Below are 55,115 nucleotides of genomic sequence, written 5' to 3'. Positions count from 1 at the left end.
CTCTGGCCGGTCGTGGCGCGGGTGTGCGTTTCTGAACGGGGACCACGCACAGCCCATCAACACCAGAACCAGCACGACGAACACGACACCGCTCGCCTGAACGGGGAGTCTGATAAAATAGAGTCCGATCGTTCCGAGCAGCGAACATACCCGATACGTCGGGTGACAATACAAAAGACTGTCCTCAAGTCGCGTACACGCGAGTCGAGCCGCGGTTAGTAGCCGCGTTCGATCAGGTAGTCCGCAATCTCACAGAGCAGATCGCGGGCTTCGTTGTCCGGAAGAACCTCGAGTCGGGCTTTGCCCTGTTCGACCAGCTCTTGGGCCGTTTCGTTTGCGTAACTGATCGAGCCGGCGGCTTCGAGTTCGGCGACGGCGTCGTCGATCTCGGCTTCGGTGACAGCGTCGACGTCGTCCGTATCGACCAGCCCTTCGATGTCGACGCCCTGACTGCGGGCGTGGACGGTGATCAGCGTCTGTTTGTTCTCGACTAAGTCGCTGCCGCGCTGTTTGCCGAGTTTCTCGCTTGGGACGGTCAGATCGAGCACGTCGTCTTGAATCTGGAACGCACGGCCGATGTCGAGTCCGTAGCCGTATAGCGCGTCGATCGTCTCGTCGTCAGCGCCGAGCAGGATTGCGGGGAGACTGGCCGAGGCAGCGTACAGGACAGCTGTTTTCTGCTCGACCATCTCGAGGTACTCGTCCGGTGAGACCTCGGCGCGGTTCTCGAAGGTGACGTCGAGCGATTGGCCCTCACAGATCTTCGTGCACGTCGTCGCGAGGATCTCGAGCGCTTCGACCGCGCGCTCGGGTTTCGCGCCAGTCTCGAGCATGATCTCGAAGGCTTTCGAGTAGAGCGTATCGCCGGCGAGAATCGCGGTCTCGAGGTCGTACTCCTTGTGGACGGCAGGAACACCGCGCCGAAGGTCGTCGTCGTCCATGATGTCGTCGTGGATGAGGGTAAACGACTGGATGACTTCGACGCTGACGGCGGCGTCCATGATGTCGATCGTGTCTCGCGGCGGGCCGCTCGAACTATCCGCGGAACGTGGTTCCGCGCGCTCCCCATCGAGGGTGGGAAACGCATGGTAGTCTTCCGAGAGCGGCTCGACGTCCGCGAGCGCTTCTGCCGTTGTGAGCAAGACGGTGGGTCGGAGCCGCTTGCCGCCGGCGTCCAGGAGGTATCGCGACGCTTCGTAGAGTCGCTCTGGTGGCTGGATCGGCAATGCGTCTGGGATGGCCTCGTTGACCAGCTCGCGGCGCTTGCGGACCGCCTCGAGTACCGCCTCTTCTCGTGCCTCTGGGGTCGTCATATCAATCGACAAGCTGGATGAGGTTGCCGTTTCGCGTGACGTGGACGTCCCGTCCGACCTGATAGCCTTCGCTCTCACAGAGGGTCACGTATCCCGACAGTCCCTTTAGGTCCTGATGAGCGGGAATGATGTTCTGTGGCTGGAGCGCATCGAGCATCTCGTAGTGGCCTTCCTGGTTCATATGGCCCGAAACGTGGATGTCGTCGTAGATCCGGGCTCCCTGCATACCGAGCAGCTTTTCGGCCTGATAACGCTGGCCTTCGTTGGTCGGCTCCGGAATGACGCGAGCGGAGAAGACGACCTTGTCGCCGTCGTCCAGCTCGTAGGGCGTCTCGCCGCGAGCCATTCGGGTCAACATCGCGCGTGGTTCGCCCTGGTGGCCGGTGACGACGGGCAGATAGTCTTCCTTGCCCTCGTTCATGATCCGTTTGAACGTGCGGTCGACTGATTTTCGGTGGCCGAACATCCCAAGATCGTCCGGGAAGTCGACGAAGTCGAGTCGTTCTGCAGTCCCCGAGTACTTCTCCATCGATCGGCCGAGTAAGACGGGCTGGCGGCCGATGTCCTTGGCGAACTCGACGAGACTTGTCACACGCGCGATGTGACTCGAGAACGTCGTCGCGACGATCCCGCCGTCGTAGTCTTCCATGCTGTAGAGGACGTCCCGGAGGTGTTCGCGGGCGACGTTCTCCGAGGGCGTGCGCCCTTTCTTGTTCGCGTTGGTACAGTCCTCGATATAACAGAGAACGCCCTCGCCCTCGCGACCGATCTCACGGAACCGTTTCATGTCGATCGGGTCGCCGATGACCGGCGTGTGGTCCATCCGTTTGTCCAGTCCGTAGACGATTGCTCCTTCGGGCGTGTGGAGAACGGGGTTGATCGCGTCGATGATCGAGTGGGTGACGTTGACGAACTCGAGGTCGACCTTGCCGGAGTCGCCGATCGACATCGTCTCGCCGGCGTCCATCTTGATCAGGTCGTTCTCGACGCCGAACTTCTGTTCGCCTTCGATCTGTTGTTTGACCAGTTCGATTGTAAACGGCGTCGCGACGACTGGCGCGTCGTACCGGTGGGCCAGCTTCGAGATGGCGCCGATGTGATCCAGGTGACCGTGAGTCGGCACGATCGCCTTGACGTCGCCTTCCAACTCGGACATGACCCGGTCGTCGGGGATCGCGCCCATGTCGATCAGATCTAAGCTATGCATCCGTTCGGTTTCGACGTTGTCGTGGATCAGAACCTGCGAGAGGTTCAGACCCATATCAAAGATGACGACGTCGTTGCCGGCGCGGACAGCAGTCATCTGCCGTCCGACTTCCTCGTATCCGCCGATTGTTGCGATTTCGATTTCCATGGTTCGTTGTACTGAAAGCCGCGTCGTGGACTCTCATCGAAACGGTCCGCGGACTCCCGATTGTTCGGCCCCGGCGTCTTACAGCGCGTCGGCCATCCCGCTATGCGCACGGGGAGGCTGTTGCCCCCAACAGACCCACGACAGTCGTGAGTCCCGAACGCACTTGCCCGCGGGTTTCGCTAGTGGCTCATACACGCCCGGGTGTTAAAAACGCAGTGGGTTGGGCGCATTCGCTTGCACCGCCCCCGTCGAGTCGTCGATCGTCCGTTCGAACGACGCCGTTGCTCCCCTCTCGAGGTGGTTCAAATCGTGTCGGAAATGGTATACCGAGTTATCAGGAAACGCCTTCATATTCGAGAACACTTATCTTCCCTCACACGTCGAAATAGGATAAGTAGGTAAACGAGGATGAAATTACCGGATACCTTTGATGATCTGCAGGTCGGTATTGTGTTGCACGAACCCGAGACGGGTGCGATTCTCGACGTCAACGAGCGACTGGAACGCTTGTACGGCTACTCTCGAACAGCACTTCGTGAGATGGACATCAGCGAATACACCGCCCCCTCGACAGCATTCACGCAGGAGCAAGCGATCCGCCGAATTCGGGCCGCTGCTGACGGTGATACACAGCTGTTCGAATGGCGGATCGAACGTGACACCGGTGAGTTGGTCTGGGTTCGTGTTCACCTCACATTGACCACGATCGACACCGACTCGTACGTGATTGCCGAGGTTCGCGACATCACGGAGTACAAGGCACGAGAGCGGCGACTACGCTTGCTCAACCGTGTCGTCCGTCACAACCTTCGAAACGAGACGAACGTCCTCATGGGGTACGCCGATCGGCTCAAACGGGCCATCGAAGAAGAATCGCTCGAGGAGGAGATCGAAACGATCCTCGAGATCGCGACGGAACTCGGCACGCTGAGTGACTCGATCCGGCAGATCGAGGAAATCGCAGAGCCCACTGCGACACAGCGCTCACCCACAAATCTCGGCACCATGGTCCGAGAGCTTGTCACGGAGGTACAAGATGCGTATCCGACGGTGGAACTGACCGCCGATATACGGACCGCCGTCAGCGTGAACGTCGATCAGGGCCTTCGGTATGCGATCGAACACGCACTCATTAACGCGATCGTTCATAACGACGCCGACACTCCATCCGTCGAGGTACTGGTTACAACGAACGCCGATCGGGGAGTGATTCGGATCGCGGATAACGGGCCGCCGATCCCGGACGTCGAGATCGACGTTCTCAAAGACGATGTGACGACAAGCAGCACCTATCACGGCTCCGGTGTCGGCCTGTGGGTAATGCAGTGGTGTGTCGACTCGCTTGGCGGTGAACTGTCCTTCGAGACGAACCCCCCGCGTGGAAACGTCGTCCAGTTTTCACTTCCGCGGGCAGCAGCGACCGATACCGAGCATGCAAGCGACGACGATCCGATTTCGAGTTCGAACGACCTCGAACCCGAGTAACTACTCAATCGTCGTCCCCGGACTCTCACCGCCGAGAAACGACGCGAGTCCCTCGAGGCCGAAGATCGATGCCTCAGCTTCGAGCGCGAGCAACGCCTGCACTTTCGCTGCCATTCCGCCAGTGACGTCGGTCGCCTCGCTCGCTCCCAAGACAGCGGCAACGTCTTCGTAGGCCGAAATCCGCTCGATAACCGCTTCATCTGCATCCAACACGCCCGGTACCGTCGAACAGAGCCCGATCCGATCGGCCTCGAGGTCGTGGGCCAGTTCAGCGACCAGTTCGTCGCCGCTGACGATGGTCGCACCCACGCCGGTGTGGGGGATCACGTCGCCGTGGAGGACGGGAACGAACCCTTCTCCCAGCATCGTCTCGATCTGACCGGTCGGTAACTCGAGGTCGCCGCTGTCATCACGGTGAGCCGTCGAGAATGGATGAACAGGAACCGCCTGCACGTCGCGATCGAGGAGGCGGCTCAGCACGAACTGATTCAGGGTTTTCATCGCCCCGTGGATCTCGAGGACCGCCGCAGCGTCGTGTGTTCCCGCGATCGTGCTCACGCCGTGTTCGCTGGCGTTGTGGTGTCCGAAACTGCCACCGCCGTGAACGATCACGAGATCCTCCGGCTCGCCCTCGAGTGCGTTTGCAACCGCATCGGCGGCTTGCTCGAGTGAATCGCCGTCGAGCGTTTCCGGTCGATCCTTGTCCGTAATGACACTACCGCCGAGTTTCAGAACGATCATTCGAGCCGCTTCACCCCGGTTTCAGAGAGTTCAGCACGGAACGCGTCCGCACAGCCCGGCGTGTACGACAGCGCCGTCTCGGTTTCGTCAGTCGGATCGAGCGCAACGATGCAGCCGCCGCCACCAGCACCCGTCAGCTTCGCACCGTCTGCACCGGCGTCGCGGGCCGCCCAGACCATCGAATCGAGCGAGCGGGAGGAGACACCCAGTGCCGAGAGAAGACCGTGATTGAAGTTCATCAACCGACCGAGTTCCTCGAGATCGCCCGCAGCGAGTGCCGCCTCACCGTTTCGGACGATATCACCGATCGCATCGACCGTGTCGGCCGCGAAATCGTACTCCTCACGGAGACTCCGTACGCCCGCTACGAGTTCACCGGTGTCTCCAGCACCGCCGTCGAACCCAATGACAAGCGGCAAGTCAGGGGCCTCGAGCGACCGACAGTCGTCGCCTTCGACCCGGACGGCACCGCCAGTGGCCGAACAGAAGGTATCGGCACGGGAGGCCTGTCCACCCTGTACCTCGTACTCGGTCCGGTAGGCCCGCTCTGCGAGTTCGTCGATCTCGAGTGTCGTCCCAAGTTCGCGGGTCCCGGCGTCGATCGCGGCGACGGCGACTGCCGCGGACGAGCCAAGCCCTGCCCCCAGCGGAATGTCGCTCTCGATTGTCACGTCGAAACCGATATCTTCCTCGCCGGTAATCGCTCGAACCTGCTCGATCGCACCATCGACGTACCCCATCGCTGCGGTCAACAGCGACTCCGAGACGTCGACATCTGGCGGCCCATCTGTCGCCCCACCATACTCCACCGTGAACCCGTCCAGACTGAGATCCTCGGCGTGAATGCGTAGTTTGCTATCCGACCGTTGCTCGACACCGACCCGTGCCCGTACCTCGATGGCACACGGGACAGCGGGCTCGCCGTAAACCACCGCGTGCTCCCCGAATAAATACACCTTGCCGGGAGCGCTCGAGACTGCCATATCTTGGCGTTCGCACGACGACGGTTAATAGCTATCTTCTCGAGTGAGTGGCACAAATCATTATTAGACTTACTTATTTGACGATAATTCAGATACCAATGGTTATTTATTTGGGCTCTTTGAACGAAATGATAATGAAAAATCAACTGTCGCAGACACGCCGGCGTTGGCTCGGAACCTGTGCAAGTGTTGCAGGAACAACTGTGATTGCAGGCTGTTCTGGAAACGACGAAACCGATACCTCGAGTGGGGAGAATGGAGACGGTGGTAACGGTGAGTCGTTAGGAACTGACTGGCCGATGTATGGGGTTGATTTGCAGAATACGGGGTATCATCCAAGTGCGATAGGTCCTGAAACAGACACAGTGAATACTCGGGCAGTCATAGATATAGATGGGCGTGTTCCGTTTCCATTGTCTATTGTTAATGGAATAGCATATATTTCAAGTACTGGCGGCGCATCAGGGGACGCTAAAATCTATGCAGTCGACCTTGATACTGAAGAAATTCTCTGGAAGCAAGAGGGATTTGGGGCACCGAATGTTCACGACGGCATTGTCTATGGGCCAACTGATGGTGGAGAAATACATGGATTCAATGCTGAAACCGGTGATCGATGGAGATCAGAGGAAATCGAATCTGTCATTGGACTCGGAGGCCCGATCCCGACCGAAGATGGCATTTTTGTTGCATCCCATGAGATGATCTGGCAGATTGATCCCCATACAGGTGAGTACACTACTGTGACCACTACGCCTGATTTCGTTGGAGGGTCAACTGATTGGCCGGCTTTCGATGAGGATACGTTCTACATTGCTCGTTCGTCTGACCTTCACGCAGTGAACGTTGAGACGTCGGAGATTGAGTGGACATTTAATTCCGAACAAGAAGGGCGGTTGTCTGACAGCAACCCTGCTGTCGCCAACGGACGTGTTTATTTGACTGGAACAGGTCAAGACAGCCAATTGTACGCAATCAACGCAGGTTCCGGCGAGAAGGAGTGGTCAATCGATACAGAGGGAGAAATCAAATCAAGTCCTGCTGTCTCTGACAAACTCGTTTATATCGGTGACACCAATCGTCTGATCGCCGTTGATGACAATAACGGCACCATTGAATGGGAAGCAACCGACAAGATCACCGGCACACCTACTGATGTTGTAATATCAAGCGATACCTGTTATGCTTCCTCTCAGTTCGGTATATATGCGTTTGATTCGAGTTCCGGAACTCCAAAATGGTCATATACTGTTAATGATTCTTTGAATGGAGGATTTACTGCACCACCAACACTGTTTGATGGAATCATATATATTCCAGCAAATGACAGTAAATTGTACGCGATTGAGGATGCTTAACACCAAAATTGATTGATTTGGAGATGGCATCATTTGTAGACACATTATTAGATTGTTCATCGTGTATAACTAGGACGCATTATAAGCAACTTTCTCTGCTTGGTTGTGTACTGTTCTCCCCAACATCGGGACCAGTGTCGTCCAAGAATGGTGAACACATCTCACCAGATGCATCCCCACTATGTTGATTATCACCGACACCAGGAGCACCCTGTGGTAGGAACTGCGGTGCGGGTACGACAACGAGAATCGTCTGGCTGTTCTCGTAGCTGATCGGGTCAGTTGATCCTAACTCGAGTTCGTCACCATCTGGTGTCTCAAGCGTGACATCCTTGTCCTCACGGATGTACGTCGTCGATTCAGTTACCGATGGATCGCCACTGGTCGTTTCTACCTCAAATCGGGCGTACTCTCCCTCGAGTTCGATTTGCCACGCATCGGCTTGCAGATAGAACATCGGTGGCCATGGAATCAATGGAAACCCTGGTAGCCCAATCTCGTTTTCGTATCCGACACCCATCGGTGCAAAATCCATCTCATCGTCGATCTCGAGCGGACCATCGCCCGCTGCTCGTACTGCCGGTACTTCGGTCTGGTTGACTGCCACCTGGGACGAGTGATACGTCGGCGAGCCATCAACAGTAACGTGAACGTCGTTCAGAACATTCGGTGTATCGATTTCAGCACCCCCTTCATTGCGCAGTAACTCCTCCCCAGAACCAAGCATTTCGTCAAGCAGGTTCATCGGACCGTTGATAATCTCGTTGACCGAATCTACAAAGCCGCCGAGAAGACTGTCGATGAGGTTCCCACCACCAGTCATCACCTTTTCGTGTTCGGTGGCGAGTTCATCGACGTATTTGTACATATTGTCAAAGTACACCTGCCGTGCCTCCATTCTGGCAATGTCAGGTGCATTTTCGAAGTCATCACGGTCGTCCACGTGCTTCGCTTCCATTTCTGCGATACTCTCGTTCATCTCTCGTATCGGACTCTCGTCAGCCGTCAGCATTTCCATGACCTCTGCCTCGACTGGTTCGATCTCGGTCACTGTCTCATTATGCACCTCGAGAAGATCATTCCAGACAATGTGGCTATGAAGCGCTCCTTCGTTATGCGGCGAGAATTGAATGTTCTTGTCAAAGCTGCTGTCGTAGTTGATAGCGTTCCTGAAGTCGTTTCGCGACTCAATATCATCGGCTCTCCCATTTAGCCATCTCTCGAACTCTGAGTCGCTATCAAAATCCCGTCCAAAGAATTCTTTCGCCACTTCATCAGCGGCGTCTTCCCAGTTGGTTGGCTCTCCGAGGTACGGGTCTGGAGAGCCACCCTGCTCGAGTACGTGATCAACACTGTTCGGATTGATCGTTAGACCGGGAGCGAACTCTCCATCGAGTTCGAACGAGGCAGTAAAATTCGTGTACCGCTGATCGTGTTCCCAGACATCGACCGAAGAGTTGGTCGTCGTATTATTCCACGCTCGATAGGTCTCGTATTTCATCTCGACTTCGATAGCAACTGTAACGAGCGATCGCTCGAGACCAGAACCACTGCCGTCTTTGGTGACTTTATTGACACTCCCGTCTATATCGGTATTAGTCGTTACATACATGCGATCGACTTCCGTATAATTGCTAGCATCGTATTCATCCGGTAGCGGAGGAAGTGGGTGCCCGAGACCATCCATAGACGGGGAACTGCTGACGGTTCCAAGCTTCCCATTTATTGTATAGACATCGTCGATAACGGAATCAGTATTATCGATGCCCAGAATAGCTTCGTCTCTGAGATTTTCAAGACCACCTTGGATCTCGTTCAACACTTCTGGGTCACTATCCTGATCGAACTCAGACCGTTCACTATGTCCATAATAATCCTCGAGGTACGCCTCATTGAACCGTTCCGTCTCGTTGAGCCCCGCTCGCATCTCGTCCTCGAGATCGCTCTGCCCAAGCCCGGCTTCCATCTCGTACATCGCCAGATCGGCGAACGAATGGCCCTGGATCGTGCCGTTCTTGTCGACGTTCTCGAGCATGCCCATCACGATCTCCTCGACAGTTGGCATCGCTGGCAACTCACCATCCGGGGAGATGACGCCTTCCGCACAGAGTTCATCGACGCTACTGACGTTCTCATCGGGGTGGAGGTCGTCGGCAATCCCGTCAAAATCGTACGTACTTCCGAGATCGAGGGCGCTATCCGAGAGATCGTACGACATGCATAGCAACGGCCCCGCCATCACACGATTTCCGTACTCGTCTTGTGTGCCGAAGACTTCCTGTTGGGCTGTCAATCTGGCGTCGTTGGCCATGACCTCGGTGTGGTCGTTCGGGGTGACGTTTTCGAACGCGCGATCCGCGGGATCGCCGAGCAACCGATCGTAGTAGGCCTTGCCCCAGACGAGCGGCCACAGCCGCTTTGCGAGGTCGTAGCCGTACCCCTCGCGCTCGTCGACGCCTTCGAGCATGCCCGTGTTCAGATGGGTTTCGTACGCTTCAACGCGCTCGTGGAGTGCCATCATGGTCGTCCCTACGGAAACGGTGAGGTCGCGTGAGACGACCGTCTCGACGTCACCATTTTTGTCCCGCACGGTGAACTCGACGTCGTCGACTGTCACCGCCATGATCCCGTCGTCTTCCTCGAGTGTGACGGACTCGAGTGCCGACTCAAGGTCGTCTGCGTCGGTCCAGTCGTCGACAGTGGGCATCGAGACCTCGACGGTTCGGCCCTGCCCGACGTCCTGTGTCCGGCCGTCGAGTGTCGCGGTGGCTTTGGCGAGGATCGTCAGTCGCGTCTGATCTTCGAACGCGGTGTCGTCATCGAGAACACCATTCATATCGGCATCGACGGTCGTCACCGGTGAGCGGACGACTTCGTCAGTGGCACGGACGGTTGCATGACGGAGTTCGCTGATCGCGTACGCTTCGGCGCGGTCGACCGCCAACTCCGTGCCGCGGTCGATTTCGGGGTCGTGTCTCGTCTGGAGTGTCGCGACGATCAGCACGGAGCTCACGAGAAGCAAGACACCGATAATCGCGAACGGGATCCGTGCGCGGTCGTCGTCCGCAATCGAAATCGTGTGTGGGCGAGTGCGTCTCATTCGTCCCAGATCTGAATGGTAATCGTCACGTCTTCGATTGCCACTGCATCGGCGACAGTCTCGGCTTTTTGCTCATCACGCTCGTCATCGTCGTAGTGATCGTCGATTGCGTCGAACTCTTCGGCGAACGCTCGAGGGATGTCCGCCGCAATCCACGCGGCGAGTGCGTCTGCATCAGTCACGTCGTAGCCGCCGTCCTGTCCGACGAGGACCTTGTGGTTCGCCGCTTCGGCCCGCGCGTTCGATCGAGCCAGCGGTCGGTGTGTCTCCGCACTTCGGAACGAGAAGTCGCCGATGGTCTCGACCATCGACTGGTAGTGGTAGACTTTAAGCGCTCGCCGGATTCCCTGATCTTCCAGCGCGTACTGGGACGATTTGGGCGGGAAGAGGCCATCGACGATTTCGTCGCCGATCACGGTGCCGGCCGCCGCGTACGACTTGTTGTCGGTTCCTTTTAGTCTTGGCACGTCCGACGAATCGTCGATCTCAGGGTGGTCATCGGCCACGTCATCGATCCAGTCATCCCACCAGTCGTCGGCCGCCAGCCAGTTTTTCTCGAGTTCGTCGGCATCGACCGCCGAAAAGCCACTGGAGACCATTGTCGTCGTACTGGAGACGTCCGCAGTGGGTGGGGGCCGCTCGCCGGCCGTTGCCGTGCCGTTGATGCCGGCCCCGTCGTAGGGCTCCCACTCGGCGACGATGTAGAACTCCCGGTCGGTACCCAGTAGCGCCTGTCGGATCGCCCAGTCGACGGCGTCCTCGTACTCCTCGCCGTAGGCCAGCACGGGCTCGCCATCGATCCGGTGGTTCGTGACTGCGGCATCGGCAAGCAGCCCGAGCGCCGAGCCGTGATCGGTTCGCGTGTACGTCTGCTCGTTTATGATGACCGGTTCGGAGAACGTGTCTTGCTCACGGACGTCCTCGAGACTGTACGTGACGGTAACCGTCGACGTGCTCAGGACCTCGGTTGTCCGAGTCGCTGACAGGCCGTCGATATCGCCATGAGAAGCGGCCGTCACGGTCGAATCATGGTCGGTGGCGCTTCGTGCCTGCTCGTCAGGAACGGTGGCCAGATAGGTGCCGAGAATCAGCACGCTTGCACTGATGAGGAGCAACGCCAGGGTGACGTCGACGACGGTGCTGACACCACGTTCGGAGGCGAAGTGGCCCATACTCACCAGACCTCCACGTGCAGCGTGCCGCCACGAACGTCGGCCTCCGTGACTTCAATCGAAATTGGACGGGTCGCAATACCCGTCTCGGTCGGTTCGTCGGCTCCTCGAGGCGGGCCGTAATCGGGGTGTGTCGATGCGAGCTGTCGCGCCCGTAGATCATCGCCATCGGAATCGAAGTGTGCTGACGCGAAGACCGTTGGTTCACCGTCTTCGTAGCCTCTGATCTCGAGGTAACTGTTCTTGCCGTTTGGGAGCGACGCTTGCTCAAGCGCTTCTCGAAGCTCTCTGTCCGGATCAGCGGCGTATCTGTAGACCGGAACAGCGCCGCGTTCGTTGTCGCGCAGGTCATCCCAGACACGATCGATCGCCGTCTCTTCGACCGTACGGTCGCTCATGCCGGGAAGGACACTGCCGAGATAGACGGTGTACAGCCCAATACCGGTCAAAAGCGCCATCACAGCGACCAGCGCAGCCAGCGGTTCGGTCTGGGCTCTAGCTGCCCGTGGCATAGTCCTCCGCGAGAGCTACCCTGTGGTTGCTTGACGGTCCAGTGCTGCCGGGAGCGAACGGGTTCGTCGCCCGAATAGCCGCTGGAGACGGCCTCGATACCGAACCGAGTGTGTTTCCTGCGGGGACGATCCCAAAAAGCGACGTATATCGTAATCTGTGCCACACCTCGAGCGGGACCACCGGATCCATGCCCGGATTGGGCTCGTCTTCGTATTTAAACTCGAGAGGGGAATCGCGAGCCAGCTGGGGTGGGCATCGTTACACGTTTTAGAGAATCCCTACGAGAACGCGATACGGAATCCCAACCGCAAAAATTGCGATCAGCGCCGCCGTCGCGGCGATCACTGGCAGCGGCATCATTTCTTCTTCGAATTCGAATACTGAATCGAGCATACCCCTCGTTGGCCCGGTCTGCACGTAACTCCTTTGCTCGTCGCTGTTCGGCGTCGATCGCGACGAGAAAAACGAACAGCGTCAGTGTAACGGGTTAGACCATGCTCTCGAAGTCCTCGAGCGAGTACGATGGCTCGGCACCGCGGCGATCGAGGACTTCGTTGGCGAGCAGCCAGTAGACGACCGAAAGGGCCTTGCGACCCTTGTTGTTCGTCGGGACGACCAGATCAACGTTGCTAACCTGGTTGTTCGAGTCACACATTGCGATGACGGGAATCCCGACCGTGATGGCCTCCTTGACGGCCTGGGCGTCGCCGATCGGGTCCGTGACGACGAGTACGTCGGGTTCGATGTAGCCGTCGTATTTGGGGTTGGTCAGCGTGCCCGGGATGAAGCGGCCGGTACGGGCGCGAGCGCCCACGGCTTCGGCGAACTTCTCCGCCGGGAAGCGACCGTACTGGCGACTCGAGGTGACCAGAATCTGCTCTGGGTCGTAGTTCGCAAGGAAGTCCGCGGCCGTTCGGATACGGCCGTCGGTCTTGCCAACGTCGAGCACGTAGAGACCGTCGGTTCGGACACGGTGGATGAACCGCTCCATATCATCGGTCTTCTGTTGGGTCCCGATGTGGACGCCGGCGCCGAGATAGTCCTCGACTGGGATGAGGAGATCGGCCTCCTCGTCGGACATTACGTCGTCGTCGAGGGTTGGACCGGCATCTTCGTCGGCTGGTTCTGCATCGGCGTCGGCCTCGGTGGCGTCGGCGTCGGCGGGCTGTTCGTCAACTGGCTCGACGTCGTCCTCGGGATCGGCGGCGGGGCCAGGCCCTTCGGCCGGCTCCTCGTCGATCTCGTCTTCGGCTGCGTCGAGCCCTTCCTGGGTTGCGTCGTTGTCTGTCATGTCGCGTCGTCTGCGATTCTAATGAGCTCGTTGAGCTTGGCGGTTCGCTCGCCACCGACGGCACCCGTCTTGATGAAGGGAGCATCGGTTGCGACGGCGAGGTGTGCAATCGTCGTGTCCTCGGTTTCGCCCGACCGGTGGGAGATCACGGAGTCGTAGCCGTTCTGGGTCGCGAGTTCGATCGCATCGAAGGCGTCGGTCAGCGTCCCGATCTGGTTTGGCTTGATCAGGATGCTGTTGGCCGCGTCGCGTTCGATGCCGTCGATAAGACGCTCGGTGTTCGTGACAAACAGATCGTCACCACAGATCAGCGTCTGATCGCCGACCTCATCGGTGAGGTCGGCAAAGGCGTCGTAATCGTTCTCGTCGAGCGGATCCTCGACGTAGACGAGATCGTACTCTCGGACCAGTTCTGCGATGTAGGCGATCTGCTCGTCGGTATCGCGACTCGTGTCGCTGTACTCGTACGTTTCCGACTCGGAATCGTACAGTTCTGCACCGGCGACGTCGAGGCCGAAGCCGATATTGAAACCAACGTCGTCTTCGACCATCGAAACCGCCTCGTCGACGATTTCGAACGCCTCGCTGTCGTCGATCGATGGTGCCCACGCGCCTTCGTCACCCTTGCCACACGGGACATCGCGTTCCTCGAGGAGGTCGGCGACGGTGCTGTGGACGGCGGCGTTGGCGAAGACGGCGTCTTCGACGCTCGGTGCGCCCACGGGGGCGACCAAAAACTCCTGAATGTCGGTTGCGTCGGCTGCGTGTTCGCCACCACCGACGACGTTGCCGAGCGGAATCGGGAAGTTCTCGCCACGGAACGCACCGCCTAAGTGCTGGAACAGTGGCGCGCCGAGAACGTCGGCTCCGGCTTTTGCAGCAGCCATCGAGATGGCGACGGCGCTGTTGGCACCGATCTCGGAGAAGTCGTCGGTGCCGTCTGCGGCGTGGAGAATTGAATCGACTTCCCGCTGGTTGCCCGCGTAGGCGTCACCGACGAGTCGTCCGACAGCGTGTTCTCGAGCCGCGGCGATCGCCTCGGCGGGCGGTCGCTCGACGGCCTCGTACTCGCCCGTGCTGGCACCGCTCGGTGCTGCAGCACGGCCGAATCCACCGCTCTCGGTGACGACGTCTGCCTCGACAGTGGGGTTGCCACGCGAATCGAGGATGCGTCGGAGTCGGATGTCCGTAATCAGCGTCATTTGTTCCCTCGATTGACGGTAAAGGGTAAGACCCCGGCGTCGTACTCTTCGGCAGCGATGAGGATCGGTTCGGACTGGTCCGTCTCGATCAACACCGGCGCGCCGTAGGACACCTGCAGCGCTCGCGCACCGAGGATCCGTGCTTTCTCGTAGCGGTTGTGACGTTCCTGTTGCATGTTACTGGTATGGAGAGACGATGTCGACGAGGTCAGTGTGACTGACGAGCATGCGTCGACAGCAGTAGCGGTCGACACCGAGTTCGTCGAGGACTTTTTCGGGGTCCTCGTCGCCCTCGTTGGCGCGCTCGTCGAACTCCTCCCAGTGTTCGCCGACGACAGTCCCACAGCTGAAACACCGGACCGGTACCATCATGATTGAATCACCTTAGCGGTAGGACTTCTGGTAGCGAGCCCGAGCGCCCGGGCCGCCCCACTTCTTCGGTTCGGACTGGCGAACGTCGTTGACCAGCAGCGAGCGGTCGAACTCCATGAACGCGTCACGGAGTTCGGCGTCGTTCGAGTGCTGGACGATCCCGCGTGCGATAGCGGTTCGAACGGCGTCTGCCTGGCCGCTGATACCGCCACCTTCGACACGAACATCGATGTCCATGTCGCTGCGGAGATCCTCGCCGGCGATGCGGAACGGTTCGAGCATCTTGAGGCGGGACATTTCCGGTTCGACCAGTTCGACTGGCTTGGAGTTGATTCGAACGCGACCCTCGCCCTCGCGAACGGTCGCTCGAGCGACGGCGGTCTTTTTCTTTCCACTCGTGTTCGTTACCATGTGACGTTAGCACCGAGTTGTTCGGAGACTTCGCCCAGGTGGACGAAGCGGATGTTCGACAGGCGGTCCAGTGACGTGCCCTCGAGGATCTCGGCCTCGCGCTCATCGTCGTCCTCGTATGGGTTGCCGAGGTAGACGCGAACGTTCGAGAACGCCTCGCGGCCACGTGGTTTCTTGTACGGCACCATCCCACGAACGGAGCGCTTGAAGATCGTGTCCGGTCGGCGTGGGTAGTACGGCCCGTTGTCGGAGCCGAGTTGGATGCGCGTGCGGTAGGTGTCGAAAATGTCCTCTTTGTCGCCGGTGATCACGGCGTCTTCGGCGTTGACGATCGCGACACGCTCGCCATCGAGGGCGCGCTGGGACACTTCGCTGGCAACGCGACCAAGGATACAGTCACGGGCGTCGACGACGACGTCCGCGTCGAACTCTGCGATACTCATCGAATCACCCGCACGTTAGATCCGTCTGGGTTCTCTTCGAGCACTTGCTCGAGCGGTACTGTGTCACCGACGGCGTCGATTTTCGTCTCAGCCGACGAGGAGAAATCGACAGCTGCGACGGTGACGTTTTTCTGTAAGGCGCCGGAGCCCAGCACTTTGCCGGGAACGACGACAGTCTCTTCTTCGCGTGCGTATCGCTCGATACGGCCCAGGTTCACCTCTGCGTGGGTGCGCCGGGGCTTCTCGAGTCGGTCCGCAACGTCTCGCCAGACGTCGGCGTCCGTCTCGCGGGACGTCGACTTGAGCTCGGCGATAAGATCGTTGAGCCTCGGATTAGTCTTGCTACTCATTGGTTTCCTCCAAATTCGGTCGCATCGGTGAGACGAGGAAGCGTCTCGCCGATCGTGGAATCGGTTATTTGTCGAACGAATCGGGACGCCGCTCGATCGGTCGTGACCGAGTGGTTCCGGTGAGTCGTTCGATGGTATAGAAGTGGATGCAGGGAGCAGGATTTGAACCTGCGGACTCCTACGAGACAGCGCCCTGAACGCTGCGCCGTTGGCCTGACTTGGCTATCCCTGCTTGCACTTCTTCCTACCCGTCGCCCCTTCAAACCCCTTTCGATTCCAAGTCGCGAGTGCGTGCCGGTCTCGTCGCTCACGGCGCCGGCGAACGCGGGCTCGCAGTGTTGGGATTGGGGGCGTCGGTTCATCTGTTAGAGCTGTACTGCGTTTTCGAGGTCGGTCGCACGCGCCTCGATCGAGTCGGCGGCTCGCGTGACCAGCTCGGTGACCGGGAACGAGCCGTCCGTCTCAATGTTGAAAACGAACGCGTTCGGAACGTCCTCGACTTCGACTTGCTTTCCAGGATAGCGATTCGACAGATCGTGGTCGAACTCGCTCGTCTGGACCAGTTCACCGTCTGCTTCGATGACGCCGCGGATGATCTGGGGCTCTTGCTCTTCGAACTCCGGCAGGTCGTCAACGACCTCCACACGCTGGAGGTTCCGGTAGCCAGCAGAGACAGCTCCCTGATGTTTCGCGTGGTTTTTACCGCGGTTGAAGACGGCGTCAGCCTCGGCCTCGAGACGCTGGTCGTCCTTGAGGTCGATGATCGGAACCTTCTCGTCTGCGGGTTGTACGAGGTCGTCGCTCGAGACGAGATCGCCCGAGTAGGCGGTGGCTGGTCCTTCGACGTCGATCGAGAGTGTGACGGTATCGCCCTCGGCGAACTCGGCTTCGGGTGGGGTCGTCAGCGGGACGAGCCCGAGTCGGAGTGCGAGTTGCTCGTCGAACATGACCGACGAGTTCTCGATGAACCGGACGGTATCGACGGCCAACGTTGGGACGTCGGCGAGCATCGCGCGACGAAGCCCGTTGGCGAACGCGGGTGTGACACCGCGGACGAGGAACCGTGCGTACCGGTCCTCGTGTTCGACGAACTCGACGTCGTAGTCTTCAGTCATGGATCTAGTAGCCGCCCTTGCCTTTCGGTGCGCGCGATCCGTCGTGTGGAATCGGCGTGACGTCTTCGATGCGCCCGATCTCGATTCCCGAGCGGGCGAGTGCGCGAATCGTTGCCTGTGCGCCTGGACCGGGTGATTTCTGGAGGTTGCCGCCGGGACCGCGGACGCGAACGTGCAGACCCGTAATGCCGGCCGCTTTGACCTCTTCGGCGATCGACTCGGCCATCTGCATGGCCGCGTACGGCGATGCCTCGTCGCGGTTCTGTTTGACCGCCGTCCCACCGGAGGACTTGGCGATCGTCTCCGCGCCCGTGAGGTCGGTCACGGTCATGACGGTGTTGTTGAACGATGCGTGTACGTGGGCTACGCCCCATTTCTCGTCGTCCTGGCTCATGTTATTGACCCTCCGCCCGTTCCGGGTGGAGTTCGTCTGCAAGTGGGCTGTTCTCGTCGAACGCGACGAGGTCTTCCTCATCGACGTCGACGACGTACGATGGGATGCAGTGGCGCTGTTCGCCGACCACGATGTGTCCGTGAAGAATGAACTGTCGGGCCTGCTGTGGCGTGTTGGCCAGCCCTTTTCGGTAGGCAACCGTCTGGAGACGGCGCTCGAGAACGTCTTCGATCTCGAGACTCAGCACGTCGCCGAGTTCGTCGCCTTCGTCGAGGACGCCGACGCGTTTGAGCCGACCGAGGAACTCCTCGGAGCGGCGGATGACGGCAGCGTCGTCTTGGGCCTGACCGAGCAGGTCACGAGCCTCGCGCCGGTAGGAGCGAAGTTCGGACTGGGCTCGCCAGAGCTCTTCTTTGTTCGAAAGTCCGTAACGGTCGAGCAGGGAGTGCTCGGAGGCGATCCGTTCACCCTGATACGGGTGATTCGGCGTCTCGTACTGTTTAGTGTCTGTTCCGAGTGGCATTATTCGTCATCCTCCTCGGCAGCAGCTTCTTCTGCCTGCTCTTCGCGGATCTCTTCGACGTTGACTCCGATGGTGCCCTCCGTACGACCGGTGGACTTGGTTCGCTGACCGCGAACCTTCTGGCCGCGCTTGTGGCGCGTCCCCTTGTAGGAGTCGATCATCTTCATCCGGTTGATGTCGTGCTGGCGGGTGAGTTGGAGATCGTTACCGATCTGGTGGGTTGTCTCCCCGGAATAAAAGTCCGACTGGCGGTTGTTGAGCCAGTCAGGAACGTTCCCAGCATAGTTCTCTACGATGTCGACGACCTTGTCAATGACGTCGTCGTCGAGACGACCGAACGTCGCTGTCCGGTCAACGTCCGCTTCGTCGGCGATGAGTCGGGCGGTTCGTCGACCGATCCCGTTCATCTCCGAGAGCGAGCGCTCGACGGACTTCGTCCCATCGAGGTCCGTTTGCCCGATGCGGACGAAGTACTGAAGGTCTTCGTCGTCTTGTTGTTCTTGAGGTTCTTCCTCGCTCATGTGTCGTGTATCTCTGTCTGGTGTGCGCGCGTTGCAAATTCGACTGACGGAAAGGTCAGTCAGGTGTAGCCGACGTTGTGGCGGGGATTCGAACCCCGGAGGCTTGACGCCACATGGTTAGCAACCATGCGCCTTGGGCCGCTTGGCTACCACAACACCGTGTCTGTATCATCGCCCTCTCGGACTCGGGGACCTGTCCCCTACACGTATTGCACCCAAACCTACCCGCGACGGGTACTTAAGGGCAACGAAAGATCGTCACAGCGCCACCGGCTCACATTCGAGGTCAAACAGCTGCTCGAGCGTGCTCGCGTCTCGATTACGAAATTTGGATTCGTGGCCGTACGTCCGGCGTGTGTGATCAGATCCCGGCGTACTCCTCGATGTATTTGTCGTTGAGTTCCCATTCGTCGTCACCGTTTTTGATCATGTACTCCCCGTAGTAGGGGACCCGGTTGGCGACAACCTCGCGGTATGCCTCACGAATTTCGGGTTTGGACATCTCACCCATCGGTTTGAGGTCGTCGTTACGGTTGAGACAGCCCTTCAGGTGCCCCTGGTGGGTCACGCGGACGCGATGGCAGTTCGCACAGAACGTCGGGTTCTCGACGGGATCGACGATCTCGACCATGCCCTGTCCGTCGCCGTCGTCGCTACTGACCCAGTACCGCTTGCGGTCGTGCATCTCGCGGTGTTCGATCTCGTCGGCCTGTTCGGCCAGCCAGTCGTGGACCCGCCCAATGTCGACGTTCCATTCGGGTTTGCCCGTGAGCTCGGGCATGTACTCGATCAACTGTAACTGCATCCCTTCGTTTCTGGCGACGTGATCGACCATCTCCGGCACGTAGCCCGCCGTGTGCTCGAAGACGACCATGTTGAGTTTGACCGGATCGAGCCCCGCCTCGAGTGCGGCATCGACGCCCTCTAAGACCTTCTCGTAGGCCCCACTTTTCGTGACAGCGGCGAAGTCTTCCGGATCGAGCGCGTCCTGAGAGACGTTGACCCGCTCTAAGCCGGCATCGACGAGGGCCTCGGCGCGTCCAGGGAGGAATGTGCCGTTGGTGGTCAACGAGACCTCCATCTGCTCCGGCGTCCGTTCGATGATTTCCTCTAAGTCCTGGCGAAGCATCGGCTCGCCGCCAGTGAACTTGACCGCATCGACGTCGAACTCCGCTGCGACCTCGAGAAAGCGAACGACGTCGTCGGTCGACATCTCGTCGTCCTGTGGATCCATCGGTCCACGCGTATCCCCCAACCCCTCGTTATGACAGTAGACGCAGTCGAAATTGCACCGGTCGGTAAGTGAGACCCTGACCCCGGTTACCTCGCGCCCGAATTCGTCGGCGAGCATGACACCCGATAGCAGGCGGATCCGCTTAAACACCCCGGGTGTATCAGGGAGTTCGAAACCGATTTCGGTTTCGCCAGCGTGTTTTCGTGACGATCGGTCGCGTCGCCGAACGTGAGTCGCGCTCGGGCAGCCGGCGGAAGAACTACCCGGAACACTCTCGAACGGTGTCGTATGGACGAGGACATGCTCGAGGACCAGCGTCGTCTCGTGGAACTCATCGAGGCTGAGGGATGGGACGTCACCGACCTCGAGATCTCGGCTTACGACAGCCCGTGGGCCGACGAGGACAACCCCGAGGCGACGGTGACGATTACGGCGCGAAAGCCCTACGAGAGCGAGACGGCTACAGACGATGACGACAGCGACGATGAGAACCCGTTCCGACTGAAGTAGCTGCGAGGAATGGGTGCCGTTGGACGAGCACTCGAGCGGCCTCGGGTGGCTGGCACCCGTGAGAGCTGAATCGGTCGACTATCAAATCGGATCGTCATTCCCGCATCTAGATAACTAACACAATCAGTATGAGCCGTGGGTGTCTATATGACGCACGGATAGTTCCATGTCCCTCTCGAATAATCCTGACCTCATCACGCTACAGCCGGAGCAGTCGTTTTTCGAGACGCTGTACACGGCGGCTCCGCTGGTGATCGTCGGAACGCGTGACGAAGACGGCTCGGAAAACCTTGCGCCGAAACACATGGCGATGCCGCTCGGGTGGGCAAACCAGTTCGGCTTCGTCTGTACGCCCGAACACGGGACGTATCGGAACGTCGAGCGGACGGGAGCGTTCACCGTCAGCTATCCGCGGCCCGAAGACATCCTCGACGCCAGCCTCGCCGCGGCACCCCGGGGCGCCGAGGGTGACAAACCCTCACTAACAGAAATCGACACGGTCGACGCCGACGCCGTCGACGCGCCCGCCGTGGCTGGGGCCTACGGCGTGCTGGAGTGTGACCTCGAGCGAATCGTCGCGTTCGACGATGGCGAACTCATCACGGGCAGTGTCGTCGAAAAGCACGTGCACACCGACGCCTACCGCAGCGACGACGCCGAGCCCGAGACGCTGCTCGAGCAAGCGCCAGTGCTTGCACACCTCTATCCCGACCGGTTCGCTGCAGTTAGCGAGAGCCAGGCGTTCCCGTTCCCGGAGGGCTTCGAGCGATGACTGCGTCGGAACCGGAATCCGCCGCCGAACAGCGGATTCAGGAGTGGGCACACGCACACCGCAAAGAGCTCGCACAGTACCTCCTCGAGTTCGTCGAGATGGAGACACCGACGGAGAATCCAGAAACGTTCGACGCCTTCTTCGATCGGCTGGCGAACGACGTCCACGAGATCGGCCTGGAGACCGAGCGCGTTCCGGGCGAGGAGACTGGCGGTCGGATCGAGGCGTGGACGCCGGGTCGGGACGACGCCGACGAGATTCAGCTAATAATCGGGCACGCGGACACCGTCTGGCCGCTGGGAACCGTCGAGGAGGACCCACCGGAGGTTCGGGACGACGTCCTCGAGGGCCCGGGCGCGCTCGATATGAAAGGTGGGCTGACACAGGCCGTCTTCGCACTCCGTGCGCTCGAGGACCTCTCACTCGAGCCGTCACTACCGGTTCACGTCCTCGTTTCGAGCGACGAAGAGGTCGGGAGCCCCGAATCCAAGTCCCGGATCATCGAGCTCGCCAAGCAAGCGAACCGCGTGTTCGTGCTCGAGCCGGCAAGCGGTCCGGAGGGGAAGATCAAGACCGCACGGAAAGCGGTCGGCCACTTTACGGTCACGATCGAGGGGAAGGCCGCCCACGCCGGCCTCGAGCCAGAGGAGGGGGCCAGCGCGACGGAGGAACTCGGCACCGTCATCCATCGGCTCCACGAACTCACCGACATCGACTCGGGTGTCACCGTGAACGTCGGGCAGGTGGAAGCGGGGCTGCGGTCGAACGTCGTCGCACCGGACGCGCGAGCCGAAGTCGACGTTCGCGCACCCACCGACGAGGCAGCCGAGGCCGTCGAGGAGCAGATCCGCTCGCTCGAGGCGACGACGCCGGGCACCGAACTGACGATCGACGGCGGGTTCGGGCGGCCGCCGATGGAGCCGACGGCGGGCAATCGCCTGCTCTGGGAGCGTGTCCAGACACTCGGAGACCGACTCGGACTCTCGCTCGAGGGGACGCGCTCGGGTGGAGCAAGCGATGGGAACGACGCCAGCCAGCACGCGCCCACGATCGACGGCTTCGGCGCGGTCGGTGACGGGGCTCACCAGACCTACGAGTACGTGAAACTCGATGCCCTCGTTGACCGAGTTGCGCTCCTGGCCGCCTGCCTACGCGACGAACCGCTTCCAACCGACTCACAACACTAGCTATTACGCATGAACGCAGACGTTCACACCTCAGTGACGCGAATCGCCGACCTCGAGCATCGTTCATACGACGTCGAACCCCGGCCCAAGTCGGAGTGGAAGACGGGGGACTACGTGTTCGCCCGGGTAACCAAACGCCCGAATCCCGGCGTCAGAATCGAGAACCCACAGGGCCGCCGCGTCGAACTGATGGAGGGTGAGACGGTCGTCGGCGCGCTGGGCACGCGGCGAGCGACCCGCGAGCTGGTCGGCAGCTGGCGGGACGTCGGCGACGACGGGCTGTTGGATATCATGACCGGTGGCGGCGTTCTTGGCAGGGTCACCTCAGCCTCGCCGTTCACTCAGACGCCGGTCGAGGTCGAATACGAGGGCCACGTCGTCGTCGACGGCGACATCGCCCGAATGTCCGACTACGGCCTGACGGCTCCAGCGACGACGCCTGCCGTGCCAGTCGTCCTCGTTCTCGGAACGAGTATGTCGGCTGGAAAGACCATGACCGGGCGGGTGATCACCCGCGTGCTCGTCGAAAACGGGTACGATGTCGCCGCCTGCAAGCTGACGGGGGCAGGGACATACGAAGACGTGTTATCGATGGAAGTCGCGGGTGCAGACCCCATCTACGACTTCGTCGACGCGGGGCTGCCGACGACGGTCGTCCCCGAAGACACCTTTCGGGAGGCCGTCAGACCAGTCTTCGCCCGGCTGCAGGAGTCGGACGTCATCGTCGCCGAGGTCGGTGCCAGCCCGCTCGAGCCGTACAACGGGGCCGCCGTCGTCGACATGCTCGAAGAGCATGTCGCGTTTACCGTCCTCTGTGCGTCCGACCCCTACGCCGTCGTCGGGATCGAGGAGGCGTTCGGGCACTCGCCCGACCTCGTGGCAGGGATCACGACGAACACGACCGCCGGCGCCGACCTCGTCGAGGAACTCGTCGACTGTTCGGCGCTCAACGTCCAGAACGAGGCGGCCAAAGAACCGCTCGAGGAGCTGCTGCTCGAGGCGCTGGCCGACGCTTAACCCTTGATGTTACAGACGGGGAACGTTCGAGCCACCTTGTCACCGATCCCGAGTTCGTCGGAGATCCGGACGACTTCGTCGACGTCTTTGTAGACGCCCGGCGCTTCTTCGGCGACCGTCGCGCCCGACTGGGCTTTGACATAGATCTGGTCCTGTTCCTCGAGTTCGTCCTGGACGTCGCCACCCCAATACTCGTTTTTGGCCTGTGTACGGCTCATCAGTCGGCCCGCGCCGTGGGCGGTCGAGCCGAAGGTCAGCTCCATTGAGTTCTCGCCACCGCGGAGGACGTAGCTGCCGGTCCCCATACTCCCGGGGATGATCACCGGCTGGCCGACGTCGCGGTAGGCCTTTGGCACGTCGGGGTGGCCGGCCGGGAACGCCCGCGTCGCTCCTTTGCGGTGGACATAGAGTTCGCGTTCTTCCCCATCAACGTCGTGGACCTCTTTTTTGGCGATGTTGTGCGCAACGTCGTACAGCAGGTCCATCTCCATGTCCTCCCACGAGCGGTCGAAGACGCGCTCGAAGACCTCTCGCGTCCGATGCATGATGAGCTGGCGGTTGACCCACGCGAAGTTGATCGCCGCGTTCATCGCACCGTAGTAGTCCTCGGCCAGCTGTGAGCCCGCGGGCGCGGCCGCGAGTTCCTTATCTGGGAGCGTGTTCAGCAGACCCTGATGCTGTTTTTCGATCTTCCGCAGGTAGTCGTTGCAGGTCTGGTGACCCAGCCCGCGGGAGCCGCAGTGGATCAAAACGACGATCTGGTCTTCCTCGAGGCCGTACGCCTCACCGACCTCGTCGTGGAAGATGTCGGTTACGCGCTGGACCTCGAGGAAGTGATTCCCCGAGCCAAGCGAACCGATCTGGTTTTTGCCGCGGTCTTTCGCTTTCTGGCTGATCTTCGAGGGGTCGGCCTCCTCGCGGGTGCCCTCGTCTTCACAGTGCAGCAGGTCGTCCTCGACGGCATAGCCGTTCTCGAGCGCCCAGTCGACGCCCCGCGCGAGGATTTCCTCGACGGTGTCAACGCCGGATTCGACGATGCCGCCGCCGCCAAGCCCCGAGGGGACGTTCGCGAACAGCGAGTCGACGAGTTCTCGCTCGTGACCTTTGAGGTCGTCGTATGCGAGGTTCGTTTTCATCATTCTTACCCCACAATTAATATCGTAGCCGACCGCTCCCGGCGAAATACAGCCGTTCTCGGCGTCGAGTGCGCCGACGCCGCCGACCGGGAAGCCGTAGCCCTGATGACCGTCGGGCATACAGATCGCGTGGTTCGTGATCCCCGGGAGGTGGGTCGTGTTTTTGAGTTGCTGGAGGGTCTTGTCCTCTTTGATTTCCTCGAGCAGCGCCTCACTTGCCAGCACCCGTGCAGGGGTGCGCATGTCGCCCTCCTGTGGAATTTCCCAGACGTGCTCACGCACTTTCTCGAGCGTGATGCCGTCGGCGTCGAACGTCGTGTTGCTCATACGAACGACTCCACCCCGAACGCCCAAAGATGTTCGTCTCTGCCGGCGATATCGCGAATCGCACTCGCTGGTCATTGCGACTCCCGCCAAGTAATCAGAACCCGGAGAAGTGAGCCCGTGGAACCGATCGCCTCCGGTCACCGGAACGGCTTTGTTCGCACCGATAATATTGGAAATGTGAACAGACGGGCGCTGCTTGCGAGTGTCGCGGGGAGCGGAATCGGCCTCACCGCCGGCTGTCTCGGTCGGCTTCCCGTCGTCGGCTCAAGCGTGGACACGACGTTCGAACTCGTCGAGACGGAGTTCGACGCCACGGCCCGACCGGACGTGCGTGTCGACGACGACACCGTTACGGCCCGCGGCACGGTCGAGTACGGCTCGAGCGAGTGTGGCGGTCGAGTTGGCACACGCCGCCTACGAGGGCTCACAGGAGCGGCTGGATCTGCTCGTCGTCGCTGCAGACGACTCGAGCGCTCCCACCAGCTGCTCCGACGATCTCGCCGGGACCGGCTATCGCGTCGAGGCGACACGTACTCGACGACTCGCAGCGGACTCGATCAGTGAGCCGACGAGACACCGCTCAGACGTCGAAGACAACGTACGCCTCCCACTGCTCACCGTCGCCCGTCTCGATTCGCTCGAGTCGCATCTCGGAGTAGGTGACGGCTTTCACTTCGCGGGCGTCGATGTCGGCAAGTGGGACGCCGCGAGCGCTGGCCTCGAGCGTCCAGCGCTCTGCGTCGTCGGCGTCATCGCTGTGGGTGATCGCTTCGACACGGTGGTCGACCGGGAGTTCGACACGGACGTCCCGCAGATAGATCAGTTCGTCCAGATAATCGAACAGCAGCGCTTCACGGCTCTCCGCGGTCACCGACAGCGAAAACCGGTCGCCGGTCTCGTCGGGAATCTCATCACACGAGGCGGCCCCAAGCCCGTCCGCGACTGCAGCGAAGACGTCCTCGAGTGAGTCGCCGGTCGCTTCGACGGCGATATCGGCCGTGTGTTCGCGGAGTTGAAACCGTTGGCCTCGTTTCTGTGTCATAGCAAGTACTGGGTATGAGTTCGGCTGTGATCGTTCTATGGTCGTCGATTCGTGTCACAGTTGAGCGGAGAGGTGGTGGGGTGCCGGTGGAATTATATTGACCACGATACTACCCTATAATAGTGAGCGTCAACATCGACAGTCGGGTCGTCATGCCGGGGAGTGACGACCTCGTTGAGGAAGCCTGGCATCTCAAAGAGGAGATCAATCGCCGGGAAGGCGTGCTCAAACAGCGATACGACTTCTTCACTGACGCATATCGTCGCTCCAAGGTCCACTGTTACGTGCAGGCAGGCGAGCTGGTAGGATTCGCTTCCGTCCGGCGTGATGGCTATATTCTCTTTCTGGCCGTGTCGCCCGACCTTCGAGGAGAGGGAATCGGCAAACGACTCGTTGCCCGCGTTGCAGAAGACCACGACACCGTCACGTGTCATGCCCGTACGACCAACGAAAACGCGCTCCAGTTTTACGAACATCTCGGCTTCGAAATCAAACGACGGATCGACGACTACTACGAGGACAGCGGCGACGCCTACTATCTGAAACTCGGCTCCGACGTCGGGATCACTGACAAGATTTCGGACCTGATGCGCCGGTAGACGCCCCCACACAAGCCGCTGTTCTGTCATGTGCGAGCGGTTCTGGCTGGCGCAGTTCGGCACACCTATAATCCCACACCGACGAGAAGGCGAGGTGCATGGAGGAGCGAACGAGGGCCTATCTTCGGGGACGGTTTCGTGATCACTACCGGCGGACAGAGATCACACCGCCCCCTGGGGCCAACGAACGCGAGTGGGGGTTTATTCCCTGGACCGAGGGGCCGGACACGACGATGGTCCGCCACCGTTCGCTGCTCGAGTTAGGCGATCTCTCGGAGTTTCTCGTCCGGAAACGGCCACAACACGTCTACTTCTCGGCGGGACGCTTTCGCGATCCCGGCGCGAGTTCGATGCAGGAAAAAGACTGGCAGTCAGCGGATCTCGTCTTCGATTTGGACGCCGACCACCTGCCGAGTGTCACGCTCGGCGAGGACACCTACGCCGAGATGCTCGCCAAGTGTAAGGACGCGCTTTGGAGGCTCCTCGAGTTCCTCGAGAACGACTTCGGCTTCGAGGACCTCGAGATCGTCTTCTCGGGCGGCCGTGGCTACCACGTCCACGTCCGCGATGAGAACATCGTCCACCTCGAGCGGGAACACCGCCGGGAGATCGTCGACTACGTTCGGGGGATCGGACTGGAGTTCGAGTCGCTGATCGAAACCGAGACCGTCGCCGGCCTAGGTCGGAAGACGCCGACCGAGCGCCGAACGCTCGAGATCGAAGGAGGCTGGGGCGCGCGCACACACGCCCACCTGATGGCGTATCTCGACGACCTCCTCGCACTCGACGACGAAGACGCCCTCGAGCGCCTGCAGGAATTCGACGGAATCGGCGAGGGGAAGGCGACGGCGACACTCAACGCCGCTCGCAACAACCGCGAGCAACTCGAGGCGGGCAACGTCACCGTTCACACGGCAATTGCCCAGCTGGCCGAACGGTTCGCGACACGGGCAGTCGAACAGGACAACGCGCCGATCGACGAGCCCGTCACCACCGACACGAACCGACTCATCCGGTTGCCGGGCAGTCTTCACGGTGGCAGCGGTCTCAAAACGGTGCGCCTCGAGCGCGACGAAATCGACGCCTTCGACCCACTCGACGACGCCGTTCCGGACACGTTCCGCGGCCACGAGATTACGGTCGACGTCACCGACGGTGGTGAGGTCGAACTCGGTGGGGATAGCTTTACGGTCTCGGAGGGAGACCAGTCATTACCAGAGTACGTTGCCGTGTTCTTGATGGCACGCGGCAGGGCTGAAAAGGAGAAAGAATGAACCTAGACGAGTTGCGGTCGGTCCAGAGCAAGGAGCGAAAGAAAGACAGCCTCCAGAACCTTCGCCCCTCGTTCTACCAGGAGGTCGGCGAGTACATCGCCGAGCTCGAGGACGAACGCGAACGTGTGGCCGACCAGGTCGACGACCCGTTTTCCTCGCCGGAGATCGGCCGCCTCACCGACGAGATCGAGACCGCCAAAGACGTCGTCGAGGCGATTTACGAGCGTCGAATGGGCAAACTCGTCAAACAGGCCAGCCTCGCCGCGGCCGGGATGGCCGCAAACGACGAGGGACTGACCGCCGAAGAGGCCGACCTCTTCGATGATCTCGTCGACCGCATCGGCGCGAACAAATCCCGTGTACTCGACGTCCTCGAGGGCGTCGACACCGATGGTGACGGTGACACGGAGACACACGAGATCGATGGTGACGGTGCTGGCGACGCGCCCGAAACCGGCGACGAGTCGAGACACCCCGCCGCCGACGCATCCACCGACGAATCCGACGACACACCGCCAGTGCCACCACAGGAACCGCCATCCGACGTCACCCCGGCCGACGGTACAGACGGCGACGCAGAACCCGAATCGACTGCCTCGAGCGGCGTCACTCCCGCAGACGTCATGGGCGGCGACGGCCCGGCAATCGACGACGGCCCCTCCGAGCCGTCTTCGGCAGTGCCGGACGCGGACGCTCCACAGCCGGAGGAGGCCGTCGCCGATGCCAACCCGGCTGCGGAGACGGACACGGAGGACGACATCGAGCGTGTCACCGTCAGAATCACCCAGGACCTCGGCTCGATTCTCGGCGTCGACGAGCGCGAGTACTCCCTCTCGACCGACGACGTGGTCACGCTCCCGGCACAGAACGCCACGCCGCTCGTCGAACGGGAGGCGGCCGAACCGCTCGAGTAGCTCGGCTCCGATTCGATCCGCGTAGAATCACAATACATACAATAGCGGTCGCTAACACACGTCCATGCTCGACGTAGGCGACGAGGCACCCGAGTTCGAACTGGTAAACCAACACGGCGACGCCGTCCGCCGCTCCGCGTTCGAGGGTCAGCGACTCGTGGTGTACTTTTATCCCCGTGCGAATACCGACGGCTGCACCACCGAAGCCTGCGCGTTCAACGACGCACTCCCACAGTTCGACGACTGTGACACCCACGTCGTCGGGATCAGCGACGATCCAGTCGCCGACCTCGAATCCTTTGCCGCCGAGTACGACCTCGAGTTCGACCTGCTTTCCGACGAACTCGGCGAGGTCGCAACGCTGTATGAATCCTACGGCGAGAAACACATGTTCGGGAACACCTTCGACGGCGTCTTCCGTAACACCTACGTCGTCGGCCCCGACGGCCTGATCGAGGCCGTCTACGAGGGCGTCACGCCGGAAGGACACGCCGCGGAAGTCCTCGAGGCACTCGAGGAGCCGTCGGCCGAACTCACGTCGTAGTCGATCGGTCGTGACCGCAGGAGAATGCGTTTTGAAAGCGAACGTTTCCATATTGATAAGTAGCCGGCGTAAAATCCGTCAGTATCGACGGTTGAAACTGAATGTCACTCGGGAATAACGACACGGCAATTGCGACGTTTACGATGCTTGCACACGCGATCGTTCACTGGTTCGAACTCGCGATTCCGATCTTTCTGGTCGTCTGGCTGGACGCGTTCGACGTCAGCGTTGGCCTCGTCGGCCTCGTCGTCGCGCTCGGCTACGCCCCGTTCGGACTGGGCGCGCTCCCGGCGGGATTGCTCGCCGACAAATACGGTCCGAAACGGCTCGTCCTGCTCTGTCTCGCCGGTATGAGCCTCTCCTTTGTCACGCTCGCGTTCGCACAATCGATCTACGCCGTCGCGGTCAGCCTGCTGGGCTGGGGAATCGTCGCCAGCATCTACCATCCGGCGGGACTGGCGCTCATCAGCACCGGCGTCGAAAACCGCGGCACGGTCTTCGCCTGGCACGGCATCGCCGGCAACGTCGGCATCGCACTCGGCCCGTTCGCCACGGCGACCCTGTTGCTCGTCCTCGAGTGGCGACTCGTCGCCGTCGCACTCGCCGTTCCCGGTCTGTTGGCCGTGATCTACGGCCTTCGACTCGAGTTCGATCCGACCGCTGCACTCGACGACCAGTCGCAGCCGACCGGTGCTGACGCAGCGACGGATTCCGCCGCGGGGTCGGCGTTCGTCGCGAACTCCAAATCGTTGTTCGCCAGTTCGTTTCTGCTCGTGTTCGCCGTCGTCACGTTCGTCGGCCTCTACTACCGCGGCGTGCTCACGTACCTGCCGGAGTTGCTGCACGGACTGCCGGCGATGGCCGACATCGAACCGCCGGGCGGCCTCGAGGAACTCTCGCTCGGCGATTACGTCTACGTCGGCCTGCTGGTCGCCGGCATGGCAGGACAGTACGTCGCCGGTAAGCTGACCGCCCGTGTGGCCGTCGCTCGCGGACTGGTCGTCGTCTTCCTCGGCCTCGCAGCCCTCGCCCTCGCGTTCGTTCCGGTCTCCTCGATGGGGCTCAGTGCAGTCGTGTTCTACTGCGGCGTCCTCGGCTTCTCACTGTTCGCGATCGAACCGTTCTATCAGGAGGCCGTCGCCGTCTACACGCCTGCCGACACGCGCGGACTCTCCTACGGCTACACGTACCTCGGAATGTTCGGCCTGGGCGCGGTCAGCATCTCGCTGGGCGGGTTCCTGCTCGACTACGCCTCGATGGGGGTCTTCTTCGCGACGCTGTCCGTGATCGCGCTGCTCGGTGCCGGAGTCTCGGTTCGACTCCTGATGACGTCGGACCCCCGTCGCGTGCCATCTGCCGCGTCGACGACGACTGCCGACGACTGAGACGGTCTGTTGTAACTGGTTCCCGGCGAACCCATGACGAGTGGGGTGTGACGGAACTGATATAAGTAGTCCGTATGACGCGCCTCCGGTCGGCCCTTTCGAAGTTCGTGCCTCGACGTGGCACGACGACGTACGAACCAGCGCAGCCGCTGGCTGCATCGAGTCCGCCGAAAAATACTGTTCGCTGCCGCAGGCGCAGCGTTGCGCCGGCGGTCGTGGCTGCTTACTGGAAGGTACGACCGAGCTGGTCTTCTTCCGTGGCCGGTTCTGCCTGCTTGAACTCCTCTTCGAGCTCCTCGTACTGCTCGCGCGTCTCGGGGGTCACGCTCGGCCCGACTTCCTCGAGTGCGTGGTCGAAGTGGTCCGTGCTGATACGGACGTTGCCGACGGACTCACCGATATCCTCGGGGTCGACCGAGTTGATGAACTCGCGGCTGGCGGCCATCGAGGCCTCGCGGGTGACGGCTTCGATGTCGGCACCGACGTAGCCTTCCGTCTCGGCGGCGAGTTCGTCGAGGTCGACCGCGTCAGCCAGTGGCTTGTCGCGGGTGTGGACCTCGAAGATTTTCTTGCGGCCGTCCTCGTCGGGGACGGGGACATGGACGTGGCGGTCCAGTCGGCCGGGACGGAGCAGGGCCGAGTCGATCAGATCCGGTCGGTTGGTCGTCGCGATGACGACGACGTCCTCGAGTTCCTCGAGCCCGTCGAGTTCAGTCAGCAGCTGGGAGACGACGCGTTCGCCGACGCCGGAGTCGCCCTGTCGCTGGCCGCGTTCGCCGGCGATCGAGTCGATCTCGTCGAAGAAGATCACGGTCGGTGCGTTCGACCGTGCCTTCTCGAAGATCTCACGGACGCCTTTCTCGGACTCGCCAACGTACTTGTTCAGCAGTTCGGGGCCTTTGATCGAGATGAAGTTCGATTCGGCCTCGTTGGCGACGGCTTTAGCGAGCAGCGTCTTCCCGGTGCCCGGTGGGCCGTACATCATGACGCCTTTGGCGGCGTCCATGTCCATGGCCTCGAACACCTCGGGGTAGTCGAGTGGCCACTGGATGGTCTCGCGCAGGCGCTCTTTGGTGTCGCCGAGCCCGCCGACGTCGTTCCAGGTAATATCAGGCACTTCGACGAAGACCTCGCGCATCGCCGAGGGCTGGATGCCCTTGAGCGCTTCCTTGAAGTCCTGCTTGTTGACCTGCAGCCGGTCGAGCACGTCGGCGTCGATCTCCTCGGACTCGAGGTCGAGTTCCGGACGGATGCGACGCAGGGCGTTCATCGCGCTCTCTCGAGCGAGTGACTCGAGGTCCGCGCCGACGAAGCCGTGGGTGTTGGCGGCGTAGTGTTCCAGATCGACCGACTCCGTCAGGGGCATCCCGCGGGTGTGGACCTGCAGGATCTCCTTGCGGCCTTCCTTGTCCGGGACGCCGATTTCGATCTCGCGGTCGAAGCGACCGCCACGCCGGAGCGCGGGGTCGATGTCGTCGACCCGGTTGGTCGCCGCGATGACGGTCACACGGCCCCGTTCCTCAAGGCCGTCCATCAGGCTGAGCAGCTGGGCGACGACGCGGCGTTCGACGTCACCGCCGGCTTCTTCGCGCTTTGCGGCGATGGAGTCGAGTTCGTCGATAAAGACGATCGAGGGGGCGTTCTCTTCGGCCTCCTCGAACACCTCGCGGAGTTTCTCCTCGCTTTCGCCGTAGTACTTCGACATGATCTCCGGACCGGAGATCGTCTCGAAGTGGGCGTCGATCTCGTTGGCGACGGCTTTCGCCATGAGCGTCTTCCCGGTCCCTGGTGGACCGTGCAGGAGGACGCCCTTTGGGGGTTCGATACCGAGCTGTTGGAACAGCTCGGGGTGGCGCATCGGCAGTTCGATCATCTCGCGGACCTGGTCGAGTTCGTCGTCCAGACCGCCGATGTCCTCGTAGGTGACGTCCGGGACGCCCTCCGCGGACGTACCCGTCCCGGAGGTGACCTGTTCGGCGGGCGTCTCGGAGATCTCGATGTTCGTCGAGTCCGTAATGACGACCGTGCCCGACGGCGAACTGTTCGCGATCTTCAGCGGCACCGACTGGCCGGAGCTGGCCATGGGGCCGAACGAAAGCGAGAACGGTACTGTCTGGCCCTCGGTGACGGCCTGCCCGCTGAGCTTGTCGCGGACGAGCGGCCCGATATCGCCGCGAATCCGGAGATTCTGCGGGAGCGCGACCGTGACCGATTTCGCGGGGTTGACGTCCGCGGGTTCGACCGTGACGCGGTCGTCGATCCCGACGTCGGCCTCCTGTCGCAGGCGGCCGTCGATCCGGACGATCCCGCGCCCTTCGTCTTCGGGATAGCCGGGCCAGACGCGCGCGACGGACTGGCTGTCCCCCTTCCCTTTGATAACGATGTAATCGCCGTTCTCGAGGTCGAGTTCGCGCATCGAGACGCGGTCGATCGCGGCCAGTCCACGCCCTGCGTCCTTCTGTTTCAGTGGTTTGACGGTGAGTTTCATAGATCGCCCTCCATCTCGACAGTCAGGACGCCATTTTTCATAAACGTGTGTGCGTCATCCACGCCATCGGGAAGATCGATCTCGTACTGGACACCGTCATCGGGCGGCGAGCCGCCCGACCGGTCAGCGGAACGTCGGTCCGCGCTATCGACGACGACGATCACCGTGTCGTCGACGACGTCGACTGCAGCGTCCGTCTCGTCGACCCCGAAGTCAACGGCTAACACCGAGCACTCGTCGTACTCGTACTGGCGGGCCATCTGCCCTTCGTCCGTAGTGAATTGTTCGAGAGTCATGCTGTAACTAACCCAAAGTAAGCATGCTTAGTATATAAACCTTTCGCCGATCAATGCGATGACTGCACCGTATTCGGGGAAAGAACGCTGTTCGCAGTTCACACCAATTCGAGTGCAGATCGAAGTCGAGACACCTGACTCGAGACTTTAAGCCCGTACCGCTCGTGTGAGCCTGTATGGAGGTTGTGACACATCATGGCCGGGAAACGGCCTACGAGGTCGCTAATCGCGGTGGGAATGGTGCACCGATCTGTTTCGTCCACGGAAGCGGTGGCTCACGTAACATCTGGCGGGCACAGCATCGCCTCGCCGACCAAAACCCGGTCGTGACGGTCGATTTGAGCGGCCACGGCGATTCCGACGACGTCGATGCTCGGCCCGGGTATACGAGGCTCTCTGCCTACGCCGACGACGTCCTGGCCGTCGTCGAGGAGACGAACAGTCGGGTACTGGTCGGCAACTCGCTTGGCGGTGCCATCGTCATGCACATCCTGATCGAACGCGAGTTCGATCCTGACGCAGCAGTTCTCACCGGCACCGGCGCACGACTGGGCGTTCTCGAGGACCTCCTCGATTGGCTCGGGAACGACTTCGAGCGCGCCGTTGAGTTCCTCCACGGGCCGGATCGGCTCTTTCACGATCCCGAGCCGGAACTTCGCGAGGAGTCAATGACACAGCTTCACGAGACCGGCCAAGACGTCACTCGCCGCGATTTCCTGACCTGCCACGAATTCGACGTTCGGAACGACCTCTCGAAGATCGATACTCCCGTCCTCGCAGCCTACGGCGAACATGATCAGCTGACGCCACCGCGGTATCACGAGTATCTCACGGACGAGATCGACGACACCTGGCTCGCCGAACTCGAAGACGCGGCCCATCTCGCGATGCTCGAGCAGCCGACAGCGTTTAACGCAGCCGTCAGCGAGTTTCTGGATATCGTTTTCGAACGCGACTGACGGCAAAAGAACAAAAACAGCGAAAGCAGCGAAAGCAGCAATCGCGGTCGACTACCGACTGTCCTCGAGCGAGACGAACGACTCGCCCGTCGCCGTCAGCCACTGGTCGGCAATCTCGTCTTCGGCGACGTGCTGGGGAAACATCGTACAGACGGCGATTTCGTCGTCGTGTTCGACAGTTACGTGCTGGAGCGCTGCCGAGCGCTCCGTGGTGGCACAGTGCGTGCCGTCCGTTCCCGTTGCCGGTTCAATCATGGTGTCTGGCTGTTCGGACATTGTATCGGTCACCGCGTCGGTACTCCCGTGTTCTCGACGAAGATATATAACTGTCGCCGGTAAGGATATAAAATACCTATTTTGTCATAATATGCCCTTATTATTTGTATCGAAGACCGTCACGACTAGCGATCAGTCTCGAGGGACGGTGAATGTCGCTGTCTCATACGGATTGCTGTCCCGATGTACCGCCGATCGCCAGAATGGTCGGCGATCGGCAGTACGTGACGACAGTAAACCGTATCAGTAGAGATCCTCGAGGTCGTGTTCCTCGTGACTGTGTTCAGCCGCGGGGAACGACTCGGATTCGACGGCCGAGACGTAGTCGTCGATCGCTGATTTCATCTCCTCGCGGACGTTCCCGAACTGCTTCGAGAACGAGGGGGACCACTCGCTCAGGCCGACTGCATCGTTAACCACGAGCACCTGTCCATCACAGTCCGGGCCGGCACCGATTCCGATCGTCGGGATCTCGAGTGCCTCGGTGATTTCGGCCGCCAAATTCGACGGGACGTGTTCTAACACCAGCGAGAACGCGCCCGCCTCCTCGTGAGCGAGCGCGAGTTCGAGAATGCGTTCGGCCGCTTCCTGATCGGTCCCCTGGCGAGGGTAGCCGCCGTACTGGTTGACGTGCTGTGGCGTCAGCCCCAGGTGGGCCATCACCGGAATGCCGAGCTGGGCCATCTTCTCAGTGAGCTCGATGGTATGGGGGCCGCTCTCGAGTTTGACCGCCTCTGCGCCCTCCTCTTTGAGCATTCGCCCGGCGTTCTCTAAGCTGTCTTTCTCGTCGACACCGAAAGAGAGAAACGGCATGTCGGCGACGACGAGTGCGTCATCGACCGCCCGCGAAACCGCGCCGACGTGGTGGGCCATGCCGTCGACGGTGACGGGGACCGTCGTTTCGTGGCCCAGCGAGACGTTGCCGACGCTGTCGCCGACGAGAACGATGGCCACACCAGCATCGTCGACGATCGCGGCCGTCGGTGCGTCGTAGGCCGTCAGCATCGTAATCGGTTCGTCGCCTGCCTGCTCCCTGATATCCCGGACGGTAGGCATACACACACCTTCGTCCCCGATGATTAAACGCCACCGTTCTCCGATTGGGCCGCCTCGAGGAGCTAGCGCCGCCACCGAACGAAGCGAGACGACGTGATCGAAACCGGCATCCGCGGCAGTTAAGAGGGCTGGGCCGTCACTGTCAGCCGTGCCTGAACCCGTCGAAACAACCACGCCCGAAGGCGTCGACTACGGCTGGGTGATGCAGGTCACCTTCGTCGTCACGATCCTCGTCGGTGCACCAATCGTCGCCGTCCTCTCGCTGAACGCCGACCTGCCGAGCTGGGGTGCTCGAGCCGAGTTTGCGATCCGCGTCGGCGCGCCGATCTGGTTTCTCACAGCCCTCGCCGTTTTCACGTATGCAAAACGAAATCGGACGTAGATGCCTGCCCGGTATCCGCTCGCTTAGACACCGGATGGGCCGTCACCGACGTATTCAAACGCCATTCCCGCCCGTTCTGCCGTCAGTTCGTCCCGCGCAGAGTCACCGATGAACAGCGCCGCCTCTGGCTCGACGTCGAGTTCGCGGACCGCCTCGAGTAACGGCTCCGGATGCGGTTTCTGTGTTGCGACTGTATCCCGGCCGACGACGACGTCGACCGCGTCGGTGAGGTCGTGGGTCTCGAGGGCGATCCGACAGGCCGCCTCACAGTTGAGCGAGCAGACACCGACCGGAACCGAGCGCTCGAGCAACTCGTCGACGTGGGGCAACCGTGGCGATCTCGCGGCCCCGTCGCGTTCGTGGGCGGCGATCGCCGCCTCGACGTCTGCGGCCACCCCGACGTCGGCTGCGGCCTCGAGCAGCTCCCAGAGCTCTGCACTCGGCGGGTCGATAGCCGCGGTCTCGTACACCGCGAGGACGTCATCGGCGACGGCATCCCAGTCGACGTCGAGATCGACGAGCGTCCCATCGAGGTCGTAAACGACGGCGTCGTACGCTGTCACACATGGCGATACGACCAGTGGATGAATAGTGACTTCGGTCCCGGAAAGTCGATACACGACGTTCGAGACGCTCCTGTGCAGCCACTGTCGTGATGGAAATACCAACAGAGTATACATACAAGAATATCGAATATATTATCCATCTGTACTGTCTCGACCAGCCTAATGGTTGACAATCTTTCCAGACGGAACTTCATCCGGAACAGCAGCGCAACTGCACTCGCAGTCGGTAGCGCGGGACTTGCCGGCTGTACGAGCAGCCTGCCGATCGTGGGCGACGACGCGTCAGCGGTGGCGGTCGATGAATGGCTCGTCGAGCTGTCGTTCACGGAGCTTTTCCAAGACGACGACCTGAACGATGAGTACGAAGACGCCACACTCGAAACGCACGATCAGACTGACTTCACGTTCGACAGCGTCGTTCCACAGGCGGTCTTCGACAACGAAGAGGAACTGGTCGTCTACTGGCCACTCGAGCAGGGCTCGGACCTGCGAGGGAAGACAGGCGTTCCCGAGACCGACATCGACTGGCAGCTCTCACAGCACGTCGCATGGGAGTACGAGTTCTCCTATACACAGACGACCTGGGGCGGTGAACAGACCTACAACAACACACGGACCGCGTCGGCCGACATCGGCACGCTTTCGGGATCGTTCGAGCTCGAGACCGTCGAGGAAAACCTCGAGAACTGGGCCGACGATCGCTACTCGAGCGACAACGACCTCTCGAGTGAGGGTGAGTACGAAGCGTTCGACCTCTACCAGATCGAGGGGCAAGCGTTCGCCGTCGGTGACAGTCACGTCATCGAGGCCAGTGTCGATTCCGCTCTCGACCCGATCGCTGTCGTCAAGGCAGCCATCGATGCCCGGTGGAATTCGGATGGGAACTGGGCCGAGACGGACGACGGCGAGACACTGTTGGCACAGTTCGATGCGGGTCACCTCGCTGAAGGGGAAGTCCACACCCCTCGATCCGTCGACTCGATACTCGAAGAGCAATACGGCGGCTCCGCTGACATTCCCGATTCGCGACGTGATGACCTCGAAGAACAGATCGAAGACGACCTCGACGACTGGGAAACCGGACTCACGGGAACGGCGACTGCCCACGAATTCGACGGCGAGACGACCGCGCTCCAGGAGGTGTTCCTCTACGAAAACGAGGACGACGCAGACCCCGAGGCGCTTCGCGACCACGTCGATTCGAACCGAAACATCGGCAACCGATGGGCGACGATCAGTGATTACTCGGTCAGCGACGAGGGTCGTACGCTGGTCCTGACCGGGACCGTTCGGACACGGGCACTTCTCTAGTAAACGACGTTCACGCCGCGGATAATGTACGTCGCGCCTCGCTCACTCGAGGCGAGCCAGCCGGTTCAGCGCGTACACCGTCCGAAGGATATCGACGCTTTTGCCCCGATCGAAGACGAGTTCGTCCGTCTCGAGGACGTGCTCTAGGGTGTCCTGGGAGGCGTGTTCGGGCGCAGCCGCGATTCCCGCGTCGTTCTCATCGACCCACTCCATCACGCGCAGGTCGCTTTTGGAGTCGCCCATCACGAGCGAGAACGGATCATCGACGCCTAACACCTCGAGGGCTCGTTCGACGCCGACGACCTTGTTCAACTCGAGGCTGCCAATCTCTGCCGCGTCGGCCTCGTAGTAGGCGACGTCGATGCGTTCTAAGACGTCTGTAAGACGGTCGGGGACCGTGTCGGCGTTAAGATCAGGGTAGGCCCCTTCGCTCTCGAGGACGGCCCTGATCTCGGGGTCCTGGTCGGCGTAAAAGGCACGCGTCCAGTCGACGATCGTCTCGTCACTGATCTCCCGGCTGCCGTTGCCGTCACCGCTGGCGACCGCATCGGCTGCCTCCTTGTCGAGCGCCTCGAGTGCACTGGCGACGGCGTCGGCGAGCAGATCGATCAGGTAGACCAGCGCCGTGTCGATGGTCTCGCGGGCGTTCATCGAGCCGGTCTCGTAGTTGGGTTTCATCGTGATGTTGAACTCGTTGCCCTGCAGGTGACAGCCACGGCGGAGTTCGTCGGGCGCTTCGGGGAGCACCCGCGAGCGCACGTCGTCGAAGACGTTCCGGATCGCCTCGTCTAGATCCTCGTAGAGCAACTGCTTCGTCTGTGCGCCGTGGCCGGGTGTGAATACGCCCGTTCCGGCCTCGTAGACGATCGAGAGATCGCCAGAGTGGACGATCTCGCTGCCCAGCCCCTGGATCGCAAAGCCCTTGACGTTCTCGAGGGTCTGGCCCGTACAGATGACGATCGGCACACCGGCTTCGTGAAACTCCGTCAGGACGTGGAGCGTGTCGCGTGGAATCTCGTTGTCGGTCCCGCCGGCCGACCGCAACGTCTCGTCGACGTCTAACACAAGGACGTTCACCGCCCGGCCGTACTTGGCCTCGAGATCTAGTGCGGTAAAGGCCTGATCCCGATCGGCTCGGGCGGCGATCTCGGCGAACGTCTCGCCGGCTGCAAACGACGAGCGGATCTCGTCTTTACGCTGCTCGAGTTCGTCGTTGACGCCCTGCCAGTGTTCGAGTGCGACGCGGGAGTCGATCGCCGGAAAAACGTCGACAAACGCCTGGTACTCCTGGAGCGTTTTCGTCTCGTACTCATCGTACAGTTGGTAGATGAGATCATATCGTTCCATGTCAGCTACAGGCAGGGGCAGGCAGATAATCGTTTTCAGTGTGTCGGTGATCGCGAACGCTCTATCGTCGTGAATATTCGTGTCGACGAGAAATCTCTCGAGAGAGTGGACGCGATCCGTGGTCGACGACGATACGACTATAAAAGCAGCGGTCGAATTCGGGCGTATATGAAAAACGTCGATGACTTGATCGAGAGCGCAGCGGAGCTCGCAGCCCGCGGGCTCTCCAAAGGCGAGATCGCGGACGAACTGAACGTTTCACGGGAGACGGCGAGCTGGCTCGTCGAACGCAGTGGAGCAACGGCACAGCCGACCGATATGCCAACCCGGGAGGGAGCCGCCACCCCCGGAAGCAGCCCACAGGACATCCACGTCGACTGGTCTGCAGTTGGCCGAGACAGCAAACGAATGGGGGCAATTGCGGAAGCGATGGCCGACATGCTCGCCAAACACGGCGAGGGCGTCGATCTCACAATCGGCATCGAGAAAGCCGGCGGCCCGATCGCGACGCTCGTCGCGCGCGAACTCGAGACCGATCTCGGAACGTACACGCCCGCGAAACACCAGTGGGAAGAAGGCGACATCGAAGAACTCGGCGGCACGTTTAGCCGGAACTTCGCCGGGATTCGCGACCGCGAGTGTTACATCGTCGACGACACGATCACCAGCGGCACCACGATGCGCGAAACCATCGAGGCTATCCGCGCCGAAGGCGGCGAGCCCCTCGCGTGTGTCGTTCTCGCGGACAAACAGGGCCTCGAAGAACTCGAGGGCGTGCCGGTCTACTCGCTGTTGCAGGTCATCAGCGTCGGCAAAGAGGAGTGAACACACTCGCGTTTGCAGTCGCTCGGTTTGAATAGTGCGATGCAAAAAAGCGACGCTGGTGAGCGGACGACCTAGCCGTGAATTCCCATCGCTTCGATCTGTTCTTGATACCGATTCCGGATCGTCACCTCGGTCACCTGGGCCACGTCGGCGACCTCGCGCTGGGTCTTCTTTTCGTTACAGAGCAGCGAGGCAGCATAGATCGCGGCGGCGGCGTAGCCGGTGGGTGATTTCCCCGAAAGCAAGCCTTCTTCGGCCGTCTTCTCGATAATTTCGTTGGCCTTGGTCTGGACTTCTTCGGAGAGTTCGAGTTCGGAACAGAAGCGAGGCACGTATTTTTTCGGGTCGACGGGACGCATCTCGAGGCCGAGTTCTTGTGAGATGTACCGATACGTTCGACCGATCTCTTTGCGTTCGACGCGGGAGACTTCCGAGATCTCCTCGAGGCTGCGCGGGATACCTTCCTTGCGACAGGCGGCGTACAGTGCAGACGTCGCGACGCCCTCGATCGATCGCCCGCGGATGAGGTCTTCTTTGAGCGCGCGTCGATAAATGACTGAGGCGACCTCCCGAACCGAGCGCGGGACGCCGAGTGCCGAGGCCATCCGATCGATCTCACTGAGTGCGAACTGCAGGTTCCGTTCCCCGGCGTCTTTGGTTCGGATGCGTTCTTGCCACTTGCGCAGTCGATGCATCTGGCTGCGCTTTTTCGAGGAGATAGAACGGCCGTAGGCGTCTTTGTCTTTCCAGTCGATCGTCGTCGTCAGTCCCTTGTCGTGCATCGTCTGGGTCGTCGGCGCGCCGACGCGGGACTTTTCCTGCCGTTCCTGGTGGTTGAACGCCCGCCACTCAGGACCGGGATCGATCTGTTCTTCCTCCACGACGAGCCCACAGTCTTCACAGATGAGCTCACCCCGGTCGGAGTCTTTTACGAGATTGTCCGATTCACACTCGGGGCATTCACGAACCCCTTCCTGATCCTCGGTCTCGTCCGTCTCACGCATTCGCTCCCGCTGGCGGGTGGACCGTGTCATCGCACTTTTATAGTAGTATCACCAACGTATATAAATCCTTGGCCCGGGTCTTGGTCCGTTGACGTTAATTTGCCGAAATCAGCGGATACAGCGCGTTAGAGACACGGTTTACGATTCGGAACCGGAAAGACTTTATCCGATTCCAGCCGAAAACAGCCACGAATGCCGGTTATCGAGTGCGACGTCGAGGCCGCTCGAGAACGACTCGAGGATGCGGGCGTAGCCGTCGAATCGGGAAACACCGACCACGAGCGCTGGCGGGCAAGCCGCGAGGACGCGACGGCGGTCGCCTACGACGACAAGGTGGTGATTCAAGGCGAGAACCCACAGGATATCGAGGCCCTGCTACGTGAGGGGGGCGGCCGTGCACACGTCTATTTCGACGGTGCGTGTCGCGGCAACCCGGGTCCGGCAGCCACTGGCTGGGTGATCGTCACCGGCGACGGTATCGTCGCCGAAGGCGGCGAACGGATCGGGACGACGACGAACAATCAGGCCGAGTACGCAGCGCTCATTTCGGCGCTCGAGACGGCCCGCGACTACGGCTACGACGAAGTCCACATCCGCGGCGACTCCGAACTGATCGTCAAGCAAGTCCGCGGGGAGTACGATACGAACAATCCCGAACTGCGCGAACAGCGCATCACCGTCCACGAACTGCTGTCCGCGTTCGACGAGTGGACACTCGAACACGTTCCCCGCGAGGTCAACGACCGCGCGGACGAACTCGCAAACAACGTGCTCGATCAGGGCTGATACGGACTGCTGTCGTCAATTACCGCCGATCACCAGAGACGGGTCGGTGATCGGCGGTAACTCGTTACAGCAGACCGTATGAGGTGGGGTCCCCTCTCCCGATCACCGACGTTAGTGCGAGACAGCGCCGAGACCAGCAAGGGAAAAACCCTCGAGTGCGTACGGATCGGTATGACCGATTCGAACGAATCGCCTGCCGGGGCAGCCGACAGCGTTGACAGCGCCGCGGACAACACGGACGACTCCGCGAGCGAGGAACTCCCCGTCGACGTCGTCGACGACGCCGAACGACTCACTCGACTCGCGCGGACGACACCCGACGACAACGAGGCCCAGGCCCACGCACAACGACGGGAAGAACTCCTCGAGGCCCACGAGTTCACCGCCCGTGTTCGCGACGACGACGGTGACGACACCCTCGTCCTCCACCCCGCAGAGTGGCACGACGAAGCCGAGGGCGTCATCAGGACTGATCGCATCGACGATATCTCGCGGGCAGTCGAAATTCCGCTCGAGGGCACGGGTGATCCCGACGATTGGGATGTCGTCGACGCCCACAACCGCGAACTCGCAGCAGCCGTGCGGACGGCCCACGGCGACGTTCACGGCGACAACGCCACAGCGCTCGCCGATTTCGTCGGTAACCACTACGCGAAACGGATCGAAGACCTCACAGAGGCAGAGCTATCGGAGTTTCAGACGGAGTATTTCGTGCGCAACAGTTGGCCATCAGCCGAGCAACGAGCCGTGATCGAGGACTCGATCAGACTCGTCTACGACGTTGCCGGCGAATCGATGCCTGACACACACGTCCGGTGATGTGTCTCGACGCGTGCGTTCATCCACAAAAAACCGTTCTGGTGGAGTTCGGAGTCGCGTTCAGTAGCTGTTCTCGACGATCTCGTTGATCTCGTCGGCGCGGTCGTCGCCCGTGACGACCTTCGAGAGCGTCCATTCGATGCCGTCGAGGACGGCGTCGTAGCCGTCGTCGGTCAGCGAGTACTGGTTCGTTCGCTTGTCGAGTTCGCTTTTTTCGACCAGTCCGAGATCGACGAGTTCGTCGAGGTTAGGGTAGAGCCGCCCGTGATTAACTTCCGTCCCGTAGTAGTCCTCGAGTTCACGTTTGATCGCCAGCCCGTACATCGGCTCCTTGGCGAGGATGACGAGGATGTTGTTCTGGAACGCGGTAAGTTCGCGTACAATACTCTGTTCGCCGCTGATTGATTGTGCCTCTGACATACTTTTGTAAATGTCATCAGACTATTTAAGACTTGCCAACTATTCGTTCATGTACGTTGATTGGCTTTTGCCCGATCAGTCGCTATACCGCCGGATAGGAGTGGATACTGTCACCGGTTCGGGGCCCTCTGCTGACCGTCATCCCGAAGATAATACACGATTCGGAACGTACGTTTTGATCGATCGTGGACCGCACATGTCTGGTCAACCGTTGGGAAGCCCTCGAGCCCGGACCAAACCCACCGAAAGAAATCCACGCCGTTATCGAGTGTCCCAAAGGCGAAGAAAACAACGTTGCCGGCGCTGTCACCGCCTGATTCACGAGAGTTATTTGTACACGTTTGGTTCATGCATTATGAGCATGAGTAATTTTATTTGGGTTGGTGTGCTACACTGATTTGTTATGGCAGCAAGCAACCGGTCCCCACAGACGCCTCGAGCAGACGACACCGACGCCGGTGTCGGTATGGCTCACCTGACGGTCGTCCCCGCGAACTTCGACGCCACCGAGGACGACGAACGCGACGAGTAATCCCTTACTGAAAGGCGGCAGATATCGCTGTCGTCTGGGTTGAGGCTGCTCCGCCGACAGTCACTCCGAGTCACGTCACCCCGGTGTGTCGATGCCGTTGGATCGTCATCGTGGTCGTGGCCCCGTTGTAGATGTTCTCAATAGAATGTCTCGAAACGAACCTTCTTGTATGCGGTCGAACTACGTCCGGTCATGGGTCTGTTCGATCGATTGCGGGGTGACGGAGCCCCCAGAGTCGCATTTATCGGGGTCGACGGCGTGCCGTACAGTCTCCTCTCGGAGAACGAAGAACTGTTTCCGAACTTCGCTGCACTCGCCGATGACGGGACCGCAAGCGAGATCTCGAGCATCGTTCCACCCGAATCGAGCGCCTGCTGGCCATCGCTGACCACCGGGATGAATCCCGGCGAGACGGGCGTCTACGGCTTTCAGGATCGCGAGGTTGGGACCTACGACACCTACGTCCCGATGGGACGTGAGGTCCAGGCCGACCGCGTCTGGGACCGCGTCCAGGAAGACGGCCGAAAGGCGACCGTAATGAACGTCCCCGTCACCTTTCCCCCACAACGAAACGTCCAGCGGATGGTTTCGGGCTTTCTCTCTCCTGGTCTCGATAAGGCGGCCTACCCGGATGACGTCCGTGACTACCTCGAGACGCTGGACTACCGGATCGACGTCAATCCGAAACTCGGCCACCAGGACGACAAAGCCGAGTTCATCGAGGACGCACACGCGACCGTCGACGCTCGCTTCGAGGCGTTCAAACACTACATCGAGGAAGACGACTGGGACCTCTTTTTCGGCGTCTTCATGACGACCGACCGGGTCAACCACTTCCTGTTCAAAGACTACGAACGCGACGGCGAGTACAAAGACGAGTTCATCGAGTTCTACCAGAAGATCGACGACTACATTGGTCACCTGCGCGAGGCGCTGCCGGACGACGTCACGATGATCGTCGCCTCCGACCACGGCTTTACCAGCCTCGATTACGAGGTTCACTTCAACGAGTGGCTTCAGGAGGAAGGCTGGCTCTCGTTTGCGACCGACGAACCCGAAGAACTGGGTGACATCACCGACGACACCAAAGCCTACTCGTTCATCCCCGGTCGGTTCTACATCAACCTCGAGGGTCGCGAACCGCGCGGCTCGGTCCCCGAGGAGGAGTACGACGAGGTTCGCGATCAGCTCAAAGCCGACCTCGAGGCGCTCGAAGGGCCGGACGGCAACCCGGTCGTCGAGCGCGTCGTCGAGAAGGAAGCGGCGTTCCGCGGCGATCACGACGACATCGCGCCGGATCTGGTCGCGATTCCGAACAAGGGCTTCGACCTCAAGTCCGGGTTCAAAGCCGACTCCGAAATCTTCACCACCGGCCCCCGAAACGGGATGCACAGCTTCGATAACACCTCGCTGTACATCGATCACGCCGATGCGACGATCGATGATGCCGACCTGTTCGACATCACGCCGACCATCCTCGACCTGATGGACATCGAGTACAGCCGCGGCGATTTCGACGGTGCGAGTCTCGTCTGATCGCGCTGTCCCAGGCACACTACGGCTGTTCTCTCGCCGACAGGGGCTCTCTCCAGCGGGTAACTCGACACGTCTCGACACACCCTGCGCAGGATACCGGCGACGGACTTCGAGACCGTTTTCTGCCCGGCACCGAACCGCTGGACATGGACGAGATCATCCATGCTCGCGGCCACGAGCACGTCTCCGCCGACCATCCGAGTACGTTCGAGGTCACCACTGACGACTTTCTCACCCCCGCTGGAGACTGCATCCTTGCCATCGACGCCGATCGTGCACCCGCCGACTTCGATCCCGAGTTTATTGAAGCCTGCCAAAACGCCGAGGCGACGATCACGGTCACGATCGAGGCCGGCGGCTACGCGGACTCGGTATCTGGGCGGGGCGATCCCGACCTCGAGTTGACCAACGAGCGCAGTCTCGTCGGGCGGACGAGCGAGTACGTCGACGATCGGACGATCATGAACGACGCCCCGTTTGCGGCCGAGGGGTTCGACCGCGACCTCGTCGCCGCCTTAGCCGGCGGGGCCGAGGCGACGGTGGCGATCACCGTGGAGTGAGCAGGCTATCAGCCGGTCGTTCCTCTACCACGGTCGTCACCGATGACTGCCGACGGCCTGTTCGTGGAGTTCATCTTCTGCCTGCCACGTGCGGGGTCGGAACGCAATCCCGACGGCGACGAGGTAGAGTGCGACGACGATGCCAGTCACCAGGAGCCCCGAAATCGGGCCAATCGCTGCACTGTCTGGCCACGGACGGGACGCAAACGTAACGACGTGGATGCTCCAGGCCCCGAGCATGACCGAGAACAGAAACAGGTAGATCCGTCGCAGTCGGTGGGCGATCGATTCCTCGAGGGAGATTTTGATGACCGGTCTCCGATAATCCTGGCCGAGCTTGCGACGCCAGTCCGGGTCCTCGAGCCCGCCGGAGGCGTCGAGACCGTACGCGAAGACGTTTCGCTGGAACATACGGACTCGCCCCCGCCAGATGTCGTAGCCACGATAGCGGTGGGCCTCAATGAACAGAAACGCGACGAGTGCCGTCGTGCCCAGCAAGATGATGTAGTGGGGGTTGTTCTGACTCGAGAACGCCCACGTGAGAATTGCACTCATGACGATTACCGCCCAGTTCGTCGTCTGATCGAGGCGTTCTCGCCAGACCTGCATCCGGTGGACTTCGCCGCGATAGAGGTGTGCCAGCGACGAACTCGGCCCCATCTGTTCCTCGAGCAGGCCCGCACCGACCTCGCGGTGTTCGGCGTCGGTTGGATCGACGTCTTTCGTAGATCGCTTCGCCATCGTCTCTTACGTGTGACTCGAGAGCGAAAGAACGTGGTGATCCAGTCGGCCAGTCGATCACAACCGTTAGTTCGACTGCTCTACGACCTCCAACTGATGGCCACAGACTCTCGCGCAGAAACCGTCGTGAATCGCCTCGCCTATCGCTACGGCGATCGTGGCTTTCCCGAACACAACATCGACGGCGGACAGAACGCCGTCACGATCGACGACGATGAGTCGATATTCTGGGACCAGACCGGCGGCAGCCAGGATGCCTTCGTCTGTCTCGTCCGGACGATCCTGAGTCAGAACACGAGCGACAAGGCGAGCCAGCCGGCTCACGACGAACTGATGAGCACATACGGGGACGACGACATCGACCTCGCCGAATCGCTTGCAAGCGCCGAGCAGTCGACGCTCGCCGAAACGATCAGTGGTGCCGGCTTGTACAACCAGAAGTCCGAGACGATCATCGACACGGCCGCGTGGGTCCTCGAGGAATTCGGCTCCGCCGCCGCGTTCGATCGCTACGTCAAAGACGAGGAGCCGTCGACGGTTCGTGAGACCCTCCTCGACGTTCGCGGCGTCGGTCCCAAGACGGCCGACTGTGTGTTGCTGTTCTCGGGTGGCCGGACGGGTGTGTTTCCCGTCGATACGCACGTCCACCGCATCTATCGGCGCATGGGTATCGCCCCACCCGACGCTGACCACGAGACAGTCCGCGAGACACTCGAGCGAGACGTGCCCGCGGCCAAATGCGGCTTCGGCCACACGGCGTCGATTCAGTTCGGCCGCGAGTACTGTACGGCCCGCAAACCCGCCTGTCTCGAGGATCCCGACGCCTGTCCGATGGGCGACATCTGCGAGCAGGTCGGCGTCTACCCCGAGACGGACAAGGTCGTCGATCCGTCCGAGACAGAGAACTGAACGCGTTCCCGCGTCCGGGGCCATCCGTCGCTGTCCGCACCCGATCACTGTCTTTATGCAACTCTGCTTTATCGGCTGAAACAATGGTTTCATTCACCGACGACGAGCGAGACGCAGTCTACAAGACCATCTACGCACGTCGGGATATCCGCCGGTTTCGAGACGAGGCGCTCCCCGAGGATATCCTCGAGCGCCTCATTCAGGCGGCCCACCACGCCCCAAGCGTCGGCTTCTCACAGCCCTGGGACCTGATCGTCATTCGGAACGACGAGACGAAAACCGAGATCGCCGAGATTGCCGACCGCGCCATCGCGGCCGCTCGAGAGGGCTATGAGGAGCCGACGCGATCGGAGTACGCCGCGTTGAAACTCGAGGGGATCCGTGAGTCGCCGGTCAACATCTGCGTGACCTGTGATCCGACGCGGGGTGCACCCCACGTTCTCGGCCGGAGTTCGATGAAGCGCACCGACGTCTACTCGACGTGTCTAGCAGTCCAGAACCTCTGGCTGGCCGCTCGCGCGGAAGGCGTCGGTGTCGGCTGGGTGAGCGTGCTCTACCCCTACGAGGTCCAGGAGGTACTCGACATTCCGCCCCACGTCAAACCGATCGCGTACCTCTGTCTGGGGTACCCCGAAGACGGCTTCCCCGACGAGCCTGTCCTCCAGCAGAAAGGGTGGCGCGAGCGCATGGACATCGACGCGCTCGTCCACGAGGGCCGCTGGGAGTCGACGGCGGCAGCCGAAACCGAGTGACCGGTCGCGTCGTCAGAGGAACCGGAACGTCTCCAAGTTCTTCGGCGCGAACGTCCGGATGTTGTAGTCGTGATACAGCGCCGAGGAGAGATCCTGTGTCGAGCGTTCGTCGCCGTGGACACAGAGGACCTTCTCGGGGCGTGGATTCATCGTTTTGACGAAGTTCTCGAGGCCGGCGCGGTCGGCGTGGCCGGAGAAGCCATCGACGGTTTCGACGTTCATGTTCAGCGAGAGGGTGCCACGGCCGCCGCCGTTGTTACCCATCGCACCGACCTCGCTGGTCGGGATCTCGTCCCAGCCGTTCTGGATGCGGCGGCCGAGGGTTCCCTGGGCCTGGTAGCCGACGAAGACGAGCGTCGAGTCCGGATCGGGACCGAGGTGACCGAGCCAGGACATGATCGGGCCGCCGGTGACCATCCCCGAGGTCGAGAGGATGATACAGGGATCGCCGTCGGCGACGTCCTGGCGTTCCTCCTCGCCGGCGTCGATGTGGTTGAACTCCTCGGCGAGGAAGGGGTTCTCATCGTCGTGGAAGATCCGATCGCGGAGGTCGTCGCGCAGGTACTCGGGATAGGTCGTGTGGATCGCCGTCGCCTCCCAGATCATCCCGTCGAGATGGACCGGCATCTCGGGAATGTCGCCGTTGCGCATCGCCTCCTCGATGACGAGCATGATCTCCTGGGAGCGACCCACCGCGAAGGCGGGGATGACAACCTTGCCGCCCCGGTCGTAGGTTTCGTTGATGACTTCCTTGAGTTTCTCCTCGGAATCCTGCTGGTCGGTCTGGTAGTCGTTGCGACCGCCGTAGGTCGACTCGAGGACCAGCGTTTCGACGCGCGGGAAGTCGTTGACGGCACCGTTGAACAGGCGCGTGTCGTCGTAGTGAATGTCACCGGAAAAGGCGACGTTGTAGAGGCCGTCACCGATGTGGAAGTGTGAGACGGCCGAACCGAGAATGTGGCCCGCGTTGTGGAACGTGAGTTTGACGTCGGGGGCGATGTCGGTGACGTCGCCGTACTCGAGCGGGATGCAGTGTTTGATCGCTTCGCGGACCTGTTCGCTCTCGTACGGTGGCGTGCGACCTTCCTTGGCTGCGACGTCCAAGTAGTCGAGGGTCAACAGTCCCATCATATCGCGCGTGGGTTCGGTACAGTAGATCGGCCCGTCGTACCCGTACTTGAACAGCAGTGGGATGAGCGCGGAGTGGTCGAGGTGGGCGTGAGTGAGCACGACCGCGTCGATGGTCTGGGGACCCGCACCGAGCGCCTCGGGGGCGTGGAGGTACGGCACTTCGCCCTCTGCACCGGGCTTGTCACCGCAGTCGACGAGAATCCGTGTTTCGGGCGTCGAAAGGATAAATGACGCACGGCCGACCTCGCGACAACAGCCGAGCGTCGTGATGCGGACGTACTCGTCGTCGGACATCTCCTCGCGGTGGATCTGCCGGCCGACCTTCTCCAAGATATCCCGGCGTTCGTCGCGTTCCTGTTTGAGGTAACTGCGGACGTTCGAGACCGTTGAGGACTCGATCGGCGGTGTCCGGACGACTTCGGGCGTCCAGCCGACGTTTTTCGTAATATCACGGAGCGTCGACCCGTGACGGCCGATGACCATCCCGGGCTTTTCGGCCTCGATGACGACCTCGCCGGTGTCGGCGTGGAAATCCAGGTCCGTGATGCCCGCCTCTTCGGGGACGACATCCATGATCTCCGCGCGAGCTTCGTCGGGTCGTGAGAGAACGCTCGGGTCGGGACGGATGGTGATCCGCTTGCGGAGCTTGCTCGCGAGTTTCCGAACAAGATCGCCCTGTTGGGCGAACTTCTTCGGATCGCGCGTATAGACCACCAATTCCGGGCCTTCATATTTCACTGAGGAGACCGAGATATCGCTCGGTAACTCGCTCGTGATCTCTGCTTCCAGATCGTCGAGTTGCTGCTCTACAGTACTCATAGGTCGCCGATTGTGGCTTGCGTGAACTCGCCGACAAGGAGCAGATGTTCAGTCGAGTGGAACGATCGGGAACTGGGACTCGAGAAGAGCCCGGAGACGGTCGCTACGAACTGGTATCGAGATCGTTGATCGACACTGTCATCGTGAGACAACGGTGATCATAACCGTCCAGTATCCCGGATCATCGTGGTATTCCGTGCTGTGACGAACACGCTCCCAGGTCGGTTATCCTGGTTCGTGCGGGAAGATTCCAGGGAGAACCCGCTTATTCGACGCTACTCTTTGCGTAGTATAAAAGCCTTCGCAAACATCAGGATGATCCGTCACGAACAGGGGGTATATGGAGCTGACACCGGAACGCGTCGTGGCGGAGCGAGACTGGGTTAGAGACCGGGCTGAGACCGTCGTCCCGGTAATCAATCGCGTCCGCGATGAGCTCGGCGAAATCTTCGAGACGGATGTCGACCACGTGACCGAAGCGCAGTACCTCGACGAAGTCGACGCCGTCTTCGCCGACGGCGATCTGGCAGTCAACGTTGCCGCAATGGTGGCGATTCTTCGGGACCTCGACGTCGAGGGCGACTACCCCGGCTTCATTGTCGACGAGATTCTCGGCCGCGAGCTCGCGGCGACGATCGCCGGCACCCAGCCCCTGCGGACGCTTGGCGAGGCGACCTTTCACTACGCCGATGTGCAGGTCCACGGCGACGAAACCGAAAACGCCGGCATCGATGACTGCGAGGCAGCGCTGGCGGCCGGTTTTCAGGAACGGATTCCAGGGTGGGACTGGACCGAGCGCGAGAGCCCGTTCCGTATCGACCGCCCGCGGTAGCGAACGAGACCCGTGGTGTGCCCGGCCAGTCGGCTTCGACGACCGGAGCCAGCGCTCGCGCAGATTACTGGTCGTCGGATGTCTCGCCAGTCCCGTCTTCGTCGCCCGCGTCGGCACCGGATTCGTCGGCGTCATCAGCGTCATCGCTCGTTTCGCCGTCATCGGCCTCGCTGGACTCGTCGTCTTCTGTCTCGTCCTCCGGTGGTTCTGTCGGCGGTGCTGGCTGTTGTTGCTGTCGCTCGAGGAACTGATCGTACGCGCTGGCCGTGTGGATCGAGTTCACTTCGCCGTCTCTGAGCACGTCGATGAGAAGCGCGCCATCGGCATCGACTCGAAAGAGCCCGATCTGTTCGGTCGACTCCTCGATCGTCAGATCGGGGTTGTCTTCGGCCCGACTCTCGAACGTCGAAATAGCGTCTTCGAACAGTTCCTGTTCGCGCTGTTGGGCCGTTGTGCGATCGATCTCACCGGATTCGAAGTCGTCGATCAGTTCATCGACCTCGTCTTGGCTCGGGCCGACAGCGACAGTGAGCAAGTCGGCTTCATCGTCGCTGTTGAGCAGTTCGAGGTCGGTACAGCCGGCGAGTGAAGCGCCAGCGCCAGTACCCGCGAGTTGGAGAAATCGGCGGCGGTCGTAACCGGTCGTCATTCGAGTCGAACGCATGGACGGACGGGCATAAGCGTTTCTCACACGCAATAACGGTCGTGAGAAACGACACGGCAGAGACCGTTACTGTGTCGGCACGCGACCGCCGTGTCCGGGTTCGCTTCGATCCGTCTCGAGGGCGGGCACGGCAGACACTCGCTGGAAGACGGCCTCGGGATCGCGGTTCCAGTGCCAATGCCAGCGGGTCTTGGCGAGACACCACAGCTTTCGGGCCGTCGAGAGCGACGGCTCGGTACTCAAGACGTCGTACTGCTGATTGCGGATGATGGTATGATGTTCCGCATAGAGGACGGCTGCGAGTAAGACGGGGAGTTGGCAGTCTTCGGGGAGATACCGGATGCCGGCGACGCCCTCTCGGTAGAGGTCCTCCGTTCGCTTGAGCTCTGCAGCCATGGCCCGTCCGAACGACTCAGAGTACTCGAGGCGTTCGATCTGCTCGGCTGAGACGCCGTGTGTGCGAAGCGTTTTTTGTGGCAGGTAGATCCGGTCGCGTTCGATGATGTCCTCGCGAACGTCTCGCAGGAAGTTGGACATCTGGAACGCTTCGCCGAGTTTGACGGCGTGTGGAAGTGCCGTCTCCCGGTCTTCGGGGTCCATGATCGCGGTCATCATCACGCCGACAGCAGCGGCCGAGCCGCGCATATACGACTCGAGGTCGGCATACGTCTCGTAGCGGTCGGTGTCGATATCCGACTGCATCGCGTCGATGAAGACGTTGATTTCGGCGGCAGTGATGTCGTACTCCTGTCGGAGTTCGTTAAACGCAACGAGAACCGGGCCGTCCGGTTCGGTCTCGCCGAGGGCCTGTTTGCGAAGCGACTCGAGTTCGGCCCGTTGTTGGTCGGGGGGGACGCCGGCTGCATCGTCAACGATCTCGTCGGCGATCCGGAAGAACGCATAGAGGACGTGCGTGGCGTGGCGAACCCGTTTCGGGAGGAATCTGGTTGCGAGATAGAACGTCTTCCCGGTCTGCTTCTGGATCGACTTGCCTGCGTTGATGTGTTCCTGTTGCATTCTCAGCCTCGTGCCCGCTGGCCGCGGTGGGATGACGTTTATACGACAGATACGTATAAAATACCTCCCCCTCACTAGTGGGGTTTGTGACTGTTGCTACAGGCTGAATGAATTCACGCAGACAGCCACAGACGGCTGTGAGTCATCGAGAGACCGGTGTTCGGTCGTCAAAGACGGTGGACAAACGCGATTACGGGAGCAAATCGAAATTGGCCCGCCAGAACGGCTCCTGTCGACCGACTACAGATCGACTCAGTCGCCAGCAAACAGTTCGTCGAGGAACTTTCGCTGGGCGGTTCGGAGGTGCTGGTGAAACGTCGAGCGAGAGATATCCATCGACTGGGCGAGATCCTCGCCCGAGACGTTCCGTGGCCACTCGAAGTAATCGGCGTAGTAGGCCGTCCGGAGCGCGGTGAGTTGGCGGTCGGTCAGCGACGATTCCAGCCGCCCCATCAGGTTCTGTGGCGTCTCAGTGGGGTGGTCCGTCTCGTGGTAGCGAATCAGTTCAACGGTGTCATAGCGACCCTCGAGCAGGTCATACGCCGACCTGGCGGACTGGCCGTTCGGAAGGTCGATGGTGAGATCAGCGACCACCGCACCGGTGGCCGTCGAGTGGTTCGTATGCCCTGCCGAGACACTGGCGTCGAAGCGGCGGATCGATGCCCCGTGTTCGGACAGCGCCGTCACGACGCTGTCGCGAACGGCGACCTCGAGGAGCGTTCCGTCGTCGGATGCCGACAGGATCGTCACGTCGGTCACGCCGTCGATCGTGGTCGCCTCGGGGACGCTCTCGAGAGCGCGATCGGCGTGGAAAAACGCGACCGGTTCCCCATCCTTGTCGTAGGTCAGTCCCCGATAGGTGATCGTCGCCTCGAGGTCGTCGGCAAGGATCGTCACGAACAGCGAGGGGTCTTCGACCGCGACCTCGAGTTCGACAACGGTATCGCTTGCGAGCATCTGTCGGGCCTCGATCGCGTTCATCGCGGTTGCGATCGTCTCCGCGAGTGACTCGAGGACGAGTCGCTCCCGTTCGCCGAAGGCGTTCGGCTCCGAGGCAAAGAGAACGAGCACGCCGTACGTGACGTCGCCGTAGGTCAACGGGAATGCCGCGACCGACTGAAACGCCGTGCCAGCGCCTGCTGGCCACCAGTGGTCCGCCTCCGCGAACGTCTCGAGGTCGTGAATAACCTGTGGCTCCCCTGTCTCGAGTGCCTCGACGGCCGGATGGCTGTCGTCCGAGCCGAGGACGAGGTCGCCATCCTCGAGCGGGACGTCATCCGTGCTCGCCCACTCGCGGGGCGCGAGGCGGTTGTTCGTGACGTCGGTTCGGCCGATCCAGGCGAGAACGTAGGGATCGGTTTCGATGAGCCGTGTACACACGCCCCGTTCGATCTCGTCGCGTGTGGCCGCGCCGACGGCAGCGTCGATGACGTCCCGAAGCAGCCCGTCGACACGCTCGAGGACGTGCTCGAGTGCTTGATGTTCCTCGCGGAGTTCCGCGGTCGTCTCCTCGACGGCGAGTTCTGCCAGCTTGCGGTCGGTGATCTCGAGGTGAACGACCGAGACACGGACGTCGCCATCGACGGTAAACCGGTTGGCCCGCATCAGGAACCACTGCTTTTGTTCGGGCGTGTGGCAAGGGTACTCCATCGAAAACGTCTCCTGCTCGCCGTCGATGACGGCCTCGAGGCCGTCGATGGCGCGTCTGGCGTGGTCGTCGTCGTCCATCGCGGCAGTCGCGATGTAGTCGACGCCGAGGTGATCCGTCGGGTGGTCGTCCGAGCCGAACGCTCGCCAGGACTGATTCGTCAGCAGGATCTCGCCATCGGCATCGATGACGGCAACAGTGAGCGGCAGCGTCTCGAGTGTCGCTTCGGCGAGTTCGTGCCGGTGGTCCATCGACTGGTGATTTGCGCTTGACCCTCATAACGAACTCGGGGTGATTCGACGGTCAGTCACGGTGACCGCTCACGGGCATCGACCTGCGGTCGACGGAGCCGTCGCGACCTCAGAGCGCGACGTCGGAGCGATTACACCGCTCTGCGGCGGCTTCGCCGTCGGCGAAGTACTCGTCCCCACGCGAGTAGTTTCCGTCTGCGTACTCGGACGCACCGAGCGCGTAGTACGCCGCGGCATCGCTCAGCGCATCGAGTTCACAGGACATGTCGATCAGATCGCTTCGGAACTCAGCCGGCGCGTCGTCTTCAGCGTCGGTGAACGTATGGTACGCCTTCGTGAACGCAGCATCGGCTGCCGAGAACTCGGAAGCGGCAGTCTGGAACCGTTCCGCCTCGAGTGCGGTGATCGCATCATCGAAGGGGATCATGGCTTCGGCAAACTGTCGCCCACCAGTGAAGAACACGTCCAGGACGGTGAGCATGTCCTCGAGTTCCTCGAGTGTGACCTCCAGTTCGACACGGTCAATCTCGTCGACGTCTTTGAGCGCATCAGTCTCGATATCGTCGAACGTCGACCGTGCGACCGTCATGCTATCCATCGCGTCGT

The 55,115-nt window shown here is 61.1% G+C and carries 61 protein-coding genes and 2 tRNA genes (1 of these 63 running past the window's edge); 25 read left to right on the top strand and 38 right to left on the bottom strand.

Going from position 1 to position 55,115, the window contains the following annotated elements; translation table 11 throughout:
• Positions 1–215 precede the first annotated feature (215 nt).
• Together idsA3 and BW940_RS00860 are read right to left on the bottom strand one after the other, a co-directional pair.
• Complete coding sequence (idsA3, locus tag BW940_RS00865) at positions 216–1,313, bottom strand: geranylfarnesyl diphosphate synthase (protein WP_076607291.1); 1,098 nt, start codon at positions 1,311–1,313, stop codon at positions 216–218.
• Between the two features lies 1 nt (position 1,314).
• Positions 1,315–2,667 carry a ribonuclease J gene (locus BW940_RS00860; RefSeq protein WP_076607290.1) on the bottom strand — a complete coding sequence of 451 codons (1,353 nt, stop codon included), beginning with the start codon at positions 2,665–2,667 and terminating at the stop codon, positions 1,315–1,317.
• A 408-nt stretch (positions 2,668–3,075) separates the two neighbouring features.
• On the opposite strand from BW940_RS00860, the gene BW940_RS00855 reads away from it, so the two are divergent.
• On the top strand, positions 3,076–4,152 hold the full coding sequence (locus BW940_RS00855; RefSeq protein ID WP_076607289.1) for a PAS domain-containing sensor histidine kinase: 1,077 nt from the start codon (positions 3,076–3,078) through the stop codon (positions 4,150–4,152).
• On the opposite strand, the gene BW940_RS00850 is transcribed toward BW940_RS00855, so the two are convergent.
• Positions 4,153–4,893, bottom strand: a complete 741-nt coding sequence (locus tag BW940_RS00850) for an isopentenyl phosphate kinase (protein WP_076607288.1) — start codon at positions 4,891–4,893, stop codon at positions 4,153–4,155.
• Entirely contained in the window at positions 4,890–5,876 is a 987-nt protein-coding gene (mvk, locus tag BW940_RS00845; protein WP_076607287.1) for a mevalonate kinase, read from the bottom strand. The genes BW940_RS00850 and mvk overlap by 4 nt, the downstream gene beginning before the upstream one ends.
• 134 nt (positions 5,877–6,010) lie before the next feature.
• Between mvk and BW940_RS00840 the strand changes: the two genes are divergently transcribed.
• Positions 6,011–7,234, top strand: coding sequence for an outer membrane protein assembly factor BamB family protein (locus BW940_RS00840; RefSeq protein WP_216819660.1), 1,224 nt, complete (start codon positions 6,011–6,013; stop codon positions 7,232–7,234).
• 79 nt (positions 7,235–7,313) lie between these two features.
• On the opposite strand, the gene BW940_RS00835 is transcribed toward BW940_RS00840, so the two are convergent.
• The 18 genes from BW940_RS00835 to moaA form a co-directional block, all read right to left on the bottom strand.
• Positions 7,314–10,334 (bottom strand): DUF7286 family protein, encoded by a 3,021-nt coding sequence (locus BW940_RS00835; RefSeq protein ID WP_076607285.1) that lies wholly within the window; start codon positions 10,332–10,334, stop codon positions 7,314–7,316.
• Positions 10,331–11,506, bottom strand: coding sequence for a DUF7284 family protein (locus tag BW940_RS00830; RefSeq protein ID WP_076607284.1), 1,176 nt, complete (start codon positions 11,504–11,506; stop codon positions 10,331–10,333). The genes BW940_RS00835 and BW940_RS00830 overlap by 4 nt, the downstream gene beginning before the upstream one ends.
• A 2-nt stretch (positions 11,507–11,508) precedes the next feature.
• Entirely contained in the window at positions 11,509–12,018 is a 510-nt protein-coding gene (locus BW940_RS00825) for a DUF7285 family protein (RefSeq protein WP_076607283.1), read from the bottom strand.
• 268 nt (positions 12,019–12,286) lie between these two features.
• Positions 12,287–12,412 carry a hypothetical protein gene (locus BW940_RS22325; RefSeq protein ID WP_268875523.1) on the bottom strand — a complete coding sequence of 42 codons (126 nt, stop codon included), beginning with the start codon at positions 12,410–12,412 and terminating at the stop codon, positions 12,287–12,289.
• 94 nt (positions 12,413–12,506) lie between these two features.
• Positions 12,507–13,310, bottom strand: a complete 804-nt coding sequence (rpsB, locus tag BW940_RS00820) for a 30S ribosomal protein S2 (RefSeq protein WP_076607282.1) — start codon at positions 13,308–13,310, stop codon at positions 12,507–12,509.
• A complete protein-coding gene (eno, locus tag BW940_RS00815; RefSeq protein WP_076607281.1) occupies positions 13,307–14,512 on the bottom strand; it encodes a phosphopyruvate hydratase in 1,206 nt (401 codons plus the stop codon). The genes rpsB and eno overlap by 4 nt, the downstream gene beginning before the upstream one ends.
• Complete coding sequence (locus BW940_RS00810) at positions 14,509–14,688, bottom strand: DNA-directed RNA polymerase subunit K (protein WP_076607280.1); 180 nt, start codon at positions 14,686–14,688, stop codon at positions 14,509–14,511. The genes eno and BW940_RS00810 overlap by 4 nt, the downstream gene beginning before the upstream one ends.
• A gap of 1 nt (position 14,689) precedes the next feature.
• A complete protein-coding gene (locus tag BW940_RS00805) occupies positions 14,690–14,884 on the bottom strand; it encodes a DNA-directed RNA polymerase subunit N (RefSeq protein ID WP_076607279.1) in 195 nt (64 codons plus the stop codon).
• A 12-nt stretch (positions 14,885–14,896) separates the two neighbouring features.
• On the bottom strand, positions 14,897–15,295 hold the full coding sequence (locus BW940_RS00800; RefSeq protein WP_008159499.1) for a 30S ribosomal protein S9: 399 nt from the start codon (positions 15,293–15,295) through the stop codon (positions 14,897–14,899).
• Positions 15,289–15,738: a 50S ribosomal protein L13 gene (locus BW940_RS00795; protein WP_076607278.1), complete on the bottom strand. Its 450-nt coding sequence runs from the start codon at positions 15,736–15,738 to the stop codon at positions 15,289–15,291. Before BW940_RS00795 ends, BW940_RS00800 begins: the two co-directional genes overlap by 7 nt.
• Positions 15,735–16,088, bottom strand: a complete 354-nt coding sequence (locus BW940_RS00790; RefSeq protein ID WP_076607277.1) for a 50S ribosomal protein L18e — start codon at positions 16,086–16,088, stop codon at positions 15,735–15,737. The genes BW940_RS00795 and BW940_RS00790 overlap by 4 nt, the downstream gene beginning before the upstream one ends.
• Before the next feature lie 147 nt (positions 16,089–16,235).
• A tRNA-Leu gene (locus BW940_RS00785) sits at positions 16,236–16,320 on the bottom strand.
• Between the two features lie 133 nt (positions 16,321–16,453).
• On the bottom strand, positions 16,454–17,203 hold the full coding sequence (locus tag BW940_RS00780) for a DNA-directed RNA polymerase subunit D (protein ID WP_076607276.1): 750 nt from the start codon (positions 17,201–17,203) through the stop codon (positions 16,454–16,456).
• Positions 17,204–17,207: 4 nt separating this feature from the next.
• Positions 17,208–17,597: a 30S ribosomal protein S11 gene (locus BW940_RS00775; RefSeq protein ID WP_006064324.1), complete on the bottom strand. Its 390-nt coding sequence runs from the start codon at positions 17,595–17,597 to the stop codon at positions 17,208–17,210.
• A 1-nt stretch (position 17,598) separates the two neighbouring features.
• Complete coding sequence (locus BW940_RS00770; protein WP_076607275.1) at positions 17,599–18,120, bottom strand: 30S ribosomal protein S4; 522 nt, start codon at positions 18,118–18,120, stop codon at positions 17,599–17,601.
• Positions 18,120–18,641: a 30S ribosomal protein S13 gene (locus BW940_RS00765; RefSeq protein WP_076607274.1), complete on the bottom strand. Its 522-nt coding sequence runs from the start codon at positions 18,639–18,641 to the stop codon at positions 18,120–18,122. The genes BW940_RS00770 and BW940_RS00765 overlap by 1 nt, the downstream gene beginning before the upstream one ends.
• Positions 18,642–18,714: 73 nt before the next feature.
• Positions 18,715–18,797: transfer RNA gene (locus BW940_RS00760), tRNA-Ser, on the bottom strand.
• Between the two features lie 205 nt (positions 18,798–19,002).
• Positions 19,003–19,992: a GTP 3',8-cyclase MoaA gene (moaA, locus tag BW940_RS00755; RefSeq protein WP_076607273.1), complete on the bottom strand. Its 990-nt coding sequence runs from the start codon at positions 19,990–19,992 to the stop codon at positions 19,003–19,005.
• A 171-nt stretch (positions 19,993–20,163) separates the two neighbouring features.
• Between moaA and BW940_RS00750 the strand changes: the two genes are divergently transcribed.
• The 4 genes from BW940_RS00750 to BW940_RS00735 all read left to right on the top strand — a co-directional run bounded on the left by BW940_RS00750 (position 20,164) and on the right by BW940_RS00735 (position 23,361).
• On the top strand, positions 20,164–20,385 hold the full coding sequence (locus BW940_RS00750) for a hypothetical protein (RefSeq protein ID WP_076607272.1): 222 nt from the start codon (positions 20,164–20,166) through the stop codon (positions 20,383–20,385).
• Positions 20,386–20,551: 166 nt separating this feature from the next.
• Positions 20,552–21,157, top strand: a complete 606-nt coding sequence (locus tag BW940_RS00745; RefSeq protein WP_076607271.1) for a flavin reductase family protein — start codon at positions 20,552–20,554, stop codon at positions 21,155–21,157.
• Positions 21,154–22,344, top strand: a complete 1,191-nt coding sequence (locus BW940_RS00740; protein WP_076607270.1) for a M20 family metallopeptidase — start codon at positions 21,154–21,156, stop codon at positions 22,342–22,344. The genes BW940_RS00745 and BW940_RS00740 overlap by 4 nt, the downstream gene beginning before the upstream one ends.
• A 9-nt stretch (positions 22,345–22,353) precedes the next feature.
• Positions 22,354–23,361, top strand: a complete 1,008-nt coding sequence (locus BW940_RS00735; protein ID WP_076607269.1) for a hypothetical protein — start codon at positions 22,354–22,356, stop codon at positions 23,359–23,361.
• Here the strand turns inward: BW940_RS00735 and BW940_RS00730 are convergent.
• Positions 23,358–24,824 carry an RtcB family protein gene (locus BW940_RS00730; RefSeq protein WP_076607268.1) on the bottom strand — a complete coding sequence of 489 codons (1,467 nt, stop codon included), beginning with the start codon at positions 24,822–24,824 and terminating at the stop codon, positions 23,358–23,360. The two genes, BW940_RS00735 and BW940_RS00730, sit on opposite strands and share 4 nt — an antisense overlap.
• A 177-nt stretch (positions 24,825–25,001) precedes the next feature.
• Here BW940_RS00730 and BW940_RS00725 point away from each other — a divergent pair, with 177 nt between their 5' ends.
• Positions 25,002–25,388 carry a hypothetical protein gene (locus BW940_RS00725; protein WP_235847757.1) on the top strand — a complete coding sequence of 129 codons (387 nt, stop codon included), beginning with the start codon at positions 25,002–25,004 and terminating at the stop codon, positions 25,386–25,388.
• 16 nt (positions 25,389–25,404) lie between these two features.
• Here the strand turns inward: BW940_RS00725 and BW940_RS00720 are convergent, their stop codons facing one another.
• Positions 25,405–25,866 carry an archease gene (locus BW940_RS00720; RefSeq protein ID WP_076607695.1) on the bottom strand — a complete coding sequence of 154 codons (462 nt, stop codon included), beginning with the start codon at positions 25,864–25,866 and terminating at the stop codon, positions 25,405–25,407.
• Positions 25,867–25,988: 122 nt separating this feature from the next.
• Between BW940_RS00720 and BW940_RS00715 the strand changes: the two genes are divergently transcribed.
• The 5 genes from BW940_RS00715 (at position 25,989) to BW940_RS00695 (ending at position 30,582) form a co-directional block, all read left to right on the top strand.
• Entirely contained in the window at positions 25,989–26,465 is a 477-nt protein-coding gene (locus BW940_RS00715) for a GNAT family N-acetyltransferase (RefSeq protein WP_076607267.1), read from the top strand.
• Positions 26,466–26,563: 98 nt separating this feature from the next.
• Positions 26,564–27,739 (top strand): DNA primase small subunit PriS, encoded by a 1,176-nt coding sequence (priS, locus tag BW940_RS00710; RefSeq protein ID WP_076607266.1) that lies wholly within the window; start codon positions 26,564–26,566, stop codon positions 27,737–27,739.
• Complete coding sequence (locus BW940_RS00705) at positions 27,736–28,653, top strand: DNA replication complex subunit Gins51 (RefSeq protein ID WP_076607265.1); 918 nt, start codon at positions 27,736–27,738, stop codon at positions 28,651–28,653. Before priS ends, BW940_RS00705 begins: the two co-directional genes overlap by 4 nt.
• A gap of 64 nt (positions 28,654–28,717) precedes the next feature.
• A complete protein-coding gene (locus BW940_RS00700) occupies positions 28,718–29,197 on the top strand; it encodes a peroxiredoxin (protein WP_076607264.1) in 480 nt (159 codons plus the stop codon).
• Between the two features lie 101 nt (positions 29,198–29,298).
• Positions 29,299–30,582 carry an MFS transporter gene (locus BW940_RS00695; protein ID WP_076607263.1) on the top strand — a complete coding sequence of 428 codons (1,284 nt, stop codon included), beginning with the start codon at positions 29,299–29,301 and terminating at the stop codon, positions 30,580–30,582.
• A 223-nt stretch (positions 30,583–30,805) separates the two neighbouring features.
• On the opposite strand, the gene BW940_RS00690 is transcribed toward BW940_RS00695, so the two are convergent.
• Both BW940_RS00690 and BW940_RS00685 read right to left on the bottom strand, forming a co-directional pair.
• Complete coding sequence (locus BW940_RS00690) at positions 30,806–33,070, bottom strand: CDC48 family AAA ATPase (RefSeq protein ID WP_076607262.1); 2,265 nt, start codon at positions 33,068–33,070, stop codon at positions 30,806–30,808.
• Complete coding sequence (locus tag BW940_RS00685; protein ID WP_076607261.1) at positions 33,067–33,366, bottom strand: DUF7127 family protein; 300 nt, start codon at positions 33,364–33,366, stop codon at positions 33,067–33,069. The genes BW940_RS00690 and BW940_RS00685 overlap by 4 nt, the downstream gene beginning before the upstream one ends.
• A gap of 176 nt (positions 33,367–33,542) precedes the next feature.
• On the opposite strand from BW940_RS00685, the gene BW940_RS00680 reads away from it, so the two are divergent.
• Positions 33,543–34,325, top strand: a complete 783-nt coding sequence (locus BW940_RS00680; RefSeq protein ID WP_076607260.1) for an alpha/beta fold hydrolase — start codon at positions 33,543–33,545, stop codon at positions 34,323–34,325.
• A 51-nt stretch (positions 34,326–34,376) separates the two neighbouring features.
• Here BW940_RS00680 and BW940_RS00675 read toward each other — a convergent pair whose 3' ends face one another.
• Together BW940_RS00675 and panB are read right to left on the bottom strand one after the other, a co-directional pair.
• Positions 34,377–34,601 (bottom strand): DUF7511 domain-containing protein, encoded by a 225-nt coding sequence (locus BW940_RS00675; protein WP_235847756.1) that lies wholly within the window; start codon positions 34,599–34,601, stop codon positions 34,377–34,379.
• A gap of 243 nt (positions 34,602–34,844) precedes the next feature.
• The gene (gene panB / locus BW940_RS00670) at positions 34,845–35,657 is read right to left on the bottom strand and encodes a 3-methyl-2-oxobutanoate hydroxymethyltransferase (RefSeq protein ID WP_076607259.1); all 813 of its coding nucleotides are present in this window, start codon (positions 35,655–35,657) and stop codon (positions 34,845–34,847) included.
• A gap of 148 nt (positions 35,658–35,805) precedes the next feature.
• Here panB and BW940_RS00665 point away from each other — a divergent pair, with 148 nt between their 5' ends.
• Positions 35,806–36,039, top strand: a complete 234-nt coding sequence (locus BW940_RS00665; protein ID WP_076607258.1) for a DUF5822 domain-containing protein — start codon at positions 35,806–35,808, stop codon at positions 36,037–36,039.
• A 23-nt stretch (positions 36,040–36,062) separates the two neighbouring features.
• On the opposite strand, the gene BW940_RS00660 is transcribed toward BW940_RS00665, so the two are convergent.
• Positions 36,063–36,602 carry an HAD family hydrolase gene (locus tag BW940_RS00660; RefSeq protein ID WP_076607257.1) on the bottom strand — a complete coding sequence of 180 codons (540 nt, stop codon included), beginning with the start codon at positions 36,600–36,602 and terminating at the stop codon, positions 36,063–36,065.
• A gap of 165 nt (positions 36,603–36,767) precedes the next feature.
• Between BW940_RS00660 and BW940_RS00655 the strand changes: the two genes are divergently transcribed.
• Positions 36,768–37,916 (top strand): hypothetical protein, encoded by a 1,149-nt coding sequence (locus tag BW940_RS00655; RefSeq protein WP_076607256.1) that lies wholly within the window; start codon positions 36,768–36,770, stop codon positions 37,914–37,916.
• A 42-nt stretch (positions 37,917–37,958) separates the two neighbouring features.
• Here the strand turns inward: BW940_RS00655 and BW940_RS00650 are convergent, their stop codons facing one another.
• Entirely contained in the window at positions 37,959–39,263 is a 1,305-nt protein-coding gene (locus BW940_RS00650) for an HAD family hydrolase (RefSeq protein ID WP_076607255.1), read from the bottom strand.
• Positions 39,264–39,431: 168 nt separating this feature from the next.
• On the opposite strand from BW940_RS00650, the gene gfcR reads away from it, so the two are divergent.
• Complete coding sequence (gfcR, locus tag BW940_RS00645; protein WP_076607693.1) at positions 39,432–40,088, top strand: transcriptional regulator GfcR; 657 nt, start codon at positions 39,432–39,434, stop codon at positions 40,086–40,088.
• A 71-nt stretch (positions 40,089–40,159) separates the two neighbouring features.
• Here gfcR and BW940_RS00640 read toward each other — a convergent pair whose 3' ends face one another.
• The gene (locus tag BW940_RS00640) at positions 40,160–41,122 is read right to left on the bottom strand and encodes a transcription initiation factor IIB (RefSeq protein ID WP_076607254.1); all 963 of its coding nucleotides are present in this window, start codon (positions 41,120–41,122) and stop codon (positions 40,160–40,162) included.
• A 162-nt stretch (positions 41,123–41,284) separates the two neighbouring features.
• Between BW940_RS00640 and rnhA the strand changes: the two genes are divergently transcribed.
• Complete coding sequence (gene rnhA / locus BW940_RS00635) at positions 41,285–41,878, top strand: ribonuclease HI (protein ID WP_076607253.1); 594 nt, start codon at positions 41,285–41,287, stop codon at positions 41,876–41,878.
• A gap of 171 nt (positions 41,879–42,049) precedes the next feature.
• Complete coding sequence (locus BW940_RS00630) at positions 42,050–42,697, top strand: DUF7108 family protein (protein ID WP_076607692.1); 648 nt, start codon at positions 42,050–42,052, stop codon at positions 42,695–42,697.
• A 60-nt stretch (positions 42,698–42,757) separates the two neighbouring features.
• Here the strand turns inward: BW940_RS00630 and BW940_RS00625 are convergent, their stop codons facing one another.
• Entirely contained in the window at positions 42,758–43,117 is a 360-nt protein-coding gene (locus BW940_RS00625) for a PadR family transcriptional regulator (protein WP_076607252.1), read from the bottom strand.
• A 185-nt stretch (positions 43,118–43,302) separates the two neighbouring features.
• Here BW940_RS00625 and BW940_RS20995 point away from each other — a divergent pair, with 185 nt between their 5' ends.
• The 4 genes from BW940_RS20995 (at position 43,303) to BW940_RS00615 (ending at position 45,745) form a co-directional block, all read left to right on the top strand.
• A complete protein-coding gene (locus BW940_RS20995) occupies positions 43,303–43,434 on the top strand; it encodes a hypothetical protein (protein ID WP_394329393.1) in 132 nt (43 codons plus the stop codon).
• Positions 43,435–43,520: 86 nt separating this feature from the next.
• Positions 43,521–43,649, top strand: a complete 129-nt coding sequence (locus BW940_RS22320; RefSeq protein ID WP_268875522.1) for a hypothetical protein — start codon at positions 43,521–43,523, stop codon at positions 43,647–43,649.
• 192 nt (positions 43,650–43,841) lie between these two features.
• Positions 43,842–45,185: an alkaline phosphatase family protein gene (locus BW940_RS00620; RefSeq protein WP_076607251.1), complete on the top strand. Its 1,344-nt coding sequence runs from the start codon at positions 43,842–43,844 to the stop codon at positions 45,183–45,185.
• A gap of 146 nt (positions 45,186–45,331) precedes the next feature.
• On the top strand, positions 45,332–45,745 hold the full coding sequence (locus BW940_RS00615) for a DUF371 domain-containing protein (protein WP_076607250.1): 414 nt from the start codon (positions 45,332–45,334) through the stop codon (positions 45,743–45,745).
• A 36-nt stretch (positions 45,746–45,781) separates the two neighbouring features.
• Here BW940_RS00615 and BW940_RS00610 read toward each other — a convergent pair whose 3' ends face one another.
• A complete protein-coding gene (locus tag BW940_RS00610) occupies positions 45,782–46,486 on the bottom strand; it encodes a DUF2270 domain-containing protein (protein WP_076607249.1) in 705 nt (234 codons plus the stop codon).
• A gap of 96 nt (positions 46,487–46,582) precedes the next feature.
• Here BW940_RS00610 and BW940_RS00605 point away from each other — a divergent pair, with 96 nt between their 5' ends.
• Both BW940_RS00605 and bluB read left to right on the top strand, forming a co-directional pair.
• Positions 46,583–47,395 carry an endonuclease III domain-containing protein gene (locus tag BW940_RS00605; protein WP_076607691.1) on the top strand — a complete coding sequence of 271 codons (813 nt, stop codon included), beginning with the start codon at positions 46,583–46,585 and terminating at the stop codon, positions 47,393–47,395.
• An 83-nt stretch (positions 47,396–47,478) separates the two neighbouring features.
• On the top strand, positions 47,479–48,147 hold the full coding sequence (gene bluB, locus BW940_RS00600; RefSeq protein ID WP_076607248.1) for a 5,6-dimethylbenzimidazole synthase: 669 nt from the start codon (positions 47,479–47,481) through the stop codon (positions 48,145–48,147).
• 12 nt (positions 48,148–48,159) lie between these two features.
• Here the strand turns inward: bluB and BW940_RS00595 are convergent, their stop codons facing one another.
• A complete protein-coding gene (locus BW940_RS00595; protein ID WP_076607247.1) occupies positions 48,160–50,097 on the bottom strand; it encodes a beta-CASP ribonuclease aCPSF1 in 1,938 nt (645 codons plus the stop codon).
• Between the two features lie 340 nt (positions 50,098–50,437).
• On the opposite strand from BW940_RS00595, the gene BW940_RS00590 reads away from it, so the two are divergent.
• Positions 50,438–50,929: a hypothetical protein gene (locus tag BW940_RS00590; protein ID WP_076607246.1), complete on the top strand. Its 492-nt coding sequence runs from the start codon at positions 50,438–50,440 to the stop codon at positions 50,927–50,929.
• A gap of 64 nt (positions 50,930–50,993) precedes the next feature.
• Here BW940_RS00590 and BW940_RS00585 read toward each other — a convergent pair whose 3' ends face one another.
• The 4 genes from BW940_RS00585 to BW940_RS00570 all read right to left on the bottom strand — a co-directional run.
• A complete protein-coding gene (locus tag BW940_RS00585; protein WP_076607245.1) occupies positions 50,994–51,578 on the bottom strand; it encodes a hypothetical protein in 585 nt (194 codons plus the stop codon).
• Between the two features lie 81 nt (positions 51,579–51,659).
• Positions 51,660–52,610: a phytoene/squalene synthase family protein gene (locus BW940_RS00580; protein WP_076607244.1), complete on the bottom strand. Its 951-nt coding sequence runs from the start codon at positions 52,608–52,610 to the stop codon at positions 51,660–51,662.
• Positions 52,611–52,862: 252 nt separating this feature from the next.
• Complete coding sequence (locus BW940_RS00575; protein WP_076607243.1) at positions 52,863–54,509, bottom strand: bacterio-opsin activator domain-containing protein; 1,647 nt, start codon at positions 54,507–54,509, stop codon at positions 52,863–52,865.
• A gap of 109 nt (positions 54,510–54,618) precedes the next feature.
• A protein-coding gene (locus tag BW940_RS00570) for a hypothetical protein (RefSeq protein ID WP_076607242.1) crosses the window boundary here: on the bottom strand, positions 54,619–55,115 show its 3' portion. Its footprint extends 574 nt past the window's final position; 497 of the gene's 1,071 nt are visible here — the last part of the coding sequence; the start codon falls outside the window, past its right edge — the gene reads right to left on this strand; it ends in the stop codon at positions 54,619–54,621.

It is taken from the genome of Natronorubrum thiooxidans (assembly GCF_900156475.1).
Classification (GTDB): Archaea; Halobacteriota; Halobacteria; order Halobacteriales; family Natrialbaceae; genus Natronorubrum; species Natronorubrum thiooxidans.
The sequence above is the reverse complement of the archived record's forward strand: the minus strand, read 5'-3'. Positions and strand labels throughout refer to the sequence as shown.

Coding starts and splice junctions, on each gene's coding strand:
- idsA3 (WP_076607291.1), bottom strand. CDS start 1,313: ATGACGACCCCAGAGGCACGAGAAGAGGCGGTACTCGAGGCGGTCCGC.
- BW940_RS00860 (WP_076607290.1), bottom strand. CDS start 2,667: ATGGAAATCGAAATCGCAACAATCGGCGGATACGAGGAAGTCGGACGG.
- BW940_RS00855 (WP_076607289.1), top strand. CDS start 3,076: ATGAAATTACCGGATACCTTTGATGATCTGCAGGTCGGTATTGTGTTG.
- BW940_RS00850 (WP_076607288.1), bottom strand. CDS start 4,893: ATGATCGTTCTGAAACTCGGCGGTAGTGTCATTACGGACAAGGATCGA.
- mvk (WP_076607287.1), bottom strand. CDS start 5,876: ATGGCAGTCTCGAGCGCTCCCGGCAAGGTGTATTTATTCGGGGAGCAC.
- BW940_RS00840 (WP_216819660.1), top strand. CDS start 6,011: ATGAAAAATCAACTGTCGCAGACACGCCGGCGTTGGCTCGGAACCTGT.
- BW940_RS00835 (WP_076607285.1), bottom strand. CDS start 10,334: ATGAGACGCACTCGCCCACACACGATTTCGATTGCGGACGACGACCGC.
- BW940_RS00830 (WP_076607284.1), bottom strand. CDS start 11,506: ATGGGCCACTTCGCCTCCGAACGTGGTGTCAGCACCGTCGTCGACGTC.
- BW940_RS00825 (WP_076607283.1), bottom strand. CDS start 12,018: ATGCCACGGGCAGCTAGAGCCCAGACCGAACCGCTGGCTGCGCTGGTC.
- BW940_RS22325 (WP_268875523.1), bottom strand. CDS start 12,412: ATGCTCGATTCAGTATTCGAATTCGAAGAAGAAATGATGCCGCTGCCA.
- rpsB (WP_076607282.1), bottom strand. CDS start 13,310: ATGACAGACAACGACGCAACCCAGGAAGGGCTCGACGCAGCCGAAGAC.
- eno (WP_076607281.1), bottom strand. CDS start 14,512: ATGACGCTGATTACGGACATCCGACTCCGACGCATCCTCGATTCGCGT.
- BW940_RS00810 (WP_076607280.1), bottom strand. CDS start 14,688: ATGCAACAGGAACGTCACAACCGCTACGAGAAAGCACGGATCCTCGGT.
- BW940_RS00805 (WP_076607279.1), bottom strand. CDS start 14,884: ATGATGGTACCGGTCCGGTGTTTCAGCTGTGGGACTGTCGTCGGCGAA.
- BW940_RS00800 (WP_008159499.1), bottom strand. CDS start 15,295: ATGGTAACGAACACGAGTGGAAAGAAAAAGACCGCCGTCGCTCGAGCG.
- BW940_RS00795 (WP_076607278.1), bottom strand. CDS start 15,738: ATGAGTATCGCAGAGTTCGACGCGGACGTCGTCGTCGACGCCCGTGAC.
- BW940_RS00790 (WP_076607277.1), bottom strand. CDS start 16,088: ATGAGTAGCAAGACTAATCCGAGGCTCAACGATCTTATCGCCGAGCTC.
- BW940_RS00780 (WP_076607276.1), bottom strand. CDS start 17,203: ATGACTGAAGACTACGACGTCGAGTTCGTCGAACACGAGGACCGGTAC.
- BW940_RS00775 (WP_006064324.1), bottom strand. CDS start 17,597: ATGAGCCAGGACGACGAGAAATGGGGCGTAGCCCACGTACACGCATCG.
- BW940_RS00770 (WP_076607275.1), bottom strand. CDS start 18,120: ATGCCACTCGGAACAGACACTAAACAGTACGAGACGCCGAATCACCCG.
- BW940_RS00765 (WP_076607274.1), bottom strand. CDS start 18,641: ATGAGCGAGGAAGAACCTCAAGAACAACAAGACGACGAAGACCTTCAG.
- moaA (WP_076607273.1), bottom strand. CDS start 19,992: ATGCTCGCCGACGAATTCGGGCGCGAGGTAACCGGGGTCAGGGTCTCA.
- BW940_RS00750 (WP_076607272.1), top strand. CDS start 20,164: ATGGACGAGGACATGCTCGAGGACCAGCGTCGTCTCGTGGAACTCATC.
- BW940_RS00745 (WP_076607271.1), top strand. CDS start 20,552: ATGTCCCTCTCGAATAATCCTGACCTCATCACGCTACAGCCGGAGCAG.
- BW940_RS00740 (WP_076607270.1), top strand. CDS start 21,154: ATGACTGCGTCGGAACCGGAATCCGCCGCCGAACAGCGGATTCAGGAG.
- BW940_RS00735 (WP_076607269.1), top strand. CDS start 22,354: ATGAACGCAGACGTTCACACCTCAGTGACGCGAATCGCCGACCTCGAG.
- BW940_RS00730 (WP_076607268.1), bottom strand. CDS start 24,824: ATGAGCAACACGACGTTCGACGCCGACGGCATCACGCTCGAGAAAGTG.
- BW940_RS00720 (WP_076607695.1), bottom strand. CDS start 25,866: ATGACACAGAAACGAGGCCAACGGTTTCAACTCCGCGAACACACGGCC.
- priS (WP_076607266.1), top strand. CDS start 26,564: ATGGAGGAGCGAACGAGGGCCTATCTTCGGGGACGGTTTCGTGATCAC.
- BW940_RS00705 (WP_076607265.1), top strand. CDS start 27,736: ATGAACCTAGACGAGTTGCGGTCGGTCCAGAGCAAGGAGCGAAAGAAA.
- BW940_RS00700 (WP_076607264.1), top strand. CDS start 28,718: ATGCTCGACGTAGGCGACGAGGCACCCGAGTTCGAACTGGTAAACCAA.
- BW940_RS00695 (WP_076607263.1), top strand. CDS start 29,299: ATGTCACTCGGGAATAACGACACGGCAATTGCGACGTTTACGATGCTT.
- BW940_RS00690 (WP_076607262.1), bottom strand. CDS start 33,070: ATGAAACTCACCGTCAAACCACTGAAACAGAAGGACGCAGGGCGTGGA.
- BW940_RS00685 (WP_076607261.1), bottom strand. CDS start 33,366: ATGACTCTCGAACAATTCACTACGGACGAAGGGCAGATGGCCCGCCAG.
- BW940_RS00680 (WP_076607260.1), top strand. CDS start 33,543: ATGGAGGTTGTGACACATCATGGCCGGGAAACGGCCTACGAGGTCGCT.
- BW940_RS00675 (WP_235847756.1), bottom strand. CDS start 34,601: ATGTCCGAACAGCCAGACACCATGATTGAACCGGCAACGGGAACGGAC.
- panB (WP_076607259.1), bottom strand. CDS start 35,657: ATGCCTACCGTCCGGGATATCAGGGAGCAGGCAGGCGACGAACCGATT.
- BW940_RS00655 (WP_076607256.1), top strand. CDS start 36,768: ATGGTTGACAATCTTTCCAGACGGAACTTCATCCGGAACAGCAGCGCA.
- BW940_RS00650 (WP_076607255.1), bottom strand. CDS start 39,263: ATGGAACGATATGATCTCATCTACCAACTGTACGATGAGTACGAGACG.
- gfcR (WP_076607693.1), top strand. CDS start 39,432: ATGAAAAACGTCGATGACTTGATCGAGAGCGCAGCGGAGCTCGCAGCC.
- BW940_RS00640 (WP_076607254.1), bottom strand. CDS start 41,122: ATGACACGGTCCACCCGCCAGCGGGAGCGAATGCGTGAGACGGACGAG.
- rnhA (WP_076607253.1), top strand. CDS start 41,285: ATGCCGGTTATCGAGTGCGACGTCGAGGCCGCTCGAGAACGACTCGAG.
- BW940_RS00630 (WP_076607692.1), top strand. CDS start 42,050: ATGACCGATTCGAACGAATCGCCTGCCGGGGCAGCCGACAGCGTTGAC.
- BW940_RS00625 (WP_076607252.1), bottom strand. CDS start 43,117: ATGTCAGAGGCACAATCAATCAGCGGCGAACAGAGTATTGTACGCGAA.
- BW940_RS22320 (WP_268875522.1), top strand. CDS start 43,521: ATGGCAGCAAGCAACCGGTCCCCACAGACGCCTCGAGCAGACGACACC.
- BW940_RS00620 (WP_076607251.1), top strand. CDS start 43,842: ATGGGTCTGTTCGATCGATTGCGGGGTGACGGAGCCCCCAGAGTCGCA.
- BW940_RS00615 (WP_076607250.1), top strand. CDS start 45,332: ATGGACGAGATCATCCATGCTCGCGGCCACGAGCACGTCTCCGCCGAC.
- BW940_RS00610 (WP_076607249.1), bottom strand. CDS start 46,486: ATGGCGAAGCGATCTACGAAAGACGTCGATCCAACCGACGCCGAACAC.
- BW940_RS00605 (WP_076607691.1), top strand. CDS start 46,583: ATGGCCACAGACTCTCGCGCAGAAACCGTCGTGAATCGCCTCGCCTAT.
- bluB (WP_076607248.1), top strand. CDS start 47,479: ATGGTTTCATTCACCGACGACGAGCGAGACGCAGTCTACAAGACCATC.
- BW940_RS00595 (WP_076607247.1), bottom strand. CDS start 50,097: ATGAGTACTGTAGAGCAGCAACTCGACGATCTGGAAGCAGAGATCACG.
- BW940_RS00590 (WP_076607246.1), top strand. CDS start 50,438: ATGGAGCTGACACCGGAACGCGTCGTGGCGGAGCGAGACTGGGTTAGA.
- BW940_RS00585 (WP_076607245.1), bottom strand. CDS start 51,578: ATGACGACCGGTTACGACCGCCGCCGATTTCTCCAACTCGCGGGTACT.
- BW940_RS00580 (WP_076607244.1), bottom strand. CDS start 52,610: ATGCAACAGGAACACATCAACGCAGGCAAGTCGATCCAGAAGCAGACC.
- BW940_RS00575 (WP_076607243.1), bottom strand. CDS start 54,509: ATGGACCACCGGCACGAACTCGCCGAAGCGACACTCGAGACGCTGCCG.